This is a genomic window from Streptomyces sp. NBC_01571, from assembly GCF_026339875.1.
In the GTDB taxonomy this organism is placed as follows: domain Bacteria; phylum Actinomycetota; class Actinomycetes; order Streptomycetales; family Streptomycetaceae; genus Streptomyces.
The window spans coordinates 1-51133 of the sequence record NZ_JAPEPZ010000007.1 but is presented as its reverse complement, the minus strand read 5'-3'; the positions used below and the strand labels follow the sequence as shown (position 1 = coordinate 51133).

Genomic DNA, 51133 nt, shown 5'->3' with positions numbered 1-51133 from the left:
AGGACGGGCCGGACTGAACCGTTCCGCGTTTGATCGAGACTCGATCTTTTGGAAGGATCGAGACCCTGTTGCCCATTCGGTTACGCGGCGAGGCTGAGTTCGAGTCGGGCGAGGTGGCTGGTGTGGCGGCGGTCGAGTGGCCTGCCGTTCCACCAGGCGTTCAGGCGGATAAGGTTGAGGGCGACGGCGCTGTGGACGTGCTCGAGGTGGGTCTTGGCCAGGCCGCGGTAGCGGGCCCGGCGGCTGTCGGTGACGGCGATCGCTTGTCGCATGGTGCCCTCGACACCGGCGCGTAGGGCGTATGCGTCCTGCCAGTCCCGGTCGGCCTGTTCGGCGCGTGCGGTGCGCAGGGCCTCGGTCAGCGGGCGAGGGTTCAAGGTGAGCTGCCGGAAGCCCCGGCGGCTGGTGGTGCATAACTCGCGGACCGGGCAGGGGCCGCAGGTCGGCTTGGTGAAGGCGACCACGATCATCGGGTGGCCGTGCTGGGTGCACGGGCTCCAGGAGGAGCTGGTCTGTCCCTGGGGGCATGTGACCTGCTGGTACTTCCAGTCGATGGTGAACGCGTCGGCCTGGAAGCTCTGGGCGGCGCGGGTCTGGCGGGACTGGTCGAGCAGAACCGGGGTGATCAGCGTGATGCCGTAGGTCTTGCGGGACTTCACGATCAGTTCGGCGCTGGGGTAGCCGGAGTCGAGGTAGTGCTCGCCCGGAGGCAGGCCGCGGCGCTGAAGCTGCTGGTGGATGCCGTCCAGGGCCTTGGTGTCGGGGACGGTGGAGGCGGTGGTGGCCACGTTCGTGATCAGGTTCGGGGCGGTGCGCTCCTTCTCGGGCGCATCCGTGCAGCTCTCACTCACATGCAGCTTGAACCCGTTCCAGAAGGTGTCGCGCTTGGCGGACCAGCGGGCGTCGAGGTCGTAGGGGAAGCGATGCGCAGATGGCCGGGCGGCAGCCCGTCGCCGCCCTCCTCGGTCCTGGTGCGGCGGGCCACCGCCTCGCGTCCGTTCTGCGCGGTGGTGCGGGTGTAGTTCTGCAGCAGCACGGTGCGCAGGGTCTGCACCGCGGGCAGCTCGCGCAGCCAGGGTTCGGAGCGCGGATCGTAGACGGAGCTGAGCAGGGCGAGGCCGTCGCGGGCGTAGGTCAGCGCGAGCTGGTCGCGCTTGGTGGCGGAGGAGGGCATGCGCCAGGTGTCGATGCGGGTGTCGTAGCGACGCGACCAGCCGGGCACGTCCAGCACGCCGGCGACCCAGTGCGGGGCCGCCACCGTCAACGCCTCCACTGCCGCGCGTACCGACTCACCCGCCAGCTCCAGGCGGTTCAGGTCCCGCACCGCGGAGACGATACGGGTGGAGTCGGTGCGCTGCTTGCCCCCGGCCCCGACCAGACCCTGCGCTTTCAGACGGGTCAGCAGCAGGTCCAGGACCTTCTCCTCCAGACCGTGCTCAACTACCCGAGTGCGGAACTGGGACAGCACGGTGAAGTCGAAGCCGGTGTCTTCCAGCCCCAGCCCCAACGCGTAGGCCCACGAGAGCCGGTCACGCACCGCCTCAGCGGCCTGGCGGTCCGTCAAGTTCTCCGCCATCTGGAACACCGTCACCAACGCCAGGCGCCCCGGAGACCAACCCGCCGGCCCCGTCTTGCCGAATGCAGCCGCGAACTCCTCGTCCGGGAACAGTTCCCCGAGCCGGTCGCGCACCGCCACCGGCAACGGCACCGCGCGTCCGTAGTTCTTCGCCCGGACCGCCCGCGTCACCACGGGATCCGGCTCCGGCCACGACCGCGGCTCCAACGACACGACCACTCTCACCCCGCGACCGGGGATCAGGAAGGAACCGGCCGCAGCACCAACCGTGCCAGCACAATCAAGCCGCTGTCAGCCCACAACCCGAATGGGCAACAGGGTCACGCAGGCATCCAAAGACCGGACCGCCTCCTGCGAACTGCGCAACTCCGCCCACAACGCCAGGTGATCCTGCCAGTTGTCGACCGGTCCGTCGGGCACAGTGAAGCTGGCGATCTTGGCGACGCTGGCGCGCCTTGCACTGCAAGGAGCTCTGAGCAAGTCGGCCGCCGTGATGGTCACTTGGCGCGCGACAGGCCGGACGTCGTAGTGCTCGTACGCGGCATCCCACACCTGTGCAGGACGATTCCAGCGTTCTCCATCCCACCAGTACCCACCGTGGCGATACAGGATCCCCGTGGGCTCGTGCATCCAGGCGTGGTGCAGGCTTCCCAGGTCACGGTCATGAATGAGCAGGACGGTCCGGCCGTGCACTGGGTGGTAGTACACCGCCCAGGCAAACGCCCGGTTCTTGGGCTCGGTCGTGAACGCTACCCAGCCCCCATTGCGTGTTTCATCAGTGCGCCCCCATAGGCCTTCTCCCTGGTTCCGACCGGTGCGCTCGATGGCGTCGGGGTTGTCCAGGGGCAGGCGGCCGTCGTTGACGAACGGAAGCCCGGGGGTGGGATGGTCAGTACGGGTGCCATTGGCAACCGGCCGAATGCGAGACACGTTTCCCCCTCGATGCTGATGTGTCAGGTCGCAGGAACGCTAGCCCGCACACCGAGGGGGCACGCGTCGAAAATCAGCCCACGTCACGCAGCTTTGAGCCCGCGGCGCCGCGCCTTCAAGACGTCGTAGCCCAGCGAGTACATCCGCGACCACTTCGATGCAGGCGACGCCGTCCAAATCGGTCTCGGGACGCACGACGTCTACGTGCCCGCTTTCGGTAGATGTCGGGGGGTTGGTAACAGAGCGGTGCCATCGGCGTGACTGCAATCTTGCGCCGAAGCCAGGATCATGAGTGCATGAAAGACGAGGACGCCCCGGACGCCGAAGATGACTTCGATCAAGAAGTGGAGGCACAGCAGGATGCAGGCGACGACATCGACTTGTCCGGTCTCATGAAGTCCGCCGGGAGGAACGCCGCCTGGTTCAACTCCGTCGAAAAGCAGGTTGAGCCGATCCGCCGCCAACTCCGCTCGATCGAGTCCATGCGTCGCTCAATGGTGGAGGCCATGGGACCGGCCAACGCGGTCTACCAGGCTGCCCTGGACGCCCAGCGCCGTTACCAGGCGATCGCCACGCCCGTCCTGGCACTCCAAAGCGATCTCAGCGACATATACGACTGGCACAGCCGCATCAACGACGCTGTGCGCAGTGTGTCGCTCCCCCGCACACTGCTGGAACAACTCGGGGCGGCATCGGCTCTCTTCCTACCCGAGAACCTCAGCGGGCTCGACACCGAGGACCTCTACACGATCCTGAGCCTGGGTGAGGACGACGGGCTGTCCCTCGCGTGGGCACCACGGACCGAGATCGTCAAAGCTCTGCTCCCCCTCAGCACCCGTCTGGAGCGCTACACCCTTCTTGCCGAGTACCGGGACGATGTTCTTGACGACGTCGAAGCCAGCCTCCAGATCGTCACCCACCCGGAGCTCACGGGCATGGTCACCATCTTGAACGCTGCCACCCGCACCGCGCGGGCTGACTTCAACGAGGGCGCCCAGGCCCTGGCGGGCAACGTGCTCGAGACGGCGATGAAGCGGCACGGCAACGCCTGGATCCGGCGTTCTTTCCCCCAAGCGACGTACACAAAGGGCGGCCATCACTGGGTCATCGACAGTGCTCTCAACGACGCGGGCGATTGGAGCGACCTCACTCTCCTGCAGTTCAAGCACTACCTGGTGCTGGCCGGCATGAGGAACACCTTCGGTCCCGACACCACCCAGGACACCTTCAACCGCCACCTCGGAGCCCACCAGGCCTCACCCGACACTTACCGCCCAGAGTTCGTTCTGCTGGCGATTCTCCTCGCCCACGCCTTGCTGCGGGCACTGAACCAGGGCCTCGAGCAGCCCGACGACGAATAGGACTACGCTGACCGGTGGGCGGCCGACACGCGTACGGTCACATCAGGAAGGGCGGTGACCAGCTGGTCACCGCGTATCGGACTGATCTCCTGTCTCCGTCTTCGCGTTCTCCTACTGCCAGCGGAGCCGGGCGCAGTCTGCGGTCGCGTGGGCCAGCAGTTCGGTGTCGTCGTCGGGGACGGGGCGCCGGAGATGTGCGGCGAGGTCGCGGTACAGATGCAGCGCTTCCGGCGTGCCTGTCGCGGCGAGGATGGTTGACCACAGGGGAGCATCAGGCTTGGTCTTCTTCTCCACGGCTTGCAGAACGCTGAGCCGGTCCTCGTAGCTGAGGCGGACCAGGTCACGCTGGCCGGTGCGCTCTCGTATCTCCAGCCAGGTGGTGACGCGCGCTTCGCGGGCCGCTTTCTTCAGCGCGCCCAAGACGAACGGAGCCAGGTAGGCGATCTTCTCAGCGCGCTCATTCTCCGCCTGCTGTGCCGCGGCCCTCAGCCGGGCCTCCGCCCGCTCGGCGCGTTCACGGCGCTCCGCTTCCTCGTGCTCGCGGGCCACCTCGTGTTGCTCCCACAACGCACGCTGCTCCGCTTCCTCCTGTTCGTGGGCCCGCGCACGCTGCTCTCGCCACGCGCGTTGCTCCGCCTCCCGCTGACGGCGTTGTGCGGCGTTCTGCTCCTGCTGCTGGCGGCGCCGGGCGGCCTGTTCGGCATTGACCTTTTCGCGTGCGAGGCGATGCACTTCGCGCTCTACCGCTGACACGTTCCCGTCGTTCATCAGGTTGGAGACCTGGGTCAACAGCGCATAGGTGGGCGTCTGCTGCAGCTCCTGCAGCAGCGACTCGCGCTCCCGAGTGCGCTGGTCCAGTCCCTCTTGACCGCGCTTGAGGGCCAGTCGGAGGCGGGCGACGTTTTCCGGGAGGTGGTCCTTCTCCAGGAGCCGCTTGATGGCGCCCACCCGGGTGTAGAGGAGCTCGGGCTGCTCGCGCAGGGCCCGGTCGAGGTGCATCACGGCGAGCTTGACGGCATCGTCTTGACGCGCAGTGCTGGCCCCGTTCGGGCGTGGAGCGATGTCGATGATGGCGCGCCGGGTGGGGGCGGCTGGTTGGCGCGGGCGCGGATCGTCGGTCAAGGGGGCGCGTACCGCGTCGGGCCGGGTCGTGGTGTTCAGGCCTTTGGGCGTCAGCGTGACGTTGTCGAGACTGTCCCAGGTGGTGCCCTGGCTGGGGTGTTCGGTGCCGAACCGCATGACACGGCCGCCGCCGGGCCGGTCTTCGAAGCGGAGGCGTTGCACGTAGCCGCGCTCGTTGAGGATGTGCGCCGGCACCCGGACGCCCGGCCCGAGAATGATCTCCCAGAAGTCGCCGTTCCAGTCCGCCGGCTGATTGCGGTCGAGGTGAACCAGGAGAGTGCGCCCGTCCTCGAACTGGACAAGCACGGCGGAGCCGAGCGGCTCAGGGTAGGTGAACTGAGCTGTCAGGCCCTGGGCGTGGAGCCAGGCCGCGAGGTGCGCCTTGGCATACAGGTGGTCGGCACTGTCCTTGCCGCGACCGGTCCGCGCGCAGCGCACCGATTCGTCGCTGGTGCCGTAGTGGGCGAAATGGCAGATCTTGTCTGTGCATCGCCGGGTGGTGAGCCGCCGACCGCAGCCGCCTTCGAACATCGTGCCGCACCAGATGGTGACGTCGGCGTGCTCGAGACGGAACGCGTCCAGTTCATCCGGCGTCTCCGGGCAGAGAGCCGGATCGTCGGAACCCGGACTGCCGAACACCGCGGTGCGAATCAAGCGCCTGTCCACAGCACCCCCTGAGAACGACTTTCAGGTAACACGCTGTCATTGTGTACGACGGCACTGACAATCAAGCCTGCCGACGCTGTGGACAGTTGAGGCTGGCCGTTGCTGCGTCGACCGGAACGTATGGGCCGCGCCTGCGCCCAGCCCGTAAGAGCGGTGGCATAGGCAGACATCACGTTCCGGCAGAAGCGGGCGCGTGCCCGGGGCGTGGTCGTCTCCCGGAAGAGACTCTGGACTTGGTGGTGCGGGGTGCGTTCAGGCGTCAACGTGCACGGTGAGGTACATGTCCCCCGGTGCGCCGCCGTGTTGGCCGGGACCTCCGAGTTCGCGGAGCCGGACCTTCTGGCTGTCCTTGATGCCGGCGGGAAGGCGGACCTTGTGGGTGTGCTGCTCTCGGATCACCTGGCCTTCACCCTTGCACGCGGTGCAGGACCGTGCCGCGGTCTCATCGGTCCGTGTGGCGCAGGCGGGGCAGGCCTTGCGGGAGGTGATCCGCACGGGGATGATCGCGCCTGCTGCGGCTTCCGCTCCGCTGACCTGTATGTGGTGCGCGAGGTCCCGGCCGCGACTGGGCGGTGTGGCCCCGAAGTGCCGGTCGTTGATCTCTTTGAGGATGTCCCGAACTCTCCTGGCGGAGGCCGGCCGCTGAGCCGGGTCTTTGGCCAGGAGCTGGGTGACCAGCCGCTCCAGTTCAGCGGGAGTGTCGGGGCGCAGTGTGCGCAGCGGGGCGGGCTGCTCGTTGATGTGCTGGTTGGCCATCTGCCAGGAGCTGCCGGTGAAGGGGTGGCGGCCGGTGACCATTTCGAAAAGGACGCAGCCGAGGGAGTACAGGTCGGAGGGGTGGTCGAAGGTGCCGGCGAGTGCTTCGGGCGCCATGTACGCCGGGGTGCCGATCAGGACGCCGGTGGTGGTGATGTCATGCCGTTCGTCGCTGCTTTTGGTGATGCCGAAGTCGACGACCGTCGCCTGGCCTCTGGACCTGATGATGATGTTGGACGGTTTGATGTCCCGGTGTGTGAGGCCCTCGCCGTGTGCGGCTGTGAGGGCGTCCGCGACGCAGGCCGCCACGTGCAGGGCCTTGGGCAGGGGCAGTCTCCCGGTTTTCAGGACGTCGCTGAGCGGTTTGCCGGGCAGGAGCTCCATCACCAGGTAGGCGCACGCCTGCCCCTTATGCGTCGCGGAGCCGAAGTCGTGGACGGTGACGATGTTCGGGTGGGCGAGGCCGCCGGCGACTGCGGCCTCACGGGCGAACCGAGCGACCTGCCGGCTGCTGCTCGCGTGACCGGTGAGGACCTTGACCGCGACCAGGCGGTCGATCTTGGGATCGTGTGCTGCCCAGACCTGACCGAACCCGCCTGCACCGATCGACTGGATCAGCCGGTAGCGGCCGTCCAGCACGGTCCCTTCCTGCACGACTCCCCCCTTCCCGTACGCACAGCAACGCACGGTGCACCAAGCGTGTACCCGTCACGCTACGCCGGGACCACCACCTGGAACAGGGAACTGCTGATCTACCGCGCTGTGACTCAGGCAGTGGTCCGTAGGGCAGACCCCGGCTCATTGGTGGGGGTTTCCGCTTCCCGCGCTGCTGCACGCTCTTGCCGAGCCCGGCGCAAAGCGGCAGCTTCGGTCACTGCAGCCTGACGGCGACGCTGGACCCGGCGCTGCTCGATCGGAGCCGGCACAGCGTCCGCGACGACATCGGACTCGGGAAACGCCCGGCGGGACAGCTCCCGCATCGCCTTCGTCTGCCGCTCCACCGCTTCCGCGACACCCAGATCCAACCGGGACGACGGCGCAGCCTGACGGTGGGCTTCAATCGCACGGCGGTACCCGTCCGGCGACGGCCGGCGCTCCTCTCGCAGGGTGGGCCCGGAGGGCGTGGGCAAGTCGGTGGCTGCCAGGGTGGGGCCGGTCTTCACCGGCTTGGGCGCAAGGACCTGGAGGGTCTGAACGTTCGCGTTCGGCACGCGCTCATTGGTCGCTGCGATCAGCTGCGGTGCGCTCCAGCGCAGTTTCGTGCCGACGGCCTGGACGTCAGGGACGACGTCCAGGCGCCCGGTGTCCGCGTCGAACGCCACCGCCTTCACGCGCCCGGCGAGCTCGGGCGTGGCCGCGGCGAGGATGGCGTCGAAGTCAGCGAGAACGCTTCCGCCGGCGGCGGGGGCGACCATGCCACGCTCCGTCATCATCATCCCGATCGCGGTCCCCAGTCCGAGTGGCTCGCGGCCGTCTCGTCGTACGGCGCTGCCGGTGCGCCGCTTGGGCTTCTTCGTCGGTGCGCCGTTCTTCTTCGCTGCTTCGCGTGCAGCGAGCAGGGCCTGGCGCGCGAGGTCGACGCCGCTCAGCTCGGTGGTCATGCGATCACCGCCGTGTCGTCGTTCAGCGGGCGGGCGGCAAGCTCGGGCAGCCGGTCCGTCCACGGCGCGGCGCCGGCCTGCTCGGTCCGGGCGGCGGCCTGCTCGCGCAGCTGCTGCAGCCGCGTCGCGAGCAGGTACTCGGCAGCGCGCTCGCGGGCGGTGTCGGCGGCCTTCGTCGCCGCGGCGACAGCGTCCGCACCGTTCGGGTTGTGCCGGAACCAGCGCCGCCCCTGCTCGGTCTTGTAGGCCCGCCGGGCCTCCGCGTCGGCTTCCTCGGTCCGGGCCAGCCGCACCAGCGCACTGCGGCGGAACTCCGGCAGCGCCTCCTCCACCGCCCGCAGCGCGCCGAAGGCGAGCACGGACGCCGTGCCGATCGGGTCGGCGTCCAACTCACTGAGCGGCGCCGAGTCCAGGAACACCCGCCGGGCGCGCTCGATGTCGGCCGCCAGCGAGGCCCGGACATCGGCGGCGACGGCGTCGACCGCGGCCTGGTCTTCCAGGTCGGCGGCCCAGGTCGCGGCGACCAGGGCGGCCTCCATCGTCAGCGCCTCCGTCCGGCGTTCGTACCCGCACGCCTCGCACAGCCCACCGGCCTGCTGCTGCCCGCAGTCCTCGCACGCCAGCGCCTGACGGACCGCATCGGCGGCCGCCGCGGCCGCGCGCTCGCACTCCGCCCGCTCCGCCGCTTCCGCACGGGCCGCCTCGCGCCGGGCCTTCTTCGCGCGGGCCTGCTCCTGGCGCCACACGAGGTCCTCCGCCTCGATGGCCGCCTGCTCGCGCAGCCGCTCCTCGAGGACGCGCCGGCGCTCATCGTCGCCCAGGCCGGGCAGCTCCCGGTCGATCTGCGCCGCGATCTTCGCCCGCCGGGCCCGCCGGATGTGCACCACGTTGCCGCAGTTCTCGCACTCGCTGCCGGTGTCCAGGCGGATCCCGTCGTCGCAGCGCCGGTCCGAGCACGACGGCCGCCGCACCAGACCCCGGCCGATCAGCCACCCGAACGGCTTGTCGACCAGGGCCTCGCCGCCGGTCTCCGCCAGGCGGTCAGCAAGCCGGTCGGCCAGCAGCCGCGGCGCACCACCCGGCAGCGCCAGCAGGCCCTCCAGGCTGGCCAGCTCCGCCTTCGCGGCCTCTTCCACCCGGTCCTGCTGCCAGCCGGACAGCCGCTCCCACAGCCACGACACCGGCCCCAGAGCCACCCGCAGACCAAGATCAGCCGGAAGGGCCACCCTCCGCTGCTGCTGCGCCTTTTCCCACCCTGCGGCCTTCGGCCGGCCACCGGCGCCAGCAACGGCAGCGCGCTGCCCCACCCGCTCATCGACCGGGGACTCCTTCGGCTTTTCCCCGCGCAGCGGGCCGCCCTTAGCCACCGGCGACGCCGACTCGGCAGCGCCGGTCTCGCCGTCGACGGCCTGGCCCTCGCGCACGCACACGCGGTCCGGCAGATCACCGAACCCACCACGGCCTTCGCCGGAAAAACCACAATCAAGCTGCTGAGGAACGACGGGAGTAACCAGGTGAGGGTGGTCAGTGTGAAGGGCTGCCGCAACGCCGTGCTCTGCAACATCCGCCACATCCGTCACCGGCACGCCGCTGACCTGCGTTTCCTCCTCCAGTTCCGACGGCTCACCAGCCCCTGCCGTAACGCCGCGCTCTGAAAACTCGGGCTCAGGGGCCTCCGCACCGTCCTCCTGGACGTCGTCGGCGACCGTACGGCCGTGCGCGGCGGCGACCGCCGGCACCATCAGCCGCGACCGGTTCGCGAGCCCGGACGCCGTCCGCAGACGCACCCGGATCACGAGCTCCCGCTCCTCCAGTCGCCCGATGATCCCCGCCGCCGCTGCTGCCGTGCACCCCATCAGCCGGGCCAGCGTCGCCGCCGCCCGGCCGCGCTTGGTGTCCACCGCCCCGCCGCACTGCCGTACCCGCCCGGTCTCCCGCGCCTCCAGCACCAGCAGCAGCAGCGCGAGGCGGTCCGTCGCCGCGCCCCGACCGGTACGCGTACCGATCAGCCCGGCCGGAGTGACTCGCCCATCCTTGTGCTTCCAGCCCGGCGCCATCACGGCCTCCAGCAGCCGCTGCAGCGTTGCGTACTCCTTCTTCGCCAGGTTCAGCGGGTGCCCGACCACGTCCTGCGCCGCCCACAGCGGCAGCACCTTGCACTCCAGCCCGTCGTCCTGGCCGTACTCGCCCTCCGCCGTGTCGACGGAGACGACGCCCGAGCGGCGCAGTACCGGCAGGACGTCGGAGGCCGTGTACGACGCGGACACCCCGATCCACCGCCCGAGCTCACTCGTACGGATCTTCACCACGCCGGTCTCCGACGGCGTACGCGACGCCAGCACCAGCACCGCCAGGCGCACCGCGTCCGACGCACCATCCAGGCCGGCCACGTCCAGCAGCGCGCGCACCGCTCCACCCAGACGGGCGCGTGCGTCCCGACCGAGCGACAGCGGGTGGCCCGCGACCCGGTCCGGCACCGGTCCGGCCTGGACCGACCGAAGCCGACGCCGCGAGCTCCCGCCCGGCGCTTCGTCGACGGAGTTGTCGACGACGTCCCAGAAGCTGTGGTCCAGCGAAGCGGCCCGCGCCGCCACGGCGCTCATCGGCCCACCGCCGCGACAGAGTGGTGGGCGGACACAGGCGGGCAGGCGCGAACGATCATCCCGGCAGCCTCGGGGACTTCCCCTGTGGACAGAGTCCGGCGATCAGCGGCGGACCTGTGGATAACGAGAGCGGAGACAGATCGGTGAGCGTCGTCCGAGGGAGCGGCAGACGTTGCGGCTTCGCTCCGCGATCCCATCCCGAAAGCGCCGCAGTTGTAGCTTCGTACCGGAAATCCAACTTCCGGTACGAACCGGAGAAAGGCGGATGAACCGTACGCCGATCCCGTCACACGGGACGACCGCCACGCCTGAACCGGGGTGAAACGGACAAGGTCAAGCTGACAGAGGGACACCACTTCGGGCACTATGAGAACGACCTGCCTTCCATATAGCTGGACCGACCAGAGCCCCTCGGGGCTGGACCGACCTCCAGGTGTGCGGATGTGTCAGGGGCCGCCCCCTTCGTGAGGAGAGGGCGGACACCGATCGGGTGGGGGGAGATTTCTCCGTCCCTCCCGGTTCTCGTGAAGTGCGAAGCCCCTGTGGTGGGGGCCACGCGGTGAAGCGAGTCGGTACTGATCTGGCTGTGGTGGCCGTGGTTAGTAGCCGGTGGTGCAAGTGGCCCTGATAAGGGGCCGGGTACAGATGAGCGGCTTGATAGGCCGCGGCTCAGGACCAGCGCGAACTGGGATCTGAGCGACCGACTCGGGCTATGAGCCCGGTCGGAGACGGGCCGCGCGAGGCCAGCGGGAGGTTAGTCCGCTTCTTGGCGCGCGCGGCCGATGGCCGCTAGGTCATCCCGATCCCCCTTCGGAGGACGGCGTCGCGCTGCCCTCATTCAGCTCAGCGGCCGCAGGGAAACGCTCCGCGAGTCGCTTGAGCAGGTGAATGTAGGCGTCGCGCTGCGGGCGCCGGGGGGTGCTCTTCCCCAGCTCCCAACGCACTACGGCGAGTCGCTTCACGCCCACCGCGTCCGCGACGTCCTGCTGCGTGAGGTTCGCAGCAAGACGCAACTGCGCGCGCACGCGCGGCGGCGGGAGGACATCTTCCAGGCCGTCCAGCAGGGCATCGACCTGCTTCAAGCGGTCCGGGTCGGACATAGCGCAGCCTCTCAAGATCGATCGATCTCTGAAACATACACCGTTTGATCTCCTGCGGGGAGCGGATACCTGCTGCACGTCACTCCTCCCGCCCATACAACGACCACTGGCTGGTCCTGGCACCGAGATGATCCGGCGGCTGCGCTCGCGCCGAATCGACGGCACTGACTTGGACCGTCCGCATGGCGTAGTGGCCTGGGGCCAAGAGCGGAAGGGAGCCGTCGTCGGGAGGCTGAGGGAAGTCGGATACGGCAAGGTCGATCTGCTTTTCGCATCCGGCCTGTGCGCACTCGCAGGAGAAGGACAGCACGACATCCGAGGTGGCCCCGAGAGCCCGCGCCCATGACCGGGTGAAGAAGGTCTGGTACTGATCGACGAAGGCGCGGTTGGCGTAGCGGAGCAGCTGGCGCCGCTCCAGCTGACTTGTTGCCACAGGTCCATGAGCAAGTAGGTCGGCGAAGTGGCTTTCGACCTTCGTCACGACTTCCCCCAGGCTCCACGATTCGTCGACTACCAACATCTGGCCGCCGAACCGCTTCACCTCAGCCGTGATCTCATCGCCCAACCGCTGGTACAGCTCACGTACGCCGGGAAGCAGATCACGTTCGTCCAGACGGTCGCGCTGCAGTTCCGGGGTCGGGATCAGCCACAGAGCTTGACCGCTGCCGACCACCTTCGGCGTGATCGGCGTGCCTTCGGCGAGCGTCAGCGGTGAAGTCGGCAGTGCTAGGAGGTCGTCCTGGACCATGGGCCCGCGCTCGTGGTGCAGCGACATCGCGAGCCGCTCCTCCATGGGGGCTGACCAGCGGTCCGGGATTGGCGATTCCTCGTACCGGATTGCGGCTGGATGGCCTGCGGCGATTGCTCGGTCGCGGTGCTCCCAAGTGTGAGCGTCGGCGTTGTACCAACGCAGGCCGTGGCGCCGAGCGAGCAGCCGGGCAACGGTGGTCTTGCCCACCCCCGGTGCGCCGCCCAGCCACATCACGGATCCGAGGCCATCCATCTGCCACTCCTTGATCTACCAGGTGAAATGGGACGTTGAGCTCATCTCGCCGGCGGCGCGCTACGCCGTCGGCGACCAGCGCCAACTGGAGGCATGCAGCGCTTCGGCCCTGTCAATGACGATCTCCTGGCGCAGCCTCTTCTCTTCGTCGTCGTGGTAGGCCGCGGTGACGGTGTGCTGGCCGGGGTGCTTGCGGTAGATCTCGCCCGGCTTGGCCTGCATCCACCCCCGGCTGACTGCCTCGCAGAACAGGACGACGCCGGCGTCCTCGAATGCGGGGATCGCGGGCCAGCCTCCCAATAGGCGCACGAGGTCCGTGCGGGCGGTGAGTGTGGTGCCCATGACTGGCAGTTCACCGCGCTTGGCGCCGTCCAGGAGCGCCCGATCCGGCAGCAGCCCGGGGGCAGGGTCGTTCGGACCGGGCTCCAGGTGGCCATCAGGATGCAGGTCCAGGCACGGGGCAACCGTCCAGCCGTAGGACGGGTTGGCCTCCAGGATCTCGATGTCGCGGGCGAGAGTCTCCTGGTCGGGGAGGAGATCGTCGGCATCAACGCAGCGCAGCAAGGTTCCGGTGGCGCGCGCCAAGCCCAGGGTGCGGGCCTGGGCGGCTCCACCCCAGCGGCCGGCGCTCTTCGAGATCCACGGGGCGTCCGGAACTGCCTCCAGCGGCTTGCCCGTCCGTCCGTCCTCTTGCATCACCCACTCGAGCTGCCAGCCGGCGGGGAGCTTCTGACCGGAGAGGCACTCGTGCAGCTCGTGCAGATAGGCGTACCCGCCCTCGTACACGGGCGTCAGAACGGTGATCGTCGGCATCAGGAGTCGCTCCACTTCGGAAGTTCGGTGACATAGACAAGGGCTGAGCGGTCGGCGGGCAGCGGGATGTCGGTGACCTCCGCAACACGCCCGGTGGTGGCGTACGAGACCTTCCGGATGCGGAAGATCGGAACACCCGGCGGAATGTCCTGCTCCTCGGCTTCCTCTTCCGTCGGCATCGTCGCTGCGACGTAGTCGATGATCTTCGCGAGCTCGACGCCGACGGTGTACAGCTGGTGCTGCATACCGCCAGGCCAGGGGTCGTTGGCCTCGTCGAAGACTGAGGGGTCGCGCTCGACGATGTCGAGCGGCACGTAGGACACCGAGCTGCCAGCCCCCGCACTCCTGTCGACGCGGCGGACCCTGGAGCGGCGCAGAACCCTCGTGCCCGGAGCCAGCCCCATCACGCTGGCGATGTCGTCAGGGCACACCACGACCTCGTGAAGAGCGACATCTTCCGCGAGATCGCGCAGGGAGACGCCCTGGTCACGTTCGGCCGAACCGTTCTGGCTGCGTACCTCCTCCGGCTCCCGGACGAGCTGCTTCTCCTCGAAGTAGCGCTCGTTGCTGCGCTCGGTGCGCTTTGGAGGGACACGGACCCACGTCTTGCCGTTCGGCTTTCCGGAGATGACACCGCGCTCCTTGAGGACCTGCACTACTCGGCTGGCGGTGTTCTTGCCGACGTCGAACTGCTCGGCGATCTCGCGGACGGTGAGGAACTGGTCGCCAGGCTTCATCGCGGCGTTGATGCGGCGAGTCAGTGTCTCGGCCAGGTCGAGGTACTTAGTCGGGCTCGGCATGCCTGAACGATCTCACCCCAGTGGCACCGACGCAAGCAGTGTCCCAGGACAAAAAACATGACCGTCTCGGGATAGGCCCTTGACGCGCTCTCTGTCCCATGACAAAGTCTCGTTCTGTGCCGGGACAAACTCCTTCCGGGAGTCGGTCCCCTGACGGACTGTCATTGCCAACCCGCGTTCTGCGGAACGCGGGAGAGGAGTGCCACCCCATGAATGCCACCAGCCGCCCCACCGCCGGCCTCGCCACCGAGAACTTCGACGCTGAGACGCTCGCGCTCCTGGAGGCGGTGGAGGTGCCGCTCCCCGACTTCGCCGGCATCGACCTGGACGTCGCCTTCGGTACGCCGCTGGAGATGTACGACCTGGTGACCACGGACGAGCTGGCCCGATGGGACGCCGCGTCCGCGGTGAAGAAGGGCAAGACCAAGGCCCGCGACGAGGTCGTCGCGGCGTCCGGGGCGCGGTGGGAGGCGGCGCGGGACATCCTCGCGGCCGACCCGTCGATCACCGCACTGGTCCGGGAGCGCCTGGTCGACATGCTCCTCCCCTATGCCACGCAGCTGCGCATCGCGCGTCGGCCGGCCGTCGCGGCGCCCCTGTCGATCGCGGCCTGATTCCCCCAGCCCTTCGGCTCTGACGGCTCCCATCGTCGCCACCTCGAGTGGCGGCGGTCGAAGCGGCCAGATTCACCGACCGCCTAGCCCCCGGAGAAGGTCTTTTGCGACTGGCGTCGCGGCCGGACCGGGGAGTGACCGTTCCTTGAGAATCGAAGACGCTACGCCGGGTGACGACTGCCGCCCCTGACCAGGCAACTGGCCGGGTGTTGCGCGTAAGGGTGACCGGACTCCAGTCCTTGCGGGGCTGTCGGATGCGTCAGAAGGGCACGACCGGAGCCAGAATCCCGGTCACCGTGAACGGCGGTGCGAGGCGGGGAAGTGAGAGCGACCCTTCTTCGTGCCACGGAGCGGCAGCAAGACGGACTTCGGTCTGTTTCGGCTGTCGCGTGGGCCGAGCGATCACCCTCCCCCGCAGCATCTTGCGGCGGTAGCGCGATGACAGCCCCCAGCCGGTATACGGAACATCGCACGACCCGGCGGGTGAGCCAGTGGTCGCGGGCACTCCACCTCCCGGTCGAAAGGTGGTCAGCGCGGAAGGCAGCAGGCCGCGCGCCGCAACACCCCAAGCATTTCGCAGCCCCGCGCTGCCCAGTCGCCCGCCGCCCGGCTTCCGGGTTGGTCGGTGGGCGGTGGAGAGCGCGGTGGACACCGGCTCTATCAACCGCGACAGCCCCAGGGATGAGGCCCCCGGGGCTGTCCAGGACCTGTATGGAGGCCCTGATGCAGCTCAGCATGACACGCGTGGTGCCCCGAACGAACGCCGGGATCATCGACGACATCGAGGACGCGGACAATGAGAAGGGCTTCGAGCCCGACGACCTCACCGTGTTCCACCAGCTCGTCCGCCACCTCATCGCCGACGGCGACCGCCGCGCGGCCAGGGCCGGCCGCAAGGCCCGCCGCACGCTCGCCGAGATGACCGTCGTCGGACAGAGGCGGTGAGCGGGATGGACTGGCGCCACCGGGCTTCGTGCCGCGACGAGGACCCCGAGCTGTTCTTCCCCATCGGCACGACCGGCCCGGCGCTCCTGCAGATCGAGGAGGCCAAGGCGGTCTGCCGCCGCTGCCCGGTCATGGAGCAGTGCTTGACCTGGGCGCTGGAGTCCGGTCAGGACGACGGCGTGTGGGGCGGGCTGTCCGAGGACGAGCGGCGGGCGCTGAGGCGCCGCGCCGCCCGCAACCGGGCTCGGCAGGCGGTGTCGGCATGACGGACGCCGACCACAAGCGCCTGGAGGACGCCCTCCGCCGGACCAACGAGCAGCACGACTTCGGTCGTCGCGCTCACGGCTGAGCGTCCCGCCCCCCAGGACGCAAACCCAACTCCACTCCCGTACCACGCTGTTCGTTCAGGTCGGCCGCCCGCACCACGGGCGGCCGACCTTTCGCATCCCCGGATCCGGGCATCGTCCCGGCTCGACGTCCATCTCAGGAGGCGCCATGCGCACCATCCGCCGCGACGGCTGGACCGCCGCCGACTACGACTCCGAGCAGATCCTTCACGAGCTCGGGCACCGCGACGCCGCCGCCCGCGTCAACCGGGCCCGCCGCTGGCACCCGGTCCGCCGGGCCTGGCGCACCCTGCGTACCCGGCTGCACCGTCGGGCCCCGGAGACGACCCCGTGTATCGACTGGGACGCAGCCCGGGAGGCCGCCGACGCCGTCAACCGCGGCGACGTCGAAGCGGCCGACCGCATCGTCCAGGCCACCCCCGACCCGCGCACGACCGCCTTCGCGGCGTTCCGCTTCATCGGCGTCAAGTGACCCCTTCCTGCCTGGCGGTTGCCTCCTCCGCCCGTCTCCACCGTGTGCTGGGACGGACGGGGCCGAGGGGAGCCGGACAGTCCGGACCGCGTGATCCGTAAGGAGCTACGGATGCCCTTCTCCACTCCGGCCGCCACCGCGGCGGCCACCGCGTTCAAGGTCGACGACTTCGTGCTGTACCGCGACCCCGAGCGGTTCTGGCGCGGCGAGCCGGGCCACACGATCGTCTGCCGCGTCAGCAACGTGGTGCGCTTCACCAACGGCGAGGCCCGCTACAACCTGCTGCCGGTGACGGGCGGCCTGGTCCGCGAGGTCCAGGGCGACTACATGCGGCTGCTGCCGCCGGCCGACGCGATGCGCGACATCGACACCGCCCCGCTGAACGGCGACGACGCCGCCGACGGCATGACCGCGGCCGCGATGGCCTGGCTCACCCAGCAGGCCGCCACCGCCAACCGGCGCCCGGAGCTGCCGCCCCACTGACCCACCCCCCTCAAGCCCGGCCGGGCCGCCGCCCCCCGAGACGGCGGCCCGGCCAGCGCACACCAGAAAGGACCCCGCCTGTGAGCACCCGACGCCAGCCCGCCCGCAAGGCTCCCGCCAAGAAGACGACGACCAGGGCCAAGACCACCCCGGCCACCACGACCGCGACGGCCGGCCCGAGCGAGGCCGCCGACACGACGGTGGCCACCGAGCCCGCCCCCGCCCCCGCGCCGGCGTCGGTGCCGGTGCCGGTGCCGGAGGTCGACACCGAGGCGATCGTGACCGCCGCCCGTGCGGAGGCCGACCAGCTGCTGGCCGCCGCGCGCACCGAGGCGGAGGCCCTGATCGAGCAGGCCCGTCGGCAGAGCGCCGACGCCGACACCGCGGCGCAGAAGGCGCAGGCGGAGGCGGACAGCATCCTCGCCGTCGCCAAGGACCAGGCGATGCGGATGCGCAAGCTCACCGAGGAGCAGATCGCGTCGGCGGAGGAGACCGTGCAGCGGGCCCGCACGATCGCCGACGGCGACCTGGCGGCGGCCGAGCAGACCCTCGCCCGCCGCCGTCAGGCCGCGGAGAAGCTCCAGGCCGAGGCCGAAGCGGAGGCCGCCCGGATCGTGGAGGCCGCCCGCGCCCGCGCGGCGCAGCTGCGTACCGAGGCGGAGCGGGACAAGGACCGCGTCCAGGCCGAGGCCGACGCCACCGCCGCGCACGCCGCGCACCTGGTGGAGGAGGCCAAGCAGCGGGCCGCCGACCTGGTGGCAGTTGCCGAGGACGACGCCCGCGCGCGCCGCGAGGCCGCGACCGAGATGCGCCAGCAGGCGGAGAAGGACTCCGAGCAGCTGCGCACCCAGGCCCGCGAGGACGTCGCCACGGCCGAAGAGGACGCGGCGAGGATCCTGGACCAGGCCCGCGGCCAGGCCGCCGAAGTGCTCCGCGAGGCGGAGCAGGACGCCGACGACACGCGCGGCGAGGCGCAGCAGGTCCTCGAGGCCGCGCAGGCGCAGGCGGAAGAGGACGTCCTGAAGGTCCGCTCGATCGCGGAGGCCAAGGCGGCCGGCGCCATCTCCAGCGCGGAGGCCGCCGCATCCGAGCGGATCACGGCGGCTGAGAAGGAAGCGGGCCGCCTGGTCGCCGACGCCAAGCGGGAAGCCGAGCAGGTCCGCAACCGCGGCCGTGCCGAGGAACAGCGGGCACGGGCGGAGCTGGAGGCCACCCGCGCGGAGGTCACCGCCGCCCAGGCGCTCATCGCGAAGCAGGAGAAGAGGAAGAACTTCGTCAACACCTGGGGGCCGCGCGTGGCCCTGGGCGCGACGATCGTCCTCACCGCCTCCGGCGAGTTCGCCCTGGCCAAGCTGAGCGGCTGGCCCGCAGAGGTCGCCTGGGCGCTGCCGCTGGCGATCGACGTCTACGTCGTGCAGGCGTTCCGCCGGCACCGCGACGTCGCGGGCGCGCTGATCCTCATGGTCGCCGCGAACGCGATCTACCACCTCGCGGACGCCGGACTGGTTGGCGTCGACAAGAAGGGCAACCCGCTGTGGTGGCTCATCGTCGGCGTCGCCGCCATCGCCCCGTGGGTGATGTGGCGCATCCACCAGATCACCAAGGAGCCCGGTGAGACGGACTCCGGTGAGACCGGCACCACGGGCGGCGCCGGACCGGATGAGACCACGCGCACCGCGCCCGCCGGTGAGACCGAGCACACCCGGGCCGCCGATCCCAGCGGCTTCGGTGAGACGGTTCCCCACCCGCGCACCGCCCCGGCACTCGTTGCCGAGACGGGTGAGGGTGAGACCCGCCGGGAGCTTGAGACCGGTCCCGCTGAGATGAGCGGCCCGGTGAGCCTGACTGAGACGACGCCTCACGCGAGTGAGACGCGCAGGTCAGACGGTGAGACGGACTCCTCGGACAACGGCGTGACCCCGGTTCCGCTGCGCTCCGGTGAGACCGGCCGCCCCGCGCTCGCCCGGGACGCTGAGATCGAGGGGCAGATCACCTCGCTGCTCAGTCTCATGTACCGGCGCCAGGGAGCGGAGACCGTCTCAGTGGACGAAGCCAAGGACGTCCTCGGCGTCTCACGCGCCACCGCCGGCCGCCGCCTTGAGATCGCACGGACCCGCTTCCGCAAGGTCTCGTGAGATCGCAGGGCGGCAACCGACCGCCGACGGGCCTCGCGCCCTGACGCACCGCACCACTCAGCGGACCGCCGGAAAGGCCGGCGCACCGCACCGTCCGGCACACATCAAGGAGGGCCAGCCCGCGGGATTCGGGCTGGCCCTCCTCGCGACTGCCGGAAGCAGCCGACCCGTTCAGTACAGCACGTTTCCCCTGATCAGAACCCGCTTCCGGCATGCCTGGACGGGCCCGAACCACACCGAGAAGGAGTCAGCAGCCATGTCCGGCATCGACTGGGACAAGGAGTTCAGCCTCATGGACCCCCAGACGCCCCCGCACACCCCGACGCCCGAGACTCCGGAGAAGCCGGAGAAGCCCGTGACCTCGCGTTTGTCCGTCGCGGTCGGCGGGATGCGCCGCAACACGGCGGCGCTCGCCGTGTGCGGCACGATCGCCGTGGTCGCTGTGTGCGGCACGGTCGTCGCCGTCACCAGCATGCAGGCCGACCAGGCCGCCCAGGAGCGGGCGCGGGCCAAGGAGAAGGCCGCGAACGCCCTGGTGGAGGCGGAGGCCGACAAGCAGCGGGCGCAGACCGAGGAGGCCGCGGCCAAGACCGTGTACGAGCGGGAGATGACCGTCTACCGCGAGTGCATGAAGTCCCGCGCGGCGGCGGTCGCCAAGGCGGCCTCGTACGACATCGCGAGGATCCCCAACTGCGACGCCCCGACCCTCGGCGGCACGGCCTCCAAGTCCCAGGAGTCGGCTGGTTCCGGCGGCGGTGTCGGCGGCCTCACCTCCAGCCCGTGGCTGTGGGTGGCGCTCGTCGGAGGCGGCGGATTCATCGCCTACAAAAAGCTCTCCGCGCCCTCCGGTTCGGGTGCGGTAACCCCCATGAACGACAAGGGATTCACCTTCGAGAAGGGTGCGTGACATGACGCTTCAGTTCTTCGCTCTTGCCCTGTTCTGCTGGGCGCTGTTCTTCACCTTCAAGAAGACGAAGGGGAAGCAGATGGTGATCTGCATCATGCTGATCGTGTCCGGGATCTTCCTGCCGTACACGCCGTTCAGCGAGCAGATCCGGACCACGCTGGAGTCGGTGTTCAACACGGCGAACACGACCGTGAACAACATCAGCTCGTCGTCACGCTGAGTGCATGCCATGGGTTACCGGTTACCGGTTACAGCCCCCAGGACACCCCCGGAACCGCCCCCCGGGCGGCGCGAACCGGTGTCTCAGGGGCCTGTAACCGGTAACCGGTAACCGTCCGGAACCACACAGAGTCACAGAAGGGAGGGCCGTGGAAATCCTCGTACTCCTCGCCATCAGCTACCTGTTCGGCGTGGAAAAGACGCATGGGAAATACGAACAGGCGGGAATCAAGAAACCTCCCGCCAAACCGAAAGATAAATGGAATCCGACCCGGGCTCCGGAAACATTCCGAAACACGCCGTACAACATCGCGGCGAAAACGCATTACGGGCTTCTGGCGGGTGCCCATATCGCCGGTGGCCTGCGCGACGGCTGGCGCTCTGCCTACCTCAAAAAGCCGAGCGGGAAGCCTTCCGTTTCCACTTCTGCCGGGCCCACTCCAGGGCCCTCCGCGACCACCGTGCCGCCCAAGCCCACCGCACCCCCGACTACCCCGCCGACCGCACCGACGGCGGCCCCGCCTCCGGGCACCCCGCCCCCGACGGCGCCGCCGACCGCACCTCCGCCGCCGACGGCTCCCCCGCCCCCGACGACCCCGCCGACGACGCCGGGAACCGCAGTGCCCCCGGCGGGCACGGTCCCGCCGCCCCGCACCGTCCCGCTGCCCGAGCACATCAGGAAGGACCCCGCGATGCAGCCCAACCCGCCCGTACCGCACGCCGCGACCGTCGACGACAAGGGCATCCACGTCACGACCGCCGCCGGGAAGACCCGCACCTACAGCGGCGGCGAGGTCATGACCCTCACCCAGGTCATCGACCTCGCCGAGGGCTCGGCCACCCTGTGCCAGGCCAGCACCGACACCGCCCTGGAACTCATGGACGAGTCCACGGAGCTGGCCACCGACTGCGACACGCTCATCGCCGACATCACCGCGAAGGGCGTCGGCGCGAACCTCATCGCCAAGTGCGAGGTGCTCAAGGAGCAGCTCGACCTCCAGGCCGCCGCCGCCAAGGACGTCCACGACAAGATCCAGGGCGGCGAGGAGGCGTGCCGCACCGCCTCGGCGAACGCGGAGCTGCGGCACGGCGGCATCTTTCGGGCCGTCGCCGACTCCCCCCTGACCAAGCCCGCCGAACGCGACTTCTACAACGCCCGATAGAAGAGGAGCAGCCCCGCATGAGCGCCACCGAGACCCTGAAGGACGCCGCGAACTACGCGGCCCTGCGCACCAAGCTGGCCTGGCTCACGCACAAGGTCCACGCGCACGCACAGACCGTCACCAAGCTCGCCTCCGACGTCGATGACGCCGCCGAACAGATGCTGGACGCCTCCGAGACGATGAAGGCGCTGGCCGTCGACGACGCGACGACCTCCGAGTTCGCCGACGCCGCGCTGACCATGACCGGCGTCAAGGACGCGGCCGGCGCCTACACCTCCGCCGCCGACAGCGCCTCCGCGGCAGCCGACGACGCGAAGACCACCACCGAGAACGACCACGGCGGCATCGCCGACGCGGTCGACTCCTCCCCCGTCGACATGGCCGAAGCGGCCTTCTACACCCAGCAGTAAAGGAGTTCAGGACCGTGGGGCCGACCCGAGCACAGTTCATCCAGTACGCGCCCGCCGCGCTCGCGGTGGTGCCTCTCGTGGCCGGCCCCTGGTCCGCCCTCGCCGCCGCGGCGGCCGGAGCCGGGGCGTGGGCCGTCAACGTCTCCGCCCCGGTACTGCGGTCGTTGATCGGGTGCGGGTTCACGGCCACCGGGTGCGGCATCGCCGCGCACGAGGTCCTCGCCGCGGGCGGGAACCCGCTGATCGCCCTCGGCCTCGCGGTACCGGCCGGGGCGGCCGCCCTGGCCCACCACCGCAACATCACCGGCCACACCCCCGCCCTCGTACCCGCGGCCACGGGCGCGGGGACGGCGGGCGGGCTGACGTCGCAGGAACAGCTCATCACCGCCTATTGGAAGGAGTTCATCTCCGGCCCGACCCAGACCGAGGGGCGCGCCCTCATCCAGGCCGGGGCGAACCTGGAGCACTTCGCCCTCGAGGCCGACGGCGATCACGTGGCGTTCACCGGGATCATCACCCTGCCGCAGGGGCAGCAGGTGCGGGTGAAGGCGGCTGACATCGCCTCCGTCTACCGGGTCCCCGTCTCGCAGGTCGATCTGGGTGACCCCAAGCACTATGCGCCGAACGCGCTGCCCGTCACCGTGCAGTTGAGGGTGCCGGCGGAGCAGCCGCAGATCGCGTCCGGCGCCCCGACGGCTCCCGAGGAGCTGTGGGACGCCTACGTCGGCGTGCCGGAAGGGGCGATGCCCGGCACCACCTTGACCCTCACCCGCTACGACGGGCCGCTGGACTGGGAGGGGATCGCCACCCGCGACCGCCGGGCGATCGGGACCGTCAATCTCCAGGACCTCGCGGGCAACTTGGACCTGGAGACGATCCAGATCGCCCTGGCCCCTGGCGACAAGCCGTCGCAGATGGGGATCCGGGTGATGCGGGAGCACGCGCTGATGCACGGCACGATGCTCTCCTCGGTCGTGGACGAACTGTCGATGGACTCACGCGGCTACGTCCGCGCCGGCACCTACGTCGACGGCCGCCCCGCGCTGCTGCCGCTGGCGCAGCCCGGCTCCGGCGCCCGCCACCTCTACCTGGTCGGCGGGTCACGGTCGGGCAAGTCGGGGCTGCTGGAGCAGATCCTGCTCTCCGCCCACCGCTCGGGTATCGCGGTGGTCCTCGCCTCGCCGCAGGCCGGGACCATCGCCGGCGCCTCTCTGTCCGCCTACCTCGGGGACGGCCTGGACGAGGCGATGGGCGCGCTGCGCCTGGCCTACGCGATGATGCTCGACCGCGAGGCCCGCTACCGCTCCCCCGCCTTCCCCTTCACCGACCCGCTGGTCCTGGTCGTCATCGACGAGGCGCACATGCTGCTGTCGGCCTCCTCCCCGTACCACCTGGAGGCCAAGGCGATCGTGGAGCAGCTGACCCGACGCTCCCTCAAGCGGGGCATCGGCGTCGTCCTGGCCACCCAGACCCCGCTGGCCGAAGACCTCGGCAACTCCACCGTCATCCGCTCCCAGCTCCTCATCGGCGGCGGCGCAGTGTTCCTGCGCTGCGCCAAGGGCCAGGGCTCCCTGGTCGGCGCGAACGCCGTCGAGGGCGCGGAGGGCATCGACCTGTCGATGATCCCCTCGCAGTGGCCGGGCCAGTACGCCAAGGTCAGCAACCGGGACATGAGCGGTCTGGCCACCGAGGCCGCCGCTGCTCCCGAGGACGGCACCTTCGGTCTGGGCTACCTCCTCACTCCCGGCTCGCAGGCCGTGCAGTTCCGCTCCCTGCACCTGGATGTGCCGCCGGTCTCCCTCGCCGGAGGCGAGCGGCCGGTCGGGATCGAGGACTGTGACGCCTGGCGCGAGCGCGACGCGGTCACCCAGACCCCGATGGTCGACAAGCGCGGCAAGAACCTGATCGGCAGCCTCGCCGACCTCCTCGCCGCAGCCGAGGGCGCCGCCTCCTCGCAGGAGGCACCCCACCACAACCCCGGCGGCCTCCAGGTGATCGCCGGATCCAGCAGGCCCGGTGCTCCTGGCGTAGCCGCGGGGGCGCCCGACGGACAGGAGCTGATCAAGCCGCGCATCCTCGAGCTCCTTCGGGAGCAGTCCATCCCGATGACCGCCGAGACCATCGCCCGAAAGCTGGGCACATCCGCCAAGAACATCAAGCCGCGCCTGTCCGAGCTGAAGAAGCGGGACGAGGTCACCAACGAGAATGGCCTGTGGAGGGCAGCATGAACACCCGTACCGAGACCGACTTCACCCCCGTCGACCAGGACCTGTACGCGAAAGCGTTCCAGCTCCTCGACCCCGACCCCACCCCGGAGCCCACCGCCCCCGCGGCCTCGGCGGCTCCCGTGCCGGTCCCCCGCCCCACCGCCCCGCCGGTGCGTTTGACCGGCCCGGTGGAGGAGACCCTCACCGACGCGCTCGCGTTCCTCGACACCCACGGCTGGGCCAGGCACGCCCTCGTCCACCCCGAGGGCGCCCGGTGCTCCATCGGCGCCCTGCGCGCCGCGGCCGGCGCCCGCAACGCCGCCTACTGCGACGCCGGGAACCTCCTCCTGGACGAGGCCCGCCGCCAGCACGGCAAGAAGTGGGAGACGATCCCCTCCTGGAACGACTCCCACACCGGAACTCAGGTGCGTAGCGTGTGGGAGGCCGCCATCCGGCGCGCCCACCACATGAACATCTGACCCGGTTGGAGTTGCCCGTGTCGTTCTCGTTCACCACCCCCGAACCGGACCGTGACGACCGGTCGTTCTCCTTCACCGGCTCGCAGCCGGCCCGGGACGACGGCCGTTCGTTCTCGTTCACCGGCTCGGACCCGGCCGACATCGACAGGCAGCTCCAGACGATCACCGACATGGCCACCGAGATCCTCCGCCTCGTCGCGAACGTCCGCAGTCAGATCAACACCTGACCGCCTCCTCCGCTCAGAACGCGGAGGCACCAACAGCCAACTCGGCATCGCGCCCCGCCCGGACCCCTTCCGGGCGGGGCGTCGCTGTTCCCTGCCCGCGCTCACCCATCCCTCGGGAGACCGACCAACGTGCGCCGATACCGCTACCGCTGCACCGTCTGCCGCACCACCAGCCCCGTCGTGACCGAGATCGAGGCACTGGCCGCCGTGGGCGAGGCCCACCGCCAGACCCTCCACGGCGGCCACTTCCCCGACGACGAAATGGCCGGCCAGATAGACCGCCTCGGCCGCTGGTACGCCACCCTGCCCCCGCTGACCGCGCTCCACGCCCGCATCGCTGACGCCCTCAGCGACCTGCGCGACATCAAGACCCTGGGCCACTACTGGTGGGCCAGCACCAGCGCCACCCTCCTGATCGGCGGGACGGCCACCCTCGCCCTCCTCCTCGTCGCCTCCGCCCTCTGACCCCCGGCTCCGACCGCCCTTGTTGTCCACGAAGGAGACAGACCCGTGAACACCGCCCAGACCCAGCACTGCGAGCACAGCACCCTGCCCGGTCGTATCGAAGCCCGCGCCATCACCGCGATGGTCGCGGCCATGAGGTACCTGGAGGAGGCGCTCGCCGCAGACCCCCGCGACACCGCCGCCTTCTACACCGGCGCCAGCATCCAGCACCTCGTCCCCGAGTGGATCCGCGGCAACGCCGACCGCATCCGCCAGACCCTGGACCAGCTCGTCACCCAGTACCCCGACGAGACCACGCCCCAGGACAGCCCCGACACCCCGGACCAGGCGCCCGCCCTGACCAACCCCGCGCTCGCCGTCGGCCCGGCCACCAGCTGATCCGGTCACCCCGTCCGGCCACCGGCACCACCGCCCCCGTCCAGGGGCGGCTGGTTCCGGTGACCGGGCAGGCCGACCGGCCACCCGCTCTCACCTCACGCCCCGTCGACGGATCGTCCGTCGACGGGGCGCAGCACTGCCCGCCCTCACACCTGCTGGAGGACAACCCGTGCTCGTACCCCGTCCGCGCCGCCGGATCGGGCGCCCGCGTCCGCAGCGCCCCGGCCTCCGTTACCCGCAGCGTCCCGCCCGGCTCCCTGGTCCCTGGAGCAGGTGATGGCCGGCCAGGACGAGGACCTGGTCGACGTCGACCCGTACGACCCCGGCGACGGCTCCTTAACGGTCTTTCGGTGGAGGCAGGCCGGGCGCGAGGCCCTTGCGACCCGCCGCCAGTTGCGGGAGATGGGGCTGCGCCCCGGGGGTCACGAGCCTGTCGCCCGGATCGAATGCCGCGGCGGGAAGCGGTGGGCGTGGTTGTACCGGATCGACCTGGCGAAGCCGAAGATCCCGATGACCCTCGCGAAGGAAGCCGCGCTCGACAAGGCCATGGCAGCTCGCCAGACATGCGGCACCTGCCGCCGGCGCTATTTCCACTGCATCCCCTTGAAGACCTTGGGTTCGTGCTTGGAGTGCTTCGACGGCACGCCCGCCGACCCCGCCTCCTACATCGCTCCCCCGGCCAAGCACTTGCTGGCCGCCTGATCCGAGAGGACCACCGCCCCATGACCACCGACACCACCACCGCCGACGAGGCGATTCGCTACACCGCCGACGTCGTCCTGTTCGCCGCCGGCCACGTGCTGCTGATCGAGCGGGGCTGGGACCCGTACGAGGGCTGCTGGGCGCTAACTGGAGTGCGAGCGGTCATGTGGACGCCGGAGAGACGAGCGTTGTCGCCGCCGCGCGCGAGCTCGAGGAGGAGGCCGGTATCGCTGTTCCGGTGGCGGAGCTGCGGCAGGTGGGCGCCTTCGACGCCCCCGGCCGCGACCCGCGCGGCCGGTACGTCAGCGTCGCCTACACGGCCACCCTGCCCGCGCCCGTTGCGTCGACGGCAGGAGACGACGCCACGGCCGCCCGCTGGTGGCCCCTGGACGCGCTCCCCGACCTCGCGTTCGACCACGCCGACATCCTCGCGGCCGCCGCAGCCCTGACGTGAGCGCCCGCCGCCTGCGCGTCGCCCTGCTGCTGGCCACCGCCGTCCCGCTCGTCGCGGTGACGGCCGCCGCCGCGCTCAGGGCTGGCCACCTCAAGTTCTACGCCGACCGGCACCGCATCGAGTTCACCGCCCGGTCCCGATCGGGCTGCCCGCGCTGCCACGGCGAGGGCGGCTGGTGGGTTGGCGGCGCCTTCCCGGAGATGGAGGCGTGCGGCTGCTGGGCCGACCGGCGAGAGCTGCGCATCCGGCTCCTGCCCATCCCGGCCTGGAACGAGCCGCCGTTCTGAAGCACCACCGCCCCCGGCCGGAGATCGGCCGGGGGCGAAGGCACCACAGGGGCGTCCGCAGCATCGGCAAGAGGCCGGACGCCCGCTCCTTCACCCTGCGAGATCAGGAGAAACCCAGCATGACGCATCGCTCCGCCCTTTTCGCCGCCGTCCTTGGACTGGGCCGCGCCGGGTCGAACATCGGTGATCATTTCGTTCAGTCCGACTACTGTGCTCGGGTCAAGGGCGCCACCGACGACAAGCCCGTCCACTTCGCGGCCACCCCGGACGATGAACCGACCGTCCACGGCACGGCCGACGGCATCAAGGCATGCGCCTGGCACTGCCTGACCTATACCGCCACCCAGGCCCTCGCGGTCGGGGTCGGCGCCCGCATCCTGGGCATCCGGCTGCACCCCGGTGCCGCTGCGGCCGCGCTCGCCCTGTCGTTCGTCACGCACTACGCCGCGGACCGCCGGGTGCCGGGCGGGCTTCTGGAGACGCTCGCCACGAAGACCGGCAAGGGCAACTTCTGGCGTCTCACCTCGCACGGAATCAACGGCGCGTACTGCCTGGACAGCGCCTGGCACCACGGCTGGGAGACGGCCGCCGCGCTGGTCGCCACCACCGGGGCGACGACCCCGTGACCGGACGCCCCCGCGCCGACGGCATCGACCAGGAGGCCGACGTGCGCACCCCGACCAACACCCAGTTATCGAGCGGCCCCGGCCGCCAACACCCCTTCGTGGAGGACCGCATGGCCCGCAAGCCTGTCACCTGGTACATCGCCACCCCCGCCGACGGCATCATCGAGATGTCCCGGCACGCCGGCACCCCGGTGAACCTCGCCGCGTCCGTCGGCCAGGTCGTCGACCACCCCCAGCCCTGCACCAACCTGTGGTTCGACGAGGGCCCCTTCTCGTACTTCCGCATGGTCAAGCGCGTCGGCGAGGCGCTGGAGGACACCGGCATCTGGCCCATCACCTGGCCCGTGCGGCTGTGGATCGTGGAACCGCTGGGCGAGACCGGCAACTGGGGCCAGCGCCACTACCCTTACCGGCTGCTCTCCCACCAGATCCGAGTCCTCGAGGAGACCGACGCCCACCGTGCGCTCGGCGCTGCCGGCCGCGACGTCCTGGACGTCATCCAGCAGGAGATCCCCGAGCAGGCCGTCCGCTGGGCTGCGGACTGGGACGCCGACCCCGAGGGCATGCGCCAGCGGCAGTGGAACTGGGCGCAGTGCGGCGGCCGCGCCTGCGGCAGCGGACGATGGGCGGAGTCGGTGGCCTTCACGACCTCGCACGCCCGCCGCGAGTCCGCCGCCCAGACCTGGATCGAGCACCTCGCGCGCCGCGCCGTCGACCAGGCCCTCGCTGACACCGACGCCAGCATGTACGCGTACAGCTACGCCTACGGCCGCGCCACCGGCCATGCGGTCGCCGCCCAGCACCAGGCCCGCTTCGACGCGTACGTCCTGGACGCGCTCCGCGGCACCGGCCTCGACTCCCCCGCCGCCTGACCGGACGCTCTCCGTACGCCCCCGTTCGCCGCACCGCCCCCCAGGCGGGCGACGGCGGGGCCGTGCGGTGTCCGTCCGGTCAGCCGAGACCGGACGACCGGCCCTCTCCTGGAGGTCACCGTGTCCCTCGCCCGTCGTCCCCTCATGGAAGCCGCCGCCGCCCGCTTCGGCTGGCGCCGCGCCTACGGCGACACCACACAGGTCGACGAGCTGCTCACCGAGCAGACCGAGACCGCCTACACCGAAGCCGCCGACCACGCGCAGCTGGCCACCGCCAAGAACACCGACGTCCTCACCGTGCAGCCCTGCGTCCTGGACGTCCGCGGCCGCGTCCTGGCCGACGTCCTCTACCTGGAGGGCCTCCTGACCGGCGCCCGCAACCGCGACCTGCCCCCGGAGCTCATCGAGCGCCTGGAGGACGCCGTCGACCACGGCCACGAGCTGACCGTGCTGCTCGCGGACACCGTCCACATCACCGCCGCCCACGCGACCGGCCACTGAGCGCCGGGACCGACCAGCGACGGAGGGAGGGCCGTCAGTGCCGCTTCGCTACTTCGAAGTTGGCGTCCCGATACACCACACCACCAACCGCCAACTGAAGGGCGTACACGTCTTCACCGGCGAGGCGTCGTCCAAGAGCGAGGCCCTGCGCATCGCACACGAGGTGTACGACGCGGCGCTCGCCGCGCAGCAGGCCGGACTCGAGGTCCCCGGCAAACAGGCCGGGGGCTGGGGAGCGCGAGGGCTTCGGCCCGACTGGGCGCTCGACTGGCAGGCCGCGAAGGCCGGCCCCTGGCACGACCCCTACAGCTGGCTCAACCACGAGCCCTTCGAGCTGTAGGTCCGCCCCGGGACGGCCGCCAAAGGCCGGAAAACCAGTCGGCCGCCCCGGGCCACCCAACCCGTACAAGACGAGAAGGGAGCCACCAGTATGGCCTCCACCGTGCGCGTACATGCCCCGATCAGGCAACGCGCCCTGTCGCTCGCCGTGCCGCTGACCGGCTTGGGGCGGGCGGCATGAGCGAGACCACCACCGCCGACCCGGGCACCTGGATCCGGGGCATCACGATCCGCCAGCCCTGGACGACCTGCATTCTCGCCGGGAAGGACGTGGAGAACAGGCCGGCCCCCTGGTCCTGGCGCGGCTGGCTACTACTGCACGCCGGACAGGCCACCGAACGGGCCCCGATGCGCGACCCGCTGGTCGCCACCGCGATCCGCGGCCGCGCCCTGCCCACCCGGGCCGTCATCGGCGTCGCCCGCCTCACCGACTGCCACCAGGACGCCGCCGGCACCGCCCCCTGCTCCCGCTGGGCGCAGCCCGACGCGTTCCACCTGGTCCTCGCCGACGTCCAGGAGCTCGCGCTCCCCATCCCGTGGCTGCACGGCCAGCTCGGACCGTGGCGCCCCCCGCAGGACCTCGTGGACCAGGTCCTCCTCCAACTCCCCCACCTCGCTCCGGAGGCCACCTCATGAGCGGCAACCGCACCGGCGTCCCGCAGCCGCCGACGTTCATCGCGGCCGACGACCGGATCCCCTTCCCTCACACCGACCAGGCCCTGCGCTGCCGCACTGAGCCCGGCCTGTTCGCCATCGAGGACATCCACAACACCGACAAGGAACCCCGCGCCCGCGAGAAGGCACTCGCCCAGGCCAAGCACGCCTGCTCCGGCTGCCCGATCGTCCAGGGCTGCCTGAAGTGGGCGCTGGCCAACCCCGGCCTGACCAAGACGGGGGTGTGGGCGGCGACCACCAAGCGCGACCGCACGCAGTTGCGCAAGGAACTCGTGGCGCGGCTCGGTGCGGACTGGGTCGGCGTGGTGGCCGAACAGGACCGGCTCCGCAGGCAGCGGCAGCGCGCGGCGCGCTTCGTGCCGCCGACCGTCCGCGAACTGGCCCTCGCCCGCCTGGAGCTGGAGGACATCCCCACCCGGCCCACGCCGTACAACCGCTGGAAGGAACCCATCACCGCCCGCCAGGCGGCGTCCAACCGGCACGTGCTGGAGCTGGTCGCCAGCGGCAAGGCGGCGTAGCCGTGTTCACCGACTGGACCGAAGCGCTCGAAGCCGAGTCGCTGCCCCTGGAACCGACCCCGGCGCAGCAGCTCGCCGCCGCGGCCCGGGTCACCGCCCGCGCCTCCCGCGACAAGGACGACATGGCGTTGCTCCTGGACGTCCTCGGGCTGCCCACCGACCCGGACACCCTCACCGCTCTGCTCCCCCTCCTCCCGGAATCCGGAGACGCACCCACTATGACGAGCACCCCCGCCGCCCCGGCCCTGTCCGCGCACGAGGCCATGGCGATCTCCATGCACAACAACGGCGACAGCGAGCAGGCCATCCGCGAGGCCACCGGCCTGAACGAGAGCGAGCTCAGCGACCTCATCGCCGACCAGGTCCTCGGACTGCCCCGCACGGCCGCCGACGCCCGGGTTATCGACGTGCCGGTCATCCCGCTGGCCGTCTCCACCGCGGTGCAGAAGCTGCTCGCCTGGGCGGCCGCGCACCCGGCCGCATCGGTCCGCAGCCGCGCCACCCGCATCACCGCTGACCTCTGCGAGCTGTCCGAGCGCCGCGACAGCGAGGCCGCGCAGCGCGAGGCCGAAGACAAGGTCGCCAAGGCCAAGGCCGAACTGGAGAAGGCGCAGGAGCAGCTGCGCACCGTGAAGGCCGGCACCCGCACCACGGCGGCCGCGACCGCGCCCACCCCGATCCGTACGGGCCTGGGCAGCGGCCGCACCCGCGAGGAGCTCGCCGCCATCAGGACGTGGGCGCGGGCCAACGGCCACCAGGTCGCCGACGCGGGCATGATGCGCAAGACGGTCCTGGAGGCGTACGACGCCGCGCACCAGGCGCCGGTCCGCAAGGCCGGCTGACCCGTGGACACCGACGCGATAGCCCTGGACGGGTACCTGGACGAAGAGACCGTGCCCGGCGACCTGCACGGATCGACGGCCCGATTCCGGCTCACCGTCTCCCCGACGGACGAGCGCGCGGACGAGATGATCCTGCCCTGCAGCGTCGCCGACTCGGAGCTCGCGCACACCGTGCTCCACGAGCTCGTCCCCGGCGACCAGCTGCGTGTCACCGGCTACCTCCGGCTCCCCCGCACGCCGGACGAGCCGATGTGGATGGTCGTCACCACGCTCGCCGTACTGGAGACCGCGCCCCTGTTGTCCGACCCGGCCGCCGCCGCCACGGCGGTCATCGAGCGGTACGGGCCGTACGTCTGCTGGTTCGACGCCGACACCACCGGCGTGGAGGTGTTCACCGAGCGGGGCACGTGGGTCGGCACCGCACCCGAGCCGAACGAGCTGGGCGAACTGCTCGAAGCTTTCGAGCACCGCCAGGCCGCCGGCGGCGAGTAGCGGAGCCGCCGTGCCCATCCGTCCCGAGAACCAGCACCGCTACCCGCGCGACTGGAACGAGATCAGCGCGCGGATCCGGTTCGAGCGGGCCCGCGGCCGCTGCGAGTGCACGGGCCACTGCGGCCTGACGCACCCGGGCGGCCGCTGCCCGGCCGTCCACGAGCAGATCCACCCCGACACCGGCTCCGTGGTCGGCCTCACCACCGCCCACCTCAACCACACACCCGAAGACGTGCGAGACGAGAACCTGCTCGCCGCCTGCCAGCTGTGCCACCTGCGCATCGACCACGGGCACCACCGGATCACCCGCTCGATCACCCTCGCCGCCCGCGCGGCCGCCGCCGGACAGCTCGGCTTCCTCGCCGACGCCGACCTCGAGCGCATCGAGCCGCCGGCCCCGCCCCGGCCGTCCGCGCCCCGCACAGCACGCCCCGCACTCCAGCTCTCCTTCACCGACCAGGAGGCATCCTGATGCCCGACCAGCCCACGCGCACCGTCCTGGAGCGCTTCCCCGCCGGCGGCCCCCGCGGCTCCTGGCCCGCCGACGAGTACGCCGCCGCCCAGCGCGCCCAGGGCACACCGGCGCAGGTCGTGATGGACCTCGGCAGCGACCAGTTCCTCGTAGTCGCCGACACCACTCCCCAGTAGCACCCGCGTACATACAGCGCCGTGCCCGCCTCCCGTGCGGGCACGGCGCTGTCTGGCACGACACCTTCACAGAGAGGATGAAGATGCTCTTCCTCGTTCGCCACGCCGAATCCATCGAGAACGCCACCAAGTACACCGGCTTCTACGAGGATCCCCGTCCGTGGACCGGGCCGGCCGCGCATGCGCTGTCCCGGGACGTTGTCGGCCTGACGCCCCGTGGCTTCCTCCAGTGCCTGTGGCTGCGCAAGACGCTGCGGGACCTGGCCGGACCCGACCCGGCGGTCCGCACTTCGCAGTACCGCCGCGCCCGGGACACCGCCGCGCTTGCTCTGCCCGGCCTGCCCCTTGAGGTGACCGAACTCCTCAACGAGCAGCACTACGGCGCGGCCACCTACATGACCAAACGAGAGCTGTATGCCACCTATCCCGAGGGGGCGGAGGACCGACAGACCCGCAAGCACCTGTGGACGCCCCCCGGCGATGACGGAGAGTCCCTCGCCTCCGGAGTCCTGCGGCGGGCCACGGCGTTCATCGACGGCCTGCACACCGCGCCCGCGACGGATGTCGTGGCGTTCACGCACCACACCGCGATCCTCGCGCTGCGCGCAGTCCTGGAGCGCCGGCCGGTGACCGAACTGGTCGACGAAGCCCGTGCGCGCAAGACACCCAACGCCGCCGTCCTGCTCTACGAACAGGTCGACGGCCTGTTCCACGCCCGCGGCACCGCCGAACCGGACTGCTGAGGAGAGGCGGCCATGAACGTCCTGTACATCAACGGGCCCGTGCAGAACGGCCCCTTCACCTTCGCCGAACGACCGGGCAAGGCGGCCGGTATCCGCGCGGCCGAAGCGCTCAACACCCTCCTTGACGCCGGGCCGGTCCCGCATCTGTGGAACACCGTCACTCTGGCCGGAGACCTTCGCCACCGTGACGCCCCCGACCGGGAGACCGTCGGCCGGCAGGAGCGGGAGGAACGCGCGATCGCCGCCAAGTACGCGCCGGGCGCGGCCCCGGCCGGTGGCGTTCTCACCGACACCGCGCCCATCGTGGCTGCCCTCGCGCTGGAGATGACCGAACGCCTCCTGCGGGAAGGCGCCCTGGCGGTCGTTCCCACCGCAGTCCATCTCTGCGCCCGCTGCGGTCACATGACCGGCGCCGTCGCCCACGCCTGCCGGGCGTGCGGGCACCAGGGCTCCCGGTCTCACACCCGGCGGCTGCTGGTCTGGGACCGGGCCCCAGGCACACCAGTGCTCGCCCGCGATGACTTCCACGCCCACCAGGCCCGGCCACCAGGACATCTGCTGACCATCGCCCAGAACGTCCCTCAGCGACTGATCCTCTCCCGCACTCGCGACCACGGCATCAGCCTCGCGCCGCTCGGGCTCGACGGCCTGGTCCTGGACCCGCGGGCCGGCCTGCACATCGCCGTGCTGGCCGCCGCCGCCCGGTCCAACGCCGGGCAGCCGGTGATGACGGTCACCGAGAACGCCGCAGCGAACGTCGCCGCCTACGGGGCCCCCTTCCGGCGGCACGACGGAACACGGCTGCGGTACGCGCTGCACGGGCGCATCCCGTACGACGACACCGCGACGCTGCAGCGGCTGTGCGAGGTACACCGCGTCAACCCGGCGCTACGAGAGCTGTTCCTCACCTGGTTCCTGCCACTGTGCTCACTGCACCTCCGGGCGGGCATCACCGCGGCACAACTCCCGGGCCTCCTGAAATTCTGGCGCCGCGCCCACCTGGCCCGGCCCGACACACCCGGGAGTGACGTCCCCGCCGAACTGCGGCGCAGCGTCGCGGCCGGTGATATGCGCTGGGTCATGGACGTCCGGACCCTGTCCCGGGCCATCCCCGAGTACCCGGTCACCCACGGTTCCGCCAAGGAGCCGGAAGGAGCGAGCTGATGAACGAGAACGAGAACGGCTGGCGGTTCGTCAAGAAGCGGACCGCCGCCGACGGCGCGGTGTACGTCTCCGCCGACAACACGCGCTACCGGCGTACCGGCGGAGCCGAGCTCCAAGGGGAGGCCGCATTCCAGCGCCGGATCGCAGACCTGGACTACCCGGTGCCGCACGTCCTGGAGGAGGGCTTCACTGACGACGGCCACTACTACGTCGTGGAGGAATCCCTGGGCGACCAGACCCTCCACGACCGTGCGGTGGCGTCACTGGACGGCAGCCGCGACCTGCACGACGACATCGTCGACACCGCCGGGCAGGTCGCCGCCCGGCTGCTGCTCGCCCAGGCCGCCCATCTTGTCCAGCCCACGCCCGGCGCGTTGCGGCAGTGGCTGGACAGCGCCGGGTTCACCCAGAACGTCTTCCAGGAGAACCCCGACCTGGACAACACCCGCACGCACGCCGCGCTCGATCACGCGCTGGACCGCCTGGGCACGGTCCCGCTGGTGGCCGGCCACCTCGACTACGGCCTGCCCAACGTCCTGTCGGCCGGAGTCATCGACTGGCAGCACCACGGCCTCGTGCCACTCGGATACGACGTCCTTCCTGCCCTGGAAATCATCGCCTTCAAGGGCGGCAACAAGGGCTACACCGCCAGCCCCGGCCAGCGGCGCCGCTACCTCGCAGCGCTGGACGACGCGAGCCTGAACGCAACCGGACAGCCGGTCAGCCAGAACCTGGGCGCCTACCTGCTCGTCAAGGCCCTGTTCTTCCTCGCCCTGATGCGGCCCACCGACCCCTCCCGCACGGACAAGCACCTGAAGTGGCAGTACCGCCGTCACCTCTTCACGAAGGGACTCGAGCAGCATGAGCGCACCGGGACGGTCGATACCGCCCTCTTCCCCAGCCTCAACGACTTCGCCGCTGGGCACCGCGCTGGCGACCATCCGTGACCGCGACTACCTCCTGGACCGCTCCGGGGTCATCTTCAAAGTCATCGGCGACGTCCACCCCGGCACGCACTTCCTCGGATACGTCAAGTACTACCCGGACGCCCGCGGCGACCGGGTGCTGTTCGGCCGCACGTACCGGCAGAACAGCGTCGTGTCCAAAGCGTTCGGGATCCTCGCCGACCGGCCCGAGTGCTACATCTACTCCCCCGCCGTGGGGTGCGTCATCACCGGCGTGCCCCGCGAGGACATCGTCACCCACTACTCCTGCCGCCAGACCCTCACCGCACTGCACCAGGCCCCCGGCCTCCTGGACCAAACAGCGGTCAGCGAAGACCTGATCGCCATCATCAAGTGGATCGTCGCAGCCGGCGCCGCGGACGTCATCGGCGTGACCGGGTCCTTCCTGGTCGGCGCCTGCAACGCCCGCTCCGACATCGACCTCGTCTGCTACGGGCCGCGCGGCTACGAAGCGGCGCAAGCACTGTTCGCCGAACGCGCCCTCATCCACCCCTACGAGGGCGAGACCCTCACCCGGCTCTACGTGCGGCGCGCCAAGTACATGGTGGGAGGAAGCTTCGACGCGCTCATGCGCCAGGAGGCCCGCAAACTTCAGGGCCTGACAGCCGGTGCGGGGGCGCACATCAACTGTGAGCCACTGAGGGCCGACGGCGACAAGACGTTCGCCGGAGTGGTTGCCAAAGAGGTAGGGGCGATCTCCGTCCTCGCCCGGATCACGGATCACTCCGAGGGCCTGGTCACGCCGGCGCTCTACGGAATCGAGGTGGACACCGTCACCGAGTCAACGGTCGACGAACCATCCGTGTTCGCGCGCCGGATCACCCACCTCCGCTCCTACCTCGGTGCGTACACCGGGGCATTCCGCACCGGCGACGTCGTCTACCTCTCCGGCCGACTGGTCCACATCCAAGGACCCGACGCACACAGCGGCTTCGGCATCGAACTGACCCCATGGTCGGCAGCCGCGTCCTTCCTCGCCAACCTGACCCGCTGAGCCATGCGCATGGTGTCCATGGCCCACCTTCACGGCTGGCGGAACATCCAGAACCCCGACAGTGACGCGGCGTACGACCGAGCACGGTGAAGGCCCGCACTCCCCGCGTACGTGCAGGGGGTGCGGGCCTTTTTGTGTTCCAGGCGTCGCGACCGAGGGCGGGAGGTCAGAATTTCTGACCTCTGCTGCTAACTCTCAGTTGGTGGCGGCTCCGGTCTGCTCCGAGGCTGCGGCACCGGCACGGTGGGCAGCGGCAAGCCGCTTCACGACACGCTGCATCTCGGTTTCCAAGCGCTCCAGATGCTCGCGAGTCGCGGCCGGGTCGGCTTCCAGGGCGGCCTGTACCGCAGCTGGCGCCAAAGGCAAGTAGACACGCTCTTTGAGTGACGCGGTCGCACGCTCAAGGGCCGTGATCGCGGCAGGTGCCGGTGGTGCCGTCGGAAGGTCAGAAATTTCTGACCTCTGCTCCTGCGCAGGAATCGACGGCGTGGTCAGGTCCTTCGCGATCGAGGCAAGCAGTGAGGCAGTCGGCCGCTTCCTGCCCTGCTCCGCAGCCTGCGCCAAGGCCTCGCTCACCACAGCCTGAGCAGCCTCCAGGCCCTGGATGGCGATCACCTCCGCCATCACCTTGCGGGCCGACGCCCGCGTCAGGTGCTGCGCGAGATCGGGCCCCAGTTCGCTGACGGCCCGGATACGTGCCGCGTCCTGCAGTAGCTCGAACACGTACTTCGGCTCGACTTCGAGTACGCCCGCCGCCCACAGTGAGAAGTTGGTGTGGCCAGCCACCAGGTGCAACTCGCGCTCCTGGGAGACCTCCAGCAGCACCGCCTTGTTCAGGACGGTGAAGTCCTCGGCACGCTTACCGGCGAGGTCGATCTCGTGCAGCCGCTCGGTGACGTACGCCAACTGCTCCTCAGGAGTGCCAGTGATGTCGCCGCCACTGAGAACACGGCCACGAGCGAAGACGCTGGACTCCCGGCCGTCGACCGAATCCTGCTTCGCGACGTCCGACGCTGCGCGCTTTTGCAGCTCAGCTGGGACTGCTGGGTCCACGGACGCGTCCGCAGCCTTCTTCAGACGGCTGTTGCCCGCCTTGATCAGCTTGTTGCCGCTCACGCTTCCACTCCTGACGCCGTAAGGATCCGGTCGTATGCCTCGCTGAGTGCCTGCGCCTCACGGCCCGACGCATCGGTGATCGGCACACATGCGAACCGTGTCTGCTGGCGCACCGAGTGGCGGGGGATCACCAGGTCGTCCCGATAGAGAGACCCGTAGGTGTCCGCCAGGAACTCCCCTATGGCGTCCTTCAGCGTGCTGCGGCCGCCCGGCACTATCGAAGGGATGATCCCGACCACCCTCAAGTCCGGGTTCATGCCCAAGTCCTTGACGAGCTTGATCGTGTTCAGCGCTTCCGCTGCGCCGATACGGCCGTCCTCGTCCAGCGTCGCCGGGATGAGCACGTCGGTGGCCGCCACGAGAGCAGACGTCACCAGCTTCCCGCCGGCTCGAGGCGGCAGGTCCAGAACGCCGACCATGTCCGGCCCGATTACGCCCTTTAGACCCAGGCGCAGCCGGAACTCCAGGCCGACAGCCACGTTGTCTGTCTCCCGGTTCGCGAGAGCCCGCTCCGCAGCGATGACCTGCACGCCTGACCAAGCCTTCCCAGCTTCGGCGAACGCATCCGCGGCCAGGCCGGTCTCTCCCTGCGGATCCAGCGCCAGCAGGTCGTTCATGGAGAATGCCGGAGCCTCGTCGGTGGAAATGCCCAGCTCTGCCGTGAAGGTTCCTCGCGGATCGAGGTCCCCCGCGATGACACCGAGCTTCCGTTTCCGTGCGGCCGCAACAAGGCCCGCGGATAGGGCGCTTTTGCCCACACCGCCCTTCTCGCTGTACACCGCCAGCACTCTGCTCATGTCAGAACCTTCAGTCGATACGCCCAAGTCACGGAGGGAAGAGTATCGACAGGAAGCCCGGAATCTAGGGGCGACCGGCACCTGACAACACGAACGAGCATCAACGACGGTGACTTCGACGCACCCCGTTGTCAGCAACGAGACCCCAAGTTGCTGACACTGGTGTGCACTTGAGCCGGTCAGCGCAGCATTCGCACGACGGAGTCAGTTCGTCGCCGTAGAGCGCCCGCATCACCTCGCTCCACTGCTCGGGCCGTGTCGCGAGTTCCGGCGACCCGGACTGAGAATCGGGGGCGGTGGCACCTGGCACGGGGAGGAACCTTGAGACCGACCTGCACGAACCCCCTGGAACCGCTGGAGAGCTACCCCGACGAACTGCCCCGCCCCGCCAGCGCGGCGACGTGAACCTGGTGAGCCTGCTCAGCATGGCCGACGGCCTCGCCGAGGGTGCCATGTACGACGCTGCGGTTACGAAACAGGTGCGTAGACCTCCGCCGGAGGTAAGGGGCGCGCCGCTAGAATCCGGGCTATGCCAGATGCCCCTAAGCCTTTAGCCGGTCGTCGTCTTCACTTCATCGGAATCGGGGGCTGCGGTATGTCCGGACTGGCCCTTGTGGCCCGGGAGTTGGGCGCGCACGTCACCGGCAGCGACGCCAAGAAGACGATCTACACCGAGTCCCTGGTCCGGAACGGCGTGGGCGGTGTGGTCGTCGGCCACGACCCAGCGAACGTCCCCGATGCCCCGGCCGAGGTCGTGTTCTCCGGCGCGGTACGGTCCGACAACGTCGAGCGGGTGGAGGCCCGCCGTCGGGGCTTGAGGGAGCTGCACCGCTCCGTGTTGCTGACCGAGTTCACGGCGCTGCACGAGACGATCGCGGTCGGTGGCGCGCACGGCAAGTCGTCCACCGCCGCGCTCCTCGCGCACGTTCTGACCACCTGCGGGCAGGATCCGAGCTACGTGGTGGGCGCGCTGCTGCGTCCGCCGGGGGTGCACGCGGCGGCCGGCACGGGCGGCACGCTGGTGATCGAGGCGGATGAGTCCGACAGGAGCCTGCTGAGCTACCGCGTGAACACCGCGGTCGTCACCAATGTCGACCTCGATCATGTCGGGGACACCGGCGCCTACCAGGACATCACCGACGTCGCGAAGGTGCTGGGAGAGTTCGCCACCAGCGCGAAGACCGCGATCGTCTCCGCCCAGGCCGCCGAGCACCTTGGGCCGTTCGTGACCGGGATGACCCTCGTGCGGCCGGAGCTGGTCGACGGTGAGCCGATGCGGTTCCGCCTCCACGGCGAGGACTACGAGGTCAACCAGCCGGGTGAACACCAGCTTCACAACGCCGCTCTGGTCGTAGAGGTCGCCCTCACCCGGGGGTGTGTACCCGAGGAGATCCGGGCGGCGCTGCTGACCTTCCCCGGGCTGGCGCGGCGGTTCGAGCTGCGCGGCCGGACTGCGGGGGGTGCGCGGGTGTACGACGACTACGCCCACCATCCCGCTGAGGTGGCGGCGGCGCTGGCCGCGGCCCGGCAGGTCGCGGGTGAGGGCCGGGTTCTGGCGGTGTTCCAGCCGCACCTGTTCTCCCGGACCGAGCAGTTCCAGGCCCAGTTCCTTGACGCGCTGGCCGCAGCGGACCTCGCATGGGTCGAGCCGGTTTACCCGGCCCGGGAGATCCCCGAGGAGTGGACGCACGTCGCCGAACAGCTCGTTGCCGACGTCGCCGGCCGGGCGCCGCAGACGCGGATGTCGCCCGGCCGGGCGGACCTCGTCCGGCTGCTGCTGGACGAGGCCGCCGACGCCGACGTGGTGATGCTGATCGGCGCCGGCGACGTCAACGCCTCCGCCGAGGCCCTGATCAGCTGACGCTTCCCGCCTGGCATGCGCCCTCCGGCATCCACCCGTGTTCGGGGACGTGCCGGAGGGCGCAGTCGTGTGCCCGCGGGAACGCCGAGGCGACGGCGGCGGCTTGGGCGTCGCCTTCCGGGCCCCAGCCGAGCAGCAGGTTTGCCTGGGCGGCGGGGACAAGGACGCGCTGGTAGATCTCCCCGTTGTCCGGATCGGGTGCGGCGGGCCCGACGTCCAGGAGCGGCGCGGTCATCCGCAGTTGCAGGTACGGTGCGCGCCCGGCCTCGGTGACGTGCTGGAAGCCGAGGACGGCAGGCTGTCCGTGGTGGGCGGCGGCTTCCTCCAGGGTCTCCCGGGCCAGAGTGGCGGACCGGCTCTCGCCGGGCTCGGGACAGCCGCCGGGCAGACCGGGGGCGCCGTGGCGGTCGACGACGACCAGGACCCTGCCGCACGCGTCGGTCAGCCACCCCCACACCTGCCGCACCCGCTCGTCCTCCTCGGCGGTGGGTGTTCGGGCGTGCCAGGTGAACTGGGCGGCCGTGCGTTCGGACTTGGTCGGCCGAGCGCCGGGACGAAGGCCGTCGTGGAGATGCACAGTCCTCTTGCCGAGGATGCCGGCGCGGCTCGCTGCCCTCAGCCGCCCGGCGACCGTGGGAGCAAGCGTCGCCAGGACCTCGCCGAAGGGGACCGTCCGCCACGGGGCAGGCGGGTTCCAGGAAGCTGGGAGAGTCCCGTGCCACGCGACGTGATGAACGAGTCCTTGGGTCGTGGTGTCGGCGACGGCCAGGAGCGTGGCGCCGGGGTCGAGACGGAGGGCGTCGTTCATGGCGTGTACGGCTGTGTCGAGATTGCTCCCGGTTGTCAGGGTGGTGGTGGGCGGGGAGTCATCGGGGCCGATGGTGACGCTGCCGTCTGCCCGGGCCGCGAGCAGGGTGAGGGTGCCGCGGCTCATGCGGCCGGGGCGGGGTCGGCGCCGAAGCGGGCGATGGTCTGGTCGTGCAGGGCGGAGAAAGTTTTCAGACTCCCGTCGTACCCGGCGGTGGCCACCAGCAGGGCCGTGGTGTCCGGGCCGGCCGGGAGTGGCAGATCGCCGTCAGGGCGGACGGTGTAGGCGGGGGTGCCCTCCAGACGGATCAGTTCGGCGAGACGGGCATCGGCGTCGGGCGCTTCACCGCCGGGGACTGCGGCGTCACCGACGGGCAGGATCCACACGGTGTCCGCCTCGGACAGGCCGAGCGCCCATGCGGCGAGGTCGCGCCGGTTCTTGCGGCCCCAGGGGGCGACGGCAATGACGAGGTGCCGGTCGGGGTGGGCCTGGCGCAGGGCCTGGAGGAGGGCGGCGGCCTGGCCGGGCTGGCGCGCGTTGTCATCGACGAGGACCAGCCGGTCGTCGTGGTGCATGGTGCTCATCCGGCGGCGCGGGAGCCGGAAGCCGACGAGTGCCTCGGCGCTGTCGGCGTGGCTGACGCCCAGGTGCAGGGAGGTGACCAGGGAGCAGGCGGCGGCGGTGACCAGGTGACGGCCCGGGGCGGGAACGGTCCATGTGCCGGCGTAGGTGCCGTGCTGGGCGAGGCGGAACGTGGTGCCGGTGGGGTCGATGGAGGTGACGTCGACGTTCCAGTCGGCGTCCTCGCCCACGGTCTGCACCGTCATTCCCGCCGTTCCGGTAAGGCGCGGGGTGAGCAGGGCGGCGACGTCGTCGGGGAGCACGACCATGCTCGGCGGGGTGGACGTCTCGGTGAGGAAGGCGGCGAGGCTGCGCTCGAACCCGGCGGTGCCGGGTCCGAAGAGGTCCTCGTGGTTTTGGACCAGGTTCAGGGCGATGACGATTTCCGGGGTGAGTGCCCGGTAGGCGCCCTGGTACTCGCACGCCTCGACGACGGCCCACTCACCGGCCGCGAGCTGGCCGCCGCAGAACAGTCCGGGGACGTCGGCGCCGATGTAAGCGGAGGGGTCCAGCGGGCTGAGGATCTGGTGGAGCAGGGCGGCGGCGGTGGACTTGCCGAGAGATCCGGCAACCGCGATCAGCTTCTTGTCGTGGGCGGCCAGGAGGTGCTGGACGAACTCCAGGCGGGCCATCGGCTGTGGGCCGCTCGACTGGCGCGGGAGAGCGCCGGTGGCGACGAGGTACTCGGCGCCCTCGGGGACGGTATTGGTGCCAAGGGTGACGTTGATGCCTTCGGCGGCGAAGGCGTGGGTGCGGTGGTTGGGTTCGAGGTCGTCGCCGGTGACGCGCATCTGGGCCTGGTGGGCGAGGGCGGCGGCGGGGGCGATGCCCTTGCCGCCGATGCCGTTGAAGTGGACGTGCCGACCGGCGAGCGGGCGCAGGGTGTCAGGCATGGGTGGTGTCTCCTTGGTCGGTGGGCAGGGTGGTGGCCAGGTCGCACAGGCCGGTGAGTTGTCCGGCGGTGTGCAGGTGCTCGTAGATGTCCCGGTCGTGGGCGGTGTCGATCTCCAGCCAGCCGCCGTCGACGGGCACGGTCGTCGCGCGGCCGCCGGCCGCGAGCCAGGCGGCAAGCAGGGCGGTGGTGTCCCACCGGGCCGCGGCCGTGTCCGTGTGCAGGGATCGGCGGTAGAAGCCGGTGAGGTCAGCGGCACCGGCGGCGCTGAGACGCAGGATGCCCATGAACTGGGCATGGACCTCGTCCAGTGCGGCCGGGGTGCCGCCGATGTCCACCAGCAGCCCCTGCGGGTCGATCAGGATCCGCTCGCAGTCGTCGAGCGGATCGCTCATCCGGGCCTGCCACAGCGTCAGCCACCCGGTGTTCACCGGGAGGCACACGTCCGCAGCGGGCGCCGCGAGCAGGGCGGCGAACACGCGGGGTTCCACGACGATGTCCCCGTAGGTGATGACGGCGCCGTGGTCGAGGGCTCCCGCGTCGGCGGCGGCCAGGAGGCTGGCGGCGATGCTGGTGTGCTCCCAGCGGGGGTTGTGCACGGTGCGGGCGCCGCTGGCGTGGGCGGCCAGTTCGGCCGGACGGTAGCCGGTGACGAGCGTGACCGGGTCGCACCCGGCCGCGTTGAGGCTGTGCAGGAGCCGGGTCAGCAGCGGAACCCCGGCGAGCGGCAGCAGCGGTTTCGGACGGGAGTCGCTCAGGGAGCCCAGGCGTGAGCCCCGGCCCGCAGCAAGGATGACAGCGCGCATGACGAGACGCCCCTCTCGGGTCAGACGGATTGGGGAGCGTGCGTGAGCAGGTGGGACAGGGCGCGGGTCGCGGGCCCCGGCGGCTGCTCACGCTCGGGGTGCCACATCAGCCCCCACCAGGGCAGACATGCGTGGGTGAACGCCTCCACGGTGTCGCCGCCGTCGGCTACGGCGATCACCGGCAGCACGGCGGGCCAGGAGCCGGTGGGCAGGACGTGGCGGTGGTGGGAGGTCACGGTGAACGCTGCCGGCCAGCTCCACGCAGTGGCTCGAACGGCGGTGACCTGGTGCCGGGTTCCGGCGTGCCGTGGTGCGTCGTCGGTCAGACGGGCACCGGCACGCATCGCGATCGCTTGCGCTCCGCGACAGATCCCGATGACCGTGGTGCCGTGTTGTTCGGCGTGGTGGAGCAGCCAGTCCTCGACCGCGTCGCGGGTCGGCGCGTGGTCGGTGGCGCCCGGGGCGGATGGTAGGTCGTTGCCGCCGGACAGGACGATCGCGGTCAACGGCAGCCCGGCCAGCAGCGCGCGGGCCGCGCCGACGTCGTTGGGCACCAGCGCCACCCGGTGACCGGCCAGCAGCGGCATCCACCGCGCGTCCAGGTAGTCGCCCTCCTCGCCGCGCTCGGCGAACCGCACCCGCCGCTGGGTGACGGCGATCCAGCCGCCCGGCCGGGTCACGACAGCACGTCCACACGCCCGGCCGCCGCGTCCACGGCCACCGAGCGGGCCGCGGCCACCAGGGCGTGGGTGGCTGTGCCGACGCCGATCGCGGCCGGGACGCCGAGTTCGGCGCACCGGATCGCCATATGGGAGTTGGCGCCGCCGTAGGCGGTGACCAGAGCCCCGGGCCGGTGGGCGAAGACCCAGTCGTATCCCGGGTCGGCCGCCTCCAGAACGATCACCACCCCGGGCGGGGGTGGATACGACGGGGCCGGGTTGGTGTGCACGGGCCCGGAGGCCTGCCCGCTGGTGACGAAATTGGCCCGGCCCGGCCCCCGCACGAAGCAGTCGAGCGCCTGCGGAGCGGTGACCAGGTCAGGCAGTTCAACGAGGGCGCACACCGCGGCGTTCGCCCGGCGCCGGGTGACCAGGCCCGGCCACCGGCCCGGGGCGCCCGCGAGAAGGTCACCGATGCGCAGGAACCGGACGTCCCCGCTGGGCAGCCCATTTGTCCGGCCGTGGGCGCGAGCGGCCTCCAGCACCGCACTGACCCACTGCGCGTACAGCGCCTTGCCGTACTCCCGGCCGGTGATCCCGGCGCGGCAGAACGCTTCCAGCCCGTTCGCGTCCAGCCCCAGCGGCGCCACCGCGCGCGTGACTGCACCGGAGTTCCTGCCGCTCCACGGCGCCGCGGCCGCGCTCGGCTCGTCCCAAGGGACGGTGAGCAAGGGCCGCAGGTAGCCCTCCGGGTCGTCGCCGTATGCGGGCACAGCCAGGTCGTACGTGCCCGGCCGGATCCACCGGTAGCGGTCCACGAACGCCTCCCAGTCCAGCCGCCCGACCGTGACCTCGCAGGCGTCGCGCCGCAGCGCCGCGGCCGGGGTGCCCAGACCGTGCATCCACTCCTCTCGACGGTCGGCCAGCCCCTCTGCCTCCAGGACACGCAGCAGGTCGGTGGCCACGAATCCCGCCCGGGCCAGGTGCGCGAACCTCAACGCCGCCGTCCGGGCTCCGTTCAGCGTCGCCGCGAGCCGCCCCGCGCCGGCGTCAGCCCGCGTGGGTGCGGCCGCTTGCTCCAGCCACGCGGCATCGTCCAAGAGACGCTGGACCCCGCCGCGCGTGACGGCCAGCAGCTGCTCGTGCAGCCGCCGCCGCGCGCTGCTGCCGATCCCAGCCCCGGCCAGGTATGCCGTCCGGTCCGCGACCCGCGGAGTCCAGCACGTCGCCGCGATCTCGAATTCGACCTTGTCGTGCGCCCCCGGATCCGTCACCAGCCGCTCGCCCATCGCCCGTAGCACCGCGGCCGCAAGGGGCTCGTCCAACCCGGCCGGGACGAACGAGGCGAGACTCGCGAGCGCGTCGACGTACGGGGATCCCGCAACCATGTGCATCAGCCGGGTGCCCCGCAGATCCCGGTAGCCGTAGGCGGCGCGCTGTTCGGCCCAGGTCCGGTCGGTGATCAGCGCGGCGTACAGCGATGCGGCCAGCGGGGATGGGCGGCGGCCGAGCATCTCGGCCGGGTTCCAGTCCGCCATCGTCGACAACACCACCCCGGGCCCACCCGGGGCGAGAGCCCGACGGCCGGCCAAGTCGGCGAGCTGACGCTGTGCGGCGTCGACCATCGCGTGCACACGCTCGTCCCCGACAGCTCGTGCTGCCGCCAGCGGACGGGCCTGGAGCAGGTGCACCGCACCGTCGGCGAGCGCGAGCTCCACATCGAGACGGCTTGTCCCCGCGCACCGCTCGGTCTCTACAGCCGCGTCCAGCAACTGCCGCCCGGCAGACGGCATACCGGGCCGAGGCCCGCGCACACGGCCCTGTGGGCGCCGTACGTACCAGGTCTGTGCCCCCTGGGCCGTCCCCGCGGTCACAGTGTCCGTGCGGCCCGAGACCAGATCGAGGGTCGCCGTGTAGTACGGGGCGCCCGCCAAAGTCCGGGTGGTGACCACCCCGGCCGCCTGCACCGGATCCAGCCACTCCTGGACCAGGACCCGGGCGTCAGGCCCGTGGGCACAGTAAGAGGCGAACACCTCCCGCACCGCGTCGGCGATCGCGCCGGGGGCCGCGGGCATGGGCACGGGCACGCTCAGGTAAGCGCCCGCACCCGACTGCTCCCACCCGTCCTCTCCGTCCGAGCAGGACCGAACGATCACCGCCCGCCCCGGGTACTGGGCGGACACCTCGGCGATGACCTGGTGGGAATCCTGCTCCCACCGCTGCCAGAGCACCGACAGCCCAGCGTCCACCCGGACCCCGGCCAGCAGCGGCGCCAGCCTCCGCAGCGATACGTCCTTGCCGCCCAGGAGCAGCCGCGCCCGCATCTCGCCGACCTGCCAGGGAACCAGCCCCGGCCGTGGCCCGGCCAGCGGCACCCGGTGCTGCGCCACCAGGTGCCGAGCCACCGCGGCCGCGCTCATACCCGTCGGGACGCACCCGCTCTCCACGCACCGTGTGTGTGCCCGAAGGGCCATTGGCCCGAAGCTGTACGCCCGGCCCTGCGCCGACTGGCCGGTCCACACGCCGACCCCGTGCCAGCCAAGGAAGGCCCGCCGTAGAGCCTCGGATGGCAGCCGCGAACTCCTCGTCCGGGAACAGTTCCCCGAGCCGGTCGCGCACCGCCACCGGCAACGGCACCGCGCGTCCGTAGTTCTTCGCCCGGACCGCCCGCGTCACCACGGGATCCGGCTCCGGCCACGACCGCGGCTCCAACGACACGACCACTCCCACCCCGCGACCGGGGATCAGGAAGGAACCGGCCGCAGCACCAACCGTGCCAGCACAATCAAGCCGCTGTCAGCCCACAACCCGAATGGGCAACAGGGTCGAACGGTACGTCAAAGACCAGATCCGCCGGCCCCGCCCGGAGCTCGCCGGGCGCCTGGCGGACGCCGTCCGCGCCCGCTGGCAGCCCCGCGTCCGCGAACAGGCCCGCCGACAGGCCGCCACCACCACGGGCATCATCATCGACACCCGGGCCCGGTTCGGGTTCACCGCCGCCCCCGGCACCACCGACGACGCCCGCCTGCGCCATCTCACCCTCGCCCTGCCACCCGCCTGGGCCGCCCGCCTCCCAGACGCCCAGGCTGCCGGCGCAGGCGAGAACGAGCTGCGCGCGATCACCGCCGAAGGCCTCGGGGAGACGTACTTCCGCGACGGCGGCCGCCGCGCCCAGGGCCTGATGGTGGAGTTCACCGACGTCGAACAGCTCGACTTCGACCTGTAGCAACCATCCGACCGGTCCCGGCCACCGGCTCACTGCTCTGGCCTACGAGGGTGTCTCGAGGAGCGGCAGGAGACGGGCGAGTGCCTGCTTGCAGTTTGCCGCCGTTCGCACCGCCGCCTCGTGTGCACCCAAAGGCGCGTCGGCAGGGAGCTGGGCCGACGCGTGGAAGGCCAACTCGTTGAGGGCGGCTTCCCGGGTTCCTGAGCCCGGATCCACCGGCTTGATTCCGGGTTGATCGTTTCGGGGTCGTGCAGGCTGTGTCGGGGCTGAGTTGCGGATTCGGGCATGGGGCGGCCGCTGGTCTGCCCAGCTCTTCCACTTTGTCCACGGGTCTCGGGCCCATTCGGGCAGGTCGGTCAGGGAGCGTCAGAGGACTGGTGGTGCGTGCACGATGCTGAAGAGCTGGGCGAAGTCCTCCCTCCAGGGCCAGCGTTCGGGCAGGTGCAGGGTGAGGCGGCGGGCGGAGCGGGCCAGGCGGGCGGGCACGTTGATCAGGTGGTCACGGATGGTGGCGGTGGTCGCTTTGGCGTGGAACGTGGAGGCCAGGGCGCCGGCGGCGCGGGTGAGGTTGTGTGCCAGGGCTGCCAGGGCGAGCCAGGCGGCATTGGCCTGGAAATGACCGGACGGCGCGTGGGCGAAGGCGCTGTTCTTGACATCGGCGATCACCTGCTCGACGACAGCGTGCCGTCGGTGATCGCGCTCGGCATCGGCCAAGGAGAGTGGGGAGTCGGTGAACGCGGCGTGGTAGCGCCAGGTATCGAAGAGCGTGCCCTGCCCGGCGGGGACGCCACCGGCGTTCAGGCGTTTGACGCGGCGTACGATCAGACGGGCGGTGACCTGCTGCTTCTTCGGTTTGGAAGTGAAGGCGGTGTAGGGGACCTCGGCTATCTCGGCGTCGGAGATCCAGCACTGGCCCTCCTCGTCCCAGACCGCCTTGGGGTATTTGATCGGCGTCCAGGCGTCCTCGTCGATGCGGGCGATGGCGGCCTTGACGGAAGCGTTCATCCGCACCGTGACCGAGAAACGGGCGCCCAGCGTCCGGCAGGCATTGATGACGTCGGCGCCGTAGAACGCGGAGTCCGCGCGCATCACCAGCAGGCCACTGGCGCCGCAGGCACGGGCGGTGCGGATGGTCTCGGCCACGAACGCCGCCGCCCCGCGTGCGGAGTTCGAGGGCCCTTTGCGCAGCCTGGTGGCGGCGATCACGGGGGCGGACAGGGGTGTGGAGACGATACCGAGCAGTGCGTTCAGGCCCTTGACCTTGCTGTATCCGTACCCGGTGCCTTGTTTGGCGTAGCCGTAGGTGCGGCGGATGGTGTCGTCGATGTCCACGTAGGCGGCCTGGTCCGCGCCGGGCAGCAGTGGGGTGTGACGGGCCAGTTCGGGCAGGAACCGGCGGGCCACGGCGTGCAGTTGCTTCACATGCCCGTGCGTGAAGGAGCGCAGGAACGACCCCAGCGTGGAGGGGGCCCGCACTCCGCAGAACAGGCGGCCCATCGCGCCGTGCCGCAGCCGGTCCATGTCCTCGATGCTGTCGGCGCCCGCGACCATGCCGCCCACCAGCGACATCAGCTTCGCCGCGGGGAAGGCACCGGTGCCGTCCTTCGAGGCCGGCAGACGGATGTGCTCCCCGGCCAGAGCCGGCAGACCGCACCGCTCGGCCAGCCGCACCACCGGCTCCAGCCCGCCGTACGCGATCAGGTTCGGATCATCAAACGCGGATGAGACCGCCGCCGCGGCATGGGAAGATTGCATCTCGGAAGTGCCTTGCTGATCGTGCCTGATGTGGTCCTAGAGAAACCCCATCATCGCAGGTCGCAAGGCACTTCTTCGTTTCCGGAAGAACTATCCACAGGCATCAGCCGGTGGATCCGGGCTGAGGGGAGGTCGAGCACGTCACGCTCATCGACACGGCAGCTGTAGATAGCTGCGGGGCTGATCATGGTGTGGTGTCGGCGAGATCGCTTCGGCCAGGTTCCAGCAGTTGACGTCCTCGAGCTCCATCAGCATGGCCCGAGCCATCCGCGCGAACGTCTCCCGGGTTTCGGAGCGGGCGAAACAGCCGGCCACCGAGGCCGGCAAACCCTCCAACGCGAGGTCGTGGCCTTCATGGTCCACCGTGACCGATGCGGCCGTCTCGTTCTGATGTCGTGTCAGTCCACGTCATGATCAAGGCGGCCGACCTCGCGCCCGCTGCCACCCCCGTCACACCGCTGACCAGCCGTGACGAACACCGACAGAGCTGTCTACAGCTGCCGTGTATGAACCGCCTCAACTGATCCACACGTTTTGACAATTACTCGGCGGTTCGGGGCCGGCCTCTCATCTGGTCCAGGATGTAGTCCTCCACCGACATGGCTTGATGCTCTGCGGTGCCGGTGTCTGCGGGCGTGCCTGCGGGAGGGGCTGCGCGGGTGGCCGTGTGCGGGGGCGGGGGCGGGCCGTCGGCGGGCGGTGTGCCGGCCGTCCTTGTTGTGCTCTCCTCGCTCTCGTGTGTCGGGCCTGTGGCAGGGTGCGCGGCGGGCTTGTCGCCGAGGCCTTCGGGGTCCTGTCCGGCTGGCTCGTCGGCGTGGTCGCCGGGCCAGGTCGCCGCGTCGCGTGCCGGGTCCTGTTGCTGTTCTTGTTCCGGTGTGGTGGTGCCGGGGCGGCTGGTCTCGGCGGCTGGCTGCTGCGCGGGCTGTGGGGTGGGGGCGCCTTGCGGGACGGAGTGGCGAGGGGTGCCTGCGGGGGTGGGGCGGGGCCGCTTTCGGACCGGTGGGGGCGAGGTGGGGGTGGGCGCGCGGCGGCGTCGGGCGGATTTGTCGGGCTGCGGAGGCGGGCCTGCGTCTTGTTGGGTTTCCTCGGCCTGCTGGTCCCGGCGCCGGCGCTGGCGCCGGGGCTGGTCGGTGCCGTCCTGGTGTGTGTGGCGTGGCTGGGCTTCCGGGTCAGGCCCGGTCCCGCTGCCGGAGGCGGTCGGTGCAGGGTTTTGCAGGAGTCTGCGACGGCCGTCATTGTCGGGTTCCGACAGGTGAATGCCGTGCTGTCGCAGCAGGGCGATATCGGCCTCCGCCAGCTTTCTTTGGCCGCGCAGCATATTGTACAGAATTTTGCCGATGGGGACGGTGGAAGGGGTGTCGCTGCCAGGAACGGCAAGAACCGCCGTGTTTCGCGGTTTGGGGAGTGTATTGCTGCGGTCTTCGCTTCGCCAGTGCAGGAGACCGGCCACAAACTGTTCGATCGGCCACTCGTGTCGACGTGTTTGGCCTGCCTGGCGGACAATCCTGTGGAAGCCGTCCACTTCCTCCATGTGGATGTTGCGCTCTTCCAGTCCCTCGATCAGGTAGGGAGATGCGTATTCCACACCCACACTTATCAGTTGTTTTATTTTCGTACCAATGGGGACACGTTCGCACCTGCCGGTGTTCGGGATACGGACGCGCACCATGCCCCCCTTTGGGGGGATTTTGGTGCAGTTTTCTTCGTCGGGGCGTTCGCTGTCGCGCCACGCGTCGATGGCGGCCAGGATCAGTTCATCCGTCCACTTAATTTTGCGGTGCTTCGGGCGGTCTTGTTGGGTTTCCTCGGCCTGCTGGCCCCGGCGTCGGCGCTGGGGCTGGTGCGGTTTCGGTTGCGGGTGGTGTGGGGGTGGCTGGTCGGGTGTGTTCTGGGTGGGTGGTTGGTGGGTGGTGGTGGGTGTGTCGGGTGGGGGTGGTGGGCCGGTGGTGGGGTGGGGTTGTGTGGGGGCTGGTTGTGGGGTGGTGGGG

Annotated in this window: 53 protein-coding genes and 3 pseudogenes; 36 read left to right on the top strand and 20 right to left on the bottom strand. The window is 70.6% G+C overall.

What is annotated here, in order from left to right; translation table 11 throughout:
- Positions 1-80: 80 nt before the first annotated feature.
- The 3 genes from OHB41_RS51240 to OHB41_RS51230 all read right to left on the bottom strand — a co-directional run bounded on the left by OHB41_RS51240 (position 81) and on the right by OHB41_RS51230 (position 2506).
- A complete protein-coding gene (locus tag OHB41_RS51240) occupies positions 81-851 on the bottom strand; it encodes a transposase (RefSeq protein ID WP_266709562.1) in 771 nt (256 codons plus the stop codon).
- Positions 848-1789 carry a transposase gene (locus tag OHB41_RS51235; protein WP_266695978.1) on the bottom strand — a complete coding sequence of 314 codons (942 nt, stop codon included), beginning with the start codon at positions 1787-1789 and terminating at the stop codon, positions 848-850. The genes OHB41_RS51240 and OHB41_RS51235 overlap by 4 nt, the downstream gene beginning before the upstream one ends.
- Positions 1790-1867: 78 nt before the next feature.
- Positions 1868-2506: a hypothetical protein gene (locus OHB41_RS51230; RefSeq protein ID WP_266709560.1), complete on the bottom strand. Its 639-nt coding sequence runs from the start codon at positions 2504-2506 to the stop codon at positions 1868-1870.
- A gap of 296 nt (positions 2507-2802) precedes the next feature.
- Between OHB41_RS51230 and OHB41_RS51225 the strand changes: the two genes are divergently transcribed.
- On the top strand, positions 2803-3867 hold the full coding sequence (locus OHB41_RS51225; RefSeq protein WP_266709558.1) for a hypothetical protein: 1065 nt from the start codon (positions 2803-2805) through the stop codon (positions 3865-3867).
- Positions 3868-3978: 111 nt separating this feature from the next.
- On the opposite strand, the gene OHB41_RS51220 is transcribed toward OHB41_RS51225, so the two are convergent.
- The 8 genes from OHB41_RS51220 to OHB41_RS51185 form a co-directional block, all read right to left on the bottom strand.
- Positions 3979-5643: a small VCP/p97-interacting protein gene (locus OHB41_RS51220; RefSeq protein ID WP_266709556.1), complete on the bottom strand. Its 1665-nt coding sequence runs from the start codon at positions 5641-5643 to the stop codon at positions 3979-3981.
- Positions 5644-5907: 264 nt separating this feature from the next.
- A complete protein-coding gene (locus tag OHB41_RS51215) occupies positions 5908-7065 on the bottom strand; it encodes a protein kinase domain-containing protein (protein WP_266709554.1) in 1158 nt (385 codons plus the stop codon).
- Between the two features lie 113 nt (positions 7066-7178).
- The gene (locus OHB41_RS51210) at positions 7179-8012 is read right to left on the bottom strand and encodes a DciA family protein (RefSeq protein ID WP_266709552.1); all 834 of its coding nucleotides are present in this window, start codon (positions 8010-8012) and stop codon (positions 7179-7181) included.
- Complete coding sequence (locus tag OHB41_RS51205) at positions 8009-10615, bottom strand: LYR motif-containing protein (RefSeq protein ID WP_266709550.1); 2607 nt, start codon at positions 10613-10615, stop codon at positions 8009-8011. The genes OHB41_RS51210 and OHB41_RS51205 overlap by 4 nt, the downstream gene beginning before the upstream one ends.
- Positions 10616-11409: 794 nt before the next feature.
- Positions 11410-11715 carry a helix-turn-helix transcriptional regulator gene (locus OHB41_RS51200; protein ID WP_266709548.1) on the bottom strand — a complete coding sequence of 102 codons (306 nt, stop codon included), beginning with the start codon at positions 11713-11715 and terminating at the stop codon, positions 11410-11412.
- Between the two features lie 79 nt (positions 11716-11794).
- Positions 11795-12718 (bottom strand): hypothetical protein, encoded by a 924-nt coding sequence (locus tag OHB41_RS51195; protein WP_266709546.1) that lies wholly within the window; start codon positions 12716-12718, stop codon positions 11795-11797.
- A 60-nt stretch (positions 12719-12778) separates the two neighbouring features.
- Entirely contained in the window at positions 12779-13531 is a 753-nt protein-coding gene (locus OHB41_RS51190; RefSeq protein ID WP_266709544.1) for a GltA, read from the bottom strand.
- Positions 13531-14331 (bottom strand): UTRA domain-containing protein, encoded by an 801-nt coding sequence (locus OHB41_RS51185; RefSeq protein WP_266709543.1) that lies wholly within the window; start codon positions 14329-14331, stop codon positions 13531-13533. The genes OHB41_RS51190 and OHB41_RS51185 overlap by 1 nt, the downstream gene beginning before the upstream one ends.
- 209 nt (positions 14332-14540) lie before the next feature.
- Between OHB41_RS51185 and OHB41_RS51180 the strand changes: the two genes are divergently transcribed.
- The 32 genes and pseudogenes from OHB41_RS51180 (at position 14541) to OHB41_RS51025 (ending at position 36604) form a co-directional block, all read left to right on the top strand.
- Complete coding sequence (locus tag OHB41_RS51180; RefSeq protein ID WP_266709542.1) at positions 14541-14945, top strand: hypothetical protein; 405 nt, start codon at positions 14541-14543, stop codon at positions 14943-14945.
- 723 nt (positions 14946-15668) lie between these two features.
- The gene (locus tag OHB41_RS51175) at positions 15669-15890 is read left to right on the top strand and encodes a hypothetical protein (protein WP_266709541.1); all 222 of its coding nucleotides are present in this window, start codon (positions 15669-15671) and stop codon (positions 15888-15890) included.
- A gap of 5 nt (positions 15891-15895) precedes the next feature.
- A complete protein-coding gene (locus OHB41_RS51170; RefSeq protein ID WP_266709540.1) occupies positions 15896-16156 on the top strand; it encodes a WhiB family transcriptional regulator in 261 nt (86 codons plus the stop codon).
- A gap of 229 nt (positions 16157-16385) precedes the next feature.
- Positions 16386-16709: a hypothetical protein gene (locus OHB41_RS51165; protein ID WP_266709539.1), complete on the top strand. Its 324-nt coding sequence runs from the start codon at positions 16386-16388 to the stop codon at positions 16707-16709.
- Between the two features lie 111 nt (positions 16710-16820).
- Positions 16821-17192 carry a hypothetical protein gene (locus OHB41_RS51160; RefSeq protein ID WP_266709538.1) on the top strand — a complete coding sequence of 124 codons (372 nt, stop codon included), beginning with the start codon at positions 16821-16823 and terminating at the stop codon, positions 17190-17192.
- A gap of 80 nt (positions 17193-17272) precedes the next feature.
- The gene (locus OHB41_RS51155) at positions 17273-19327 is read left to right on the top strand and encodes a hypothetical protein (RefSeq protein WP_266709537.1); all 2055 of its coding nucleotides are present in this window, start codon (positions 17273-17275) and stop codon (positions 19325-19327) included.
- A gap of 256 nt (positions 19328-19583) precedes the next feature.
- On the top strand, positions 19584-20234 hold the full coding sequence (locus OHB41_RS51150; protein ID WP_266709536.1) for a hypothetical protein: 651 nt from the start codon (positions 19584-19586) through the stop codon (positions 20232-20234).
- 1 nt (position 20235) lies between these two features.
- Entirely contained in the window at positions 20236-20454 is a 219-nt protein-coding gene (locus OHB41_RS51145; RefSeq protein WP_229868326.1) for a hypothetical protein, read from the top strand.
- 691 nt (positions 20455-21145) lie between these two features.
- Entirely contained in the window at positions 21146-21616 is a 471-nt protein-coding gene (locus OHB41_RS51140) for a hypothetical protein (protein ID WP_266709535.1), read from the top strand.
- A 17-nt stretch (positions 21617-21633) separates the two neighbouring features.
- A complete protein-coding gene (locus tag OHB41_RS51135) occupies positions 21634-22026 on the top strand; it encodes a hypothetical protein (protein WP_266709534.1) in 393 nt (130 codons plus the stop codon).
- A gap of 14 nt (positions 22027-22040) precedes the next feature.
- Entirely contained in the window at positions 22041-24254 is a 2214-nt protein-coding gene (locus OHB41_RS51130) for a hypothetical protein (RefSeq protein ID WP_266709533.1), read from the top strand.
- Positions 24251-24712: a DUF6197 family protein gene (locus OHB41_RS51125; protein ID WP_266709532.1), complete on the top strand. Its 462-nt coding sequence runs from the start codon at positions 24251-24253 to the stop codon at positions 24710-24712. The genes OHB41_RS51130 and OHB41_RS51125 overlap by 4 nt, the downstream gene beginning before the upstream one ends.
- A 17-nt stretch (positions 24713-24729) precedes the next feature.
- Entirely contained in the window at positions 24730-24939 is a 210-nt protein-coding gene (locus tag OHB41_RS51120) for a hypothetical protein (RefSeq protein WP_266709531.1), read from the top strand.
- 129 nt (positions 24940-25068) lie between these two features.
- Positions 25069-25404 (top strand): hypothetical protein, encoded by a 336-nt coding sequence (locus OHB41_RS51115; RefSeq protein ID WP_266709530.1) that lies wholly within the window; start codon positions 25069-25071, stop codon positions 25402-25404.
- A gap of 45 nt (positions 25405-25449) precedes the next feature.
- On the top strand, positions 25450-25782 hold the full coding sequence (locus OHB41_RS51110; protein ID WP_266709529.1) for a hypothetical protein: 333 nt from the start codon (positions 25450-25452) through the stop codon (positions 25780-25782).
- 276 nt (positions 25783-26058) lie between these two features.
- A complete protein-coding gene (locus OHB41_RS51105; RefSeq protein ID WP_266709528.1) occupies positions 26059-26484 on the top strand; it encodes an RRQRL motif-containing zinc-binding protein in 426 nt (141 codons plus the stop codon).
- Positions 26485-26504: 20 nt separating this feature from the next.
- Positions 26505-26938: pseudogene (locus OHB41_RS51100) on the top strand (NUDIX domain-containing protein).
- On the top strand, positions 26935-27225 hold the full coding sequence (locus tag OHB41_RS51095) for a hypothetical protein (RefSeq protein WP_266709527.1): 291 nt from the start codon (positions 26935-26937) through the stop codon (positions 27223-27225). Before OHB41_RS51100 ends, OHB41_RS51095 begins: the two are co-directional and overlap by 4 nt.
- A 119-nt stretch (positions 27226-27344) precedes the next feature.
- A complete protein-coding gene (locus OHB41_RS51090; protein ID WP_266709526.1) occupies positions 27345-27851 on the top strand; it encodes a hypothetical protein in 507 nt (168 codons plus the stop codon).
- On the top strand, positions 27848-28723 hold the full coding sequence (locus tag OHB41_RS51085) for a hypothetical protein (RefSeq protein ID WP_266709525.1): 876 nt from the start codon (positions 27848-27850) through the stop codon (positions 28721-28723). Before OHB41_RS51090 ends, OHB41_RS51085 begins: the two co-directional genes overlap by 4 nt.
- 120 nt (positions 28724-28843) lie before the next feature.
- The gene (locus OHB41_RS51080; RefSeq protein ID WP_266709524.1) at positions 28844-29224 is read left to right on the top strand and encodes a hypothetical protein; all 381 of its coding nucleotides are present in this window, start codon (positions 28844-28846) and stop codon (positions 29222-29224) included.
- A 37-nt stretch (positions 29225-29261) separates the two neighbouring features.
- Complete coding sequence (locus OHB41_RS51075) at positions 29262-29564, top strand: hypothetical protein (protein ID WP_266709523.1); 303 nt, start codon at positions 29262-29264, stop codon at positions 29562-29564.
- Between the two features lie 176 nt (positions 29565-29740).
- Positions 29741-30199: an ASCH domain-containing protein gene (locus tag OHB41_RS51070; protein WP_266709522.1), complete on the top strand. Its 459-nt coding sequence runs from the start codon at positions 29741-29743 to the stop codon at positions 30197-30199.
- The gene (locus OHB41_RS51065) at positions 30196-30756 is read left to right on the top strand and encodes a WhiB family transcriptional regulator (RefSeq protein WP_266709521.1); all 561 of its coding nucleotides are present in this window, start codon (positions 30196-30198) and stop codon (positions 30754-30756) included. The genes OHB41_RS51070 and OHB41_RS51065 overlap by 4 nt, the downstream gene beginning before the upstream one ends.
- Before the next feature lie 2 nt (positions 30757-30758).
- Positions 30759-31598: an Lsr2 family DNA-binding protein gene (locus OHB41_RS51060; protein ID WP_266709520.1), complete on the top strand. Its 840-nt coding sequence runs from the start codon at positions 30759-30761 to the stop codon at positions 31596-31598.
- 3 nt (positions 31599-31601) lie between these two features.
- Positions 31602-32090 (top strand): hypothetical protein, encoded by a 489-nt coding sequence (locus OHB41_RS51055; RefSeq protein WP_266709519.1) that lies wholly within the window; start codon positions 31602-31604, stop codon positions 32088-32090.
- A gap of 10 nt (positions 32091-32100) precedes the next feature.
- A complete protein-coding gene (locus OHB41_RS51050) occupies positions 32101-32562 on the top strand; it encodes a hypothetical protein (RefSeq protein ID WP_266709518.1) in 462 nt (153 codons plus the stop codon).
- Positions 32562-32738, top strand: a complete 177-nt coding sequence (locus OHB41_RS51045; protein ID WP_266709516.1) for a DUF8839 family protein — start codon at positions 32562-32564, stop codon at positions 32736-32738. Before OHB41_RS51050 ends, OHB41_RS51045 begins: the two co-directional genes overlap by 1 nt.
- Before the next feature lie 83 nt (positions 32739-32821).
- On the top strand, positions 32822-33481 hold the full coding sequence (locus OHB41_RS51040; protein WP_266709514.1) for a histidine phosphatase family protein: 660 nt from the start codon (positions 32822-32824) through the stop codon (positions 33479-33481).
- Positions 33482-33493: 12 nt separating this feature from the next.
- Complete coding sequence (locus OHB41_RS51035; RefSeq protein WP_266709513.1) at positions 33494-34645, top strand: hypothetical protein; 1152 nt, start codon at positions 33494-33496, stop codon at positions 34643-34645.
- On the top strand, positions 34645-35592 hold the full coding sequence (locus tag OHB41_RS51030) for a phosphotransferase (RefSeq protein WP_266709512.1): 948 nt from the start codon (positions 34645-34647) through the stop codon (positions 35590-35592). Before OHB41_RS51035 ends, OHB41_RS51030 begins: the two co-directional genes overlap by 1 nt.
- Positions 35507-36604 (top strand): hypothetical protein, encoded by a 1098-nt coding sequence (locus OHB41_RS51025; RefSeq protein ID WP_266709511.1) that lies wholly within the window; start codon positions 35507-35509, stop codon positions 36602-36604. The genes OHB41_RS51030 and OHB41_RS51025 overlap by 86 nt, the downstream gene beginning before the upstream one ends.
- A gap of 195 nt (positions 36605-36799) precedes the next feature.
- Here the strand turns inward: OHB41_RS51025 and OHB41_RS51020 are convergent, their stop codons facing one another.
- Both OHB41_RS51020 and OHB41_RS51015 read right to left on the bottom strand, forming a co-directional pair.
- Positions 36800-37720 carry a hypothetical protein gene (locus tag OHB41_RS51020; protein WP_266709510.1) on the bottom strand — a complete coding sequence of 307 codons (921 nt, stop codon included), beginning with the start codon at positions 37718-37720 and terminating at the stop codon, positions 36800-36802.
- Positions 37717-38517: a ParA family protein gene (locus OHB41_RS51015; protein ID WP_266709508.1), complete on the bottom strand. Its 801-nt coding sequence runs from the start codon at positions 38515-38517 to the stop codon at positions 37717-37719. The genes OHB41_RS51020 and OHB41_RS51015 overlap by 4 nt, the downstream gene beginning before the upstream one ends.
- A 529-nt stretch (positions 38518-39046) precedes the next feature.
- Here OHB41_RS51015 and OHB41_RS51010 point away from each other — a divergent pair.
- Complete coding sequence (locus tag OHB41_RS51010; RefSeq protein WP_266709506.1) at positions 39047-40378, top strand: UDP-N-acetylmuramate--L-alanine ligase; 1332 nt, start codon at positions 39047-39049, stop codon at positions 40376-40378.
- Here OHB41_RS51010 and OHB41_RS51005 read toward each other — a convergent pair.
- The 5 genes and pseudogenes from OHB41_RS51005 to OHB41_RS50985 all read right to left on the bottom strand — a co-directional run bounded on the left by OHB41_RS51005 (position 40371) and on the right by OHB41_RS50985 (position 46584).
- Entirely contained in the window at positions 40371-41312 is a 942-nt protein-coding gene (locus OHB41_RS51005) for an NUDIX domain-containing protein (RefSeq protein ID WP_266709504.1), read from the bottom strand. The genes OHB41_RS51010 and OHB41_RS51005 overlap by 8 nt on opposite strands.
- Positions 41313-42520: 1208 nt before the next feature.
- Positions 42521-42700 (bottom strand): annotated as a pseudogene (locus OHB41_RS52905) (Mur ligase domain-containing protein); the annotation flags it as partial.
- Positions 42693-43505, bottom strand: a complete 813-nt coding sequence (locus OHB41_RS50995; RefSeq protein WP_266709500.1) for a phosphocholine cytidylyltransferase family protein — start codon at positions 43503-43505, stop codon at positions 42693-42695. The pseudogene OHB41_RS52905 and the gene OHB41_RS50995, both read right to left, overlap by 8 nt.
- Before the next feature lie 20 nt (positions 43506-43525).
- Complete coding sequence (locus OHB41_RS50990) at positions 43526-44185, bottom strand: gamma-glutamyl-gamma-aminobutyrate hydrolase family protein (protein ID WP_266709498.1); 660 nt, start codon at positions 44183-44185, stop codon at positions 43526-43528.
- A complete protein-coding gene (locus OHB41_RS50985; RefSeq protein WP_266709496.1) occupies positions 44182-46584 on the bottom strand; it encodes a PEP-utilizing enzyme in 2403 nt (800 codons plus the stop codon). Before OHB41_RS50985 ends, OHB41_RS50990 begins: the two co-directional genes overlap by 4 nt.
- Before the next feature lie 404 nt (positions 46585-46988).
- On the opposite strand from OHB41_RS50985, the pseudogene tpg reads away from it, so the two are divergent.
- Positions 46989-47390 (top strand): annotated as a pseudogene (gene tpg, locus OHB41_RS50980) (telomere-protecting terminal protein Tpg); the annotation flags it as partial.
- Between the two features lie 366 nt (positions 47391-47756).
- Here the strand turns inward: tpg and OHB41_RS50975 are convergent.
- Positions 47757-49145 carry an IS1380 family transposase gene (locus OHB41_RS50975; RefSeq protein WP_266640015.1) on the bottom strand — a complete coding sequence of 463 codons (1389 nt, stop codon included), beginning with the start codon at positions 49143-49145 and terminating at the stop codon, positions 47757-47759.
- Between the two features lie 147 nt (positions 49146-49292).
- Positions 49293-49508 carry a hypothetical protein gene (locus OHB41_RS50970; RefSeq protein ID WP_266709491.1) on the bottom strand — a complete coding sequence of 72 codons (216 nt, stop codon included), beginning with the start codon at positions 49506-49508 and terminating at the stop codon, positions 49293-49295.
- A gap of 898 nt (positions 49509-50406) precedes the next feature.
- On the opposite strand from OHB41_RS50970, the gene OHB41_RS50965 reads away from it, so the two are divergent.
- Positions 50407-51133: hypothetical protein (locus tag OHB41_RS50965; protein WP_266709489.1), on the top strand; the 727-nt coding region annotated here is incomplete at its 3' end.

What these genes read in the sequence shown, in the direction of transcription:
- OHB41_RS51225 (WP_266709558.1), top strand. Translation starts at nt 2,803, where the DNA reads ATGAAAGACGAGGACGCCCCGGACGCCGAAGATGACTTCGATCAAGAA.
- OHB41_RS51210 (WP_266709552.1), bottom strand. Translation starts at nt 8,012, where the DNA reads ATGACCACCGAGCTGAGCGGCGTCGACCTCGCGCGCCAGGCCCTGCTC.
- OHB41_RS51205 (WP_266709550.1), bottom strand. Translation starts at nt 10,615, where the DNA reads ATGAGCGCCGTGGCGGCGCGGGCCGCTTCGCTGGACCACAGCTTCTGG.
- OHB41_RS51200 (WP_266709548.1), bottom strand. Translation starts at nt 11,715, where the DNA reads ATGTCCGACCCGGACCGCTTGAAGCAGGTCGATGCCCTGCTGGACGGC.
- OHB41_RS51195 (WP_266709546.1), bottom strand. Translation starts at nt 12,718, where the DNA reads ATGGATGGCCTCGGATCCGTGATGTGGCTGGGCGGCGCACCGGGGGTG.
- OHB41_RS51190 (WP_266709544.1), bottom strand. Translation starts at nt 13,531, where the DNA reads ATGCCGACGATCACCGTTCTGACGCCCGTGTACGAGGGCGGGTACGCC.
- OHB41_RS51185 (WP_266709543.1), bottom strand. Translation starts at nt 14,331, where the DNA reads ATGCCGAGCCCGACTAAGTACCTCGACCTGGCCGAGACACTGACTCGC.
- OHB41_RS51180 (WP_266709542.1), top strand. Translation starts at nt 14,541, where the DNA reads ATGAATGCCACCAGCCGCCCCACCGCCGGCCTCGCCACCGAGAACTTC.
- OHB41_RS51175 (WP_266709541.1), top strand. Translation starts at nt 15,669, where the DNA reads ATGCAGCTCAGCATGACACGCGTGGTGCCCCGAACGAACGCCGGGATC.
- OHB41_RS51170 (WP_266709540.1), top strand. Translation starts at nt 15,896, where the DNA reads ATGGACTGGCGCCACCGGGCTTCGTGCCGCGACGAGGACCCCGAGCTG.
- OHB41_RS51165 (WP_266709539.1), top strand. Translation starts at nt 16,386, where the DNA reads ATGCGCACCATCCGCCGCGACGGCTGGACCGCCGCCGACTACGACTCC.
- OHB41_RS51160 (WP_266709538.1), top strand. Translation starts at nt 16,821, where the DNA reads ATGCCCTTCTCCACTCCGGCCGCCACCGCGGCGGCCACCGCGTTCAAG.
- OHB41_RS51150 (WP_266709536.1), top strand. Translation starts at nt 19,584, where the DNA reads ATGTCCGGCATCGACTGGGACAAGGAGTTCAGCCTCATGGACCCCCAG.
- OHB41_RS51145 (WP_229868326.1), top strand. Translation starts at nt 20,236, where the DNA reads ATGACGCTTCAGTTCTTCGCTCTTGCCCTGTTCTGCTGGGCGCTGTTC.
- OHB41_RS51140 (WP_266709535.1), top strand. Translation starts at nt 21,146, where the DNA reads ATGCAGCCCAACCCGCCCGTACCGCACGCCGCGACCGTCGACGACAAG.
- OHB41_RS51135 (WP_266709534.1), top strand. Translation starts at nt 21,634, where the DNA reads ATGAGCGCCACCGAGACCCTGAAGGACGCCGCGAACTACGCGGCCCTG.
- OHB41_RS51125 (WP_266709532.1), top strand. Translation starts at nt 24,251, where the DNA reads ATGAACACCCGTACCGAGACCGACTTCACCCCCGTCGACCAGGACCTG.
- OHB41_RS51105 (WP_266709528.1), top strand. Translation starts at nt 26,059, where the DNA reads ATGGCCGGCCAGGACGAGGACCTGGTCGACGTCGACCCGTACGACCCC.
- OHB41_RS51090 (WP_266709526.1), top strand. Translation starts at nt 27,345, where the DNA reads ATGACGCATCGCTCCGCCCTTTTCGCCGCCGTCCTTGGACTGGGCCGC.
- OHB41_RS51070 (WP_266709522.1), top strand. Translation starts at nt 29,741, where the DNA reads ATGAGCGAGACCACCACCGCCGACCCGGGCACCTGGATCCGGGGCATC.
- OHB41_RS51065 (WP_266709521.1), top strand. Translation starts at nt 30,196, where the DNA reads ATGAGCGGCAACCGCACCGGCGTCCCGCAGCCGCCGACGTTCATCGCG.
- OHB41_RS51045 (WP_266709516.1), top strand. Translation starts at nt 32,562, where the DNA reads ATGCCCGACCAGCCCACGCGCACCGTCCTGGAGCGCTTCCCCGCCGGC.
- OHB41_RS51040 (WP_266709514.1), top strand. Translation starts at nt 32,822, where the DNA reads ATGCTCTTCCTCGTTCGCCACGCCGAATCCATCGAGAACGCCACCAAG.
- OHB41_RS51035 (WP_266709513.1), top strand. Translation starts at nt 33,494, where the DNA reads ATGAACGTCCTGTACATCAACGGGCCCGTGCAGAACGGCCCCTTCACC.
- OHB41_RS51030 (WP_266709512.1), top strand. Translation starts at nt 34,645, where the DNA reads ATGAACGAGAACGAGAACGGCTGGCGGTTCGTCAAGAAGCGGACCGCC.
- OHB41_RS51025 (WP_266709511.1), top strand. Translation starts at nt 35,507, where the DNA reads ATGAGCGCACCGGGACGGTCGATACCGCCCTCTTCCCCAGCCTCAACG.
- OHB41_RS51015 (WP_266709508.1), bottom strand. Translation starts at nt 38,517, where the DNA reads ATGAGCAGAGTGCTGGCGGTGTACAGCGAGAAGGGCGGTGTGGGCAAA.
- OHB41_RS51010 (WP_266709506.1), top strand. Translation starts at nt 39,047, where the DNA reads ATGCCAGATGCCCCTAAGCCTTTAGCCGGTCGTCGTCTTCACTTCATC.
- OHB41_RS51005 (WP_266709504.1), bottom strand. Translation starts at nt 41,312, where the DNA reads ATGAGCCGCGGCACCCTCACCCTGCTCGCGGCCCGGGCAGACGGCAGC.
- OHB41_RS50995 (WP_266709500.1), bottom strand. Translation starts at nt 43,505, where the DNA reads ATGCGCGCTGTCATCCTTGCTGCGGGCCGGGGCTCACGCCTGGGCTCC.
- OHB41_RS50985 (WP_266709496.1), bottom strand. Translation starts at nt 46,584, where the DNA reads ATGAGCGCGGCCGCGGTGGCTCGGCACCTGGTGGCGCAGCACCGGGTG.
- OHB41_RS50975 (WP_266640015.1), bottom strand. Translation starts at nt 49,145, where the DNA reads ATGCAATCTTCCCATGCCGCGGCGGCGGTCTCATCCGCGTTTGATGAT.